This window comes from Pelagibacterium limicola, assembly GCF_015694405.1.
Classification (GTDB): Bacteria; Pseudomonadota; Alphaproteobacteria; order Rhizobiales; family Devosiaceae; genus Pelagibacterium; species Pelagibacterium limicola.
On sequence record NZ_JADQDB010000004.1, the window covers coordinates 56,624 to 112,032 of the forward strand.

A 55,409-nucleotide genomic window follows, 5' to 3' on the forward strand; every position below is an offset into this window, starting at 1 on the left:
GAGGAGAAGGGCATGGGTTTGGCCCCGGTCATGCGCTTTGTGCGCGCAGCATTGCTGGTTGGAACGGCGGCGCTGACGCTGTCGGCCTGCGCGTCCAACCGAACAGGCCATGCCGTTACGGCCGATTATTCTAATCTCTCGGGACCGCAGATACAGGCGAGCGTCGTCGATCTCGCTGCGCGCTATCGCGCCGATCCCCGTAACAAGACGCTCGGCATCCACTATGCCGCCGCACTGCGCGCCGCCCAACAGCAGGCCCAAGCCGTTATGGTCATGGAACACCTCATGGCCGCCTACCCCAACGACCCCGAAGTTAACCTTGCCTATGCCCGCGCCTTGGCCAGCGATGGCCGGTTCTCTCAGGCGCTCAACGTGGTCGAGCAGGCCGTCAATCCGGTGGCGCCAGACTGGGACGCGCTTTCGGTGCGTGGCGCCATTCTCGATCAGATGGGCGAGCACGCGCTCGCGCGGCAATCCTATTCGCAGGCTCTGCTGCTTGCGCCTCAGCAGGCGAGCCTGCATGCCAACCTCGGGCTTTCCTTCGCCATGACGGGCGAGCTTCCGCAGGCCGAAAGCCATCTGCGACAAGCTGTTTCCCTTCCCGGTGCCTCCTCTAAGGTGCGTCAGAATCTTGCTCTGGTCCTGGGCCTTCAGGGCCGCTTCGAGGAAGCGCGCGCAATTTACGCAGCAGAACTGCCGCCCGACGCCGTGGAGGCCAATATGGCCTATATTCGAGCCATGCTGACCCAGCAGAACCGCTGGGACCAGATTCGCGGCGATACGCAGGGATAATCGCCCCGTCAGCACACCTCCCTAGGCCTGTGCCCGGAAGCCATTGCGGGTTGAGAACGCGACCGGTGCCGATCGCGCGGCGTGGGAAGCCTGTGCGCCCGAATGGTGCGTTTTGGCCCAGCTATAGGGGCTCCGGAGCAACTCGATTGCGGCCATGGCCGTCGCGAGCCACATCATGAACCAGTAGATTGGCAGCAAAACCAGCCAGCCGACGAGGTCGCGCCGTCCGATGCGGGCAAGGCCGATCGCACTCACAAGGATTGCGCCTGCATAGCCGATGCCGAGTACCCCCAGGCTGGCCAGGACCGGGAAATCGGGCGCGCCCCGCCAGAGAAGGTCTCCGGTCAGGTGCACCAACAGGGCAGCCAGCATCAGCCCGTGGATCGATATCGAGAGCACCATGCCCCCCACCAGCGTCTCGAACGCTATAAGGCCACGCCACCCCAGGTCGTCGAGCAATCTCTTTGGATGGGCATTGTGCACGATCACCGTCTGCATCCATCCTTTCATCCAGCGCGAGCGCTGGCGTAACCATGCGCCAATCGCCACAGGCGACTCTTCGGAGGTAAAGCTCGCAAAGGTTTCGACCCCGTGGCCCAGCCGGCCGATCCTTATGCCGAGATCGGCATCTTCGGTCACATTGAAGGCATCCCAGCCGCCGATGGATTTCAGGATATCGGTGCGGAAATGATTGGACGTCCCCCCGAGCGGCACCGGCAGGCCGGCTCTCGCAATGGCGGGGAGCAGTACCCCGAAATGACCGGCATATTCGGCCGCGAACATCCGCGTAAGCCAGTTTCGGTCGGCATTGGTGATCAGTAGATGCGCCTGGAGGCAGGCAATCTCTGGATGCCTGGCGAACAGCGTCGCGGCCTTGCGCAATTGCTGGCGGTCTGGCACGTCCTCGGCATCGAACACCGTGACATGGCGCCCCCGCGCGAAGGGCAGTGCGAAGTTGAGGGCCTTGGGCTTGGTGTACGGCGGTCGGCGTGGCACCACGACCACGGAAAACCTGGCATCGTCGAGATAGCGTCTGGCCGCCATCACCGTCCGTCGGCTCGTGCTCTCGACCACGAACTTGATATCGAGCTTTTCAGCCGGATAGTCGAACCGTGCCATCGCTTGGGCAAGCTGAGGCACCATATGGGCTTCATCTCTCAAGGGAATGAGAACGGTATAGACCGGAAGGGCCTCGTCGCCGAGCAGGCGGTCAGTCTGTAGCGGCAGTGTCTTGCGCGCGGTGAAGGCTGCCCGCAGGCGGAAAAGGGACGGACAGACCAAAAGCGTGGCCAGCGCCGGGAACAGCGTCGTTTGCACGTTCGAAGGGGCAAACAGTGCTGCCGCCGCGACGATAAAAATCGCCAGCACAAGTCCATAGCGATGGCGCATGCCAAGCTCGGTATTCGCGTTCCCGTGCGGGTATTGCCGCACCGTGCGCTGAACGGCCTCGGAGGCGAGAAGATCCGCATTGACTGTCGCAAGCGCCGTTGCAAGGTTTCGCGGGCTTGTAACGACAACGGGGACAGCGGGTGCGCTCTTTGCGAGCGCCAGCAGTCGCCTCAGCCCCGGCGCCACGAACAATACATCGGCCCCTCGCATCCGGCCTCGAACCGATGAGAGGCTCCACAGCGCGTCGACATTGGCGTCGCTGGAAAACGGCAGGATGAAGGGGGCAATATCTTCGACATAGGCCAACCCGAGTAGGGCCGCCACCTGCCGGTACACCTCGTCCTCATCTCGCCGGGCCTGATGAATGAAAACCGTGAGCGGATCACAATCGAGCCGCTCCGCGCGCTCAAGGATCGCGTCGGCGCGTCCAGATGCGGCGTCATTTCCCAGTAATGCTTCAAGTATGGCTTTTTCGGCGAGGAACTGACCATGCTCTCGCATACCCATGCCCCCAAAAACGAGCCGAGCCTACCAATGGCATCGCAAATGCGCCATAAACCGCGCCGGCCGACACATGACCTGTGGATTTCCCGACGCTTTTAGGCGGCGGCGGTTGCCCGGTTTTGTTGGGTCAACTGGCGTTTCCGCTTTGTCAAGCGCGGTAAGCCAGCCTGTGGACATAAGCCCTCTCGCCAGCGCTCATACTCCGTTGGGCCCGCTGCCCTTGGCCCTATAATTGAGGCATTCCTGCCCCGATGACGAGGCCACCAAGCTTTGCGAGTGACACGCAGGATTGGATGCGGGGGGAACCTTGGCAAGCTACCAATCCGCGAATAAATGCGCCATAAAGCGCACAAGTTGAACCGAATATGTGGAAATTTCTATGGTGCCGAGGCGGTTGTGCCTTCTCGTTCTGGCGGCTCTTGTGAGCTTTCCGGCACCGCCGAGTGCGCAGAATCTGCCAGCACATGTCGATCCGGCGGCCCGCGAGGATATGGTTGATCCGGCCATGGTTCCCGCCTTGCGGTTCCTCACCACCGACGACTTCCCGCCCTTCAACTATTCTGATGGAAGTGGACGGCTCGTGGGGTTCAACATCGATCTGGCGAACGCGATCTGCATGCGCCTTTCCGCGCGCTGCACCGTTCAGGCCTGGCCGTGGAACCGCGTTCAGGAGGCCCTGGCCAATAATCAGGGTGACGCGCTGATTGCCGGCCTGTCGATGGACGGCCAAGCCGCGGAGCGTTTCGATTTTTCACGGATCTATCTCCAGTTGCCAGCCCGTTTCGTGACTCGCCGAGGCGTCGAGATGGTTTTCGATCCGGCCGGGTTTGCGGGATCGGTCGGTGCACGCGAGGGCTCCGCTCAGGCGCGCCTCATCGCCCGCGTCTTGCCGGAGGCTCAGATTTCACCTTATGAAACCGAGTTCGACGCTCTTGCCGCCCTCCGGGAGGGGGAAGTCGACGTGGTCTTTGGCGACGGCATGAGGCTTGCCTTCTGGCTCAATGACAATCCCGATTGCTGCGCCTTCTCGGGCAATGCTTACTTCCGTCCAGATCTGTTCGGCCAGGGTATGACCATCGCCGTTCCGGCCGGGCTCGATAACGTCCGCACGGCCATTAACTGGGCTCTCGTGCGGCTCGAAAGGGAAGGACGGCTCAACGAGCTTTACCTGCGCTGGTTCCCGGTAAGCTTCTACTGAGGCAAGGCGCTGAGCGGACCCGCTCGATTGCGACGCAATGCCGTTGTCAGAGCGGGTTGCTTGTTGCCGCTACCCGAATTTTGGGGGATGCCACAACGTCACGAGCGCAAACCGCCGCCGGCACGTCTACAACCGCCGGTGCCTCACACGCGCCGACGTCTCCAGGGCTGCCGTAATCAGCCGGTCGATCGAAAACGCGTCCCGGATCATCTCGAGGAGCCGCAGTTCCTCTTGGTTGAGCTTTAGATCTACCGTCGCGATTTCCACGGCAAGCGCATAGGCCGTTTCCTGCAGGCGCGGTTCGAGGGCGTCGGCGATTTCGGCGAGCAGGGCATCGAGACCGCCCTTGTTGAGCTGGTCGACGCATCGGCTCGCCACCTCCGGCAGCCGCGCGATATCGAACCCCTCGAACACCGGCCAACGGCTGATCAGGGCCGCGAAGCGGTCGATCTCCCGGTCGGTCACGTCGGTATCGGACACTGCAGTCACGACCATGGTGTAGATAAGGGCATCGGTGGGGGAGAGGGGCATCGCCGGTGGCTCGTCCAGAGGGGAAATCCTGAGGTACAACCCTAGGAACAGCCGGGCTTGCGCGCAAGCCCAAAGCGAGCAAGCCATTGACCTTTGGAAGCCGATGATGCAACACGAGCCCCGCATCTGTTTCCCGTTATCGACTTGCTAGGATGGACCCCGGTGTCCCACGCCCTTCCACCGCTCGACCCTGCCGCTATTGCCGCCGCGCCCAATGCCCGCGCCTGGCCATTCGAGGAAGCGCGCAAAGTCGTTGCGCGGGTTCAGAAGTCGGGCAAGAAGGAAGCGATATTCGAAACCGGTTATGGGCCCTCCGGCCTGCCCCATATCGGCACTTTCGGAGAAGTGATGCGCACGACCATGGTGCGCACCGCCTTCCGGCTGCTCACCGGCGACTCCATCGCAACGCGCCTGATCTCGTTTTCCGACGATATGGACGGGCTGCGCAAGGTGCCCACCAACGTCCCCAATCCGCAAATGCTAGAGGCCGCTCTCGGCCTGCCGGTGTCGCGAGTGCCGAACCCCTTCGGGTCGGACGCGCCGAGCTTTGCCGCGCACAACAATGCGCGTCTGCGCGGATTCCTTGATGCATTCGGCTTCAATTACGAGTTCGCCTCCGCTGCAGATTATTACACCTCCGGCCGGTTCGACGAAGCGCTGCTGCGCATGCTCGATGTCTATGACGAAGTAATGGAGATTATTCTCCCGACCCTGGGCGAAGAGCGTCGCGCCACCTATTCGCCCTTCCTGCCGATCTCCCCGCGAACCGGCGTGGTGCTGCAGGTCCCCGTCGTCGAGCGCGATGTCGCCCGCGGGCTGATCGCCTATATCGATCCCGACACCGGCGAGCGCGTCGAAACCACCGTCACCGGCGGCGCGGTCAAGTGCCAGTGGAAGGCCGATTGGGCACTGCGCTGGTATGCGCTGGGCGTGGACTATGAAATGTCGGGCAAGGATCTGATCGATTCCGTGCGCCTCTCGAGCCGCATCGTCACCGCGCTCGGCGGAACCCCTCCCGAAGGGTTCAATTACGAATTGTTCCTGGACAAGGACGGCGCCAAGATTTCCAAGTCCAAGGGCAACGGGCTATCGATCGAGGAATGGCTTACCTATGCCAGCCCCGAGAGCCTTTCGCTTTTCATGTTCGGAAAGCCCAAGGCGGCCAAGCGCCTGCATTTCGATGTCATCCCCAAGGCGGTCGACGAGTATTTTGCCTTTGCTGCCAGCGCGCAGAGCCAGGATGCGCCCGCGCTTCTGGAAAACCCGGCTTTCCATATCCATTCGGGCCGCCCACCGGCCTACGACATGCCGGTCAGCTTTGCGCTGCTGCTCAATCTCGCGACGGCTTCAAATCCCGAAAACCGCGACGTGATGTGGGGCTATATCTCGGCCTACGCCCCCGGTGTGACCCCCGAGACGCACCCACATCTCGACGCGCTGGTTGGCTACGCCATCCGCTACTTCCTTGATTTCGTCGAGAAGAACTACCGCGCACCCGACGATGTCGAACGCAAGGCGCTCGCCGACCTCTCCGAAGCGCTCGGTGCACTTCCCGAAGACGCCGATGGCGAGGCGATCCAGAACGCTGCGCTCGATGTGGCGCGCGAGATTGAGCGCTATCAGGACCGCTCGCGTGTTGGCCCCTCTGGCGGTCCGGGCGTATCCGGGGCCTTCTTCCAGATGCTTTATCAGGTTCTCATTGGCCAGGAACGCGGCCCGCGCTTTGGCTCCTTCGCTGCACTCTATGGCGTCGCCAACACCCGTAATCTCATCGAACGCGCGCTGGCGGGGGAGTTGGCGGGCTAGTCCAGCCTCTTCAAAAATAGACCACGCGCTGGGTTTCGATAAAACCGAGCGCTTGATGCATGGCATGGCTCGTCGTGTTGCCGAGCAATGCGTCGGATGCCATCTCCACACAACCGGTTGATCTGGCCCAAACCTCGACATGGGCGACCAACTGGCGCGCAACCCCCAGTCCTCGTGCTTCGGGACAAACGTATATGCCCTCAAGGAATGCCACCGGCGACGTCTCGCAGCCATTGACGTAATCGTGGCGGAGACTCGCTTCGGCAAAGCCAAGCATTTGTCCATCATCGCCTTTCGCAATGAAGGCCGGCGTTCGGTCATTGCCAGCTAGAATCTCGGTGATCTCGCGTGCATGGCTTGCCAGGTCCGATTGCGGCCAAAGCGCAAAACGCAGGCTGACCCAGCCCTTTTCGTCCTCGCGCCTAGCACGCTCGATCCTCACTGGCTTGCCCACAAGATTCGCGCGATCCAGTCCACCTCCTCGGGTTTGAAGATACGCGGCGGATGGTCGGGGTTGATCGAGTGCAACTCGATCTGCTTTTCGGTGCGGCGGTGGAGGATTTTGGCCATCACCTCTCCTTCATGGGTGCGCACCACCACCCTGTCGCCGCGCCGCAATTGCTCGGTGGGCGAGACGATCAGCACATCCCCGTCCCGATAGAGCGGCTGCATGGACTCGCCCGAAACCTCGAGCGCATAAGCCGTTCCGTCACCGAGACCGGGAAACCGCACCTCGTCCCAGCCTTGTCCGGCCGGAAAGCCCGCCGAATCGAAATAGCCGCCCGAACCGGCCTGTGCGAAGCCGAGCAGCGGCACCGTATTGCCATACCTCTGCGATGATGGCTGGAAATGGGATGCCACGCCCGAAAGCAGGCCGTCGAACGTCTCGTTGGTCGCTTCCAGCACTTTGGCTATGGATTCGGTCGAAGGCCACCGCTCGCGACCGTCCTTGCTCACGCGCTTGGAGGGATTGAATGCGGTCGCATCCAGTCCTGCGAGTTTGGCAAGCCCAGACGTCGACAGCCCATGCCGTTCGGCAAGGGAATCCAGCGCCTCCCAGATCGTGCGGTGTGAAAGCATCTCGTCTTCCGCTCCAAGGAATTAAGTCTCTGCCATCGGAAACTAATCCTATTCCTCTCTATAACCTGCCCACCCTCTTGTAAAGCCTTCCTCGCCGCTGCTTCGCTTTATTGTGCGCCGGTGCCGGGAGCAGGCGAGATATCATTCCTCCGCCACGGCATTTCCCAAAAGCGCTCAAATGCTCTAGAGCATTCCCGATATCTGAGGAGCCGCGCATGGCAGAGCCTGTCTACAAGATCGCTTCGCAACCCGATTGGAACGCCGCTCTTGCTGCCGGCGAGCTCCAGGGCACGCCGGTCGATCTCACCGATGGCTATATTCATTTCTCCACCGCCGCCCAGCTTGCCGAAACGCTGGACAAGCACTACCGCGGGCAGGGCGGTCTGGTGCTCGCGACCATCGATCCGGATCTTTTGCCGGTGCCGCTCACATGGGAGCCCTCGCGCGGCGGCCAGCTGTTCCCGCACCTTTATGCCCCGCTGCCCATGAGCGCCGTCACAACCCACCGCCCGCTCGAAGCACGGCTCGATGGTGGTTTCGATCTGCCGGAGATCGCCCAATGAGCCTCATCGATCTTCTCAAGGCTCCGGCCATTGCCAGGTTCACCCGCGATGCGCTTTTGCGCATGGAGCCCGAGACAGCTCACCGCGCCACCATCAATGCCCTGCGCATGGGGCTGGCGCCAAAGGGCAACGCCGATCCTGCCAGTCTTGCCGTCAAGTTCGTCGGGCTCGATCTGCCCAATCCCGTCGGCATGGCGCCCGGTTTCGACAAGAATGCCGAAGTTCCGCGCGCCTTGGGCCGGGTCGGCTTCGGCTTTGTCGAGGTGGGCACGCTCACCCCGCATCCGCAATCGGGCAATCCGTCCCCCCGCGTATTCCGCATTCCGGAAGCGATGGGCATCGTCAACCGCCTCGGCTTCAACAATGAGGGGCATGAAGCTGCCTTCGAGCGCCTCAAGAACCGCGATGCAGGCGTCGTCTTGGGCGTCAATATCGGTGCCAACAAGGACAGCGCGGATTTCGTCGCCGACTACGTGACCGGCGTCAAAGCCTTCTCGCCCATCGCCGATTATCTCACTGCCAACATCTCCTCGCCCAATACGCCGGGCCTCAGGAACCTCCAGGCAGACGAGGCGCTTGCCCGCCTGCTCGGCGCCCTCACCGAAACCCGCGCCGCCCAGCCGCGCCAGACACCGATTCTCTTGAAGATCGCCCCCGATCTCGATGAGCCACAGATGGATTCCATCGCCCGTATCGTCGCGGCAAGCGGCATCGATGGGTTGATCGTCTCCAACACCACGCTTGCGCGCGATGCTGTCGCGGGCCTCCCTAACGCCTCCGAAACCGGCGGCCTCTCGGGCAAACCCCTCTTCGCCCTCGCCACCCAGCGCCTCGCCCAGTTGCGCCTGCGGCTCGGCCCCGATTTCCCTATCGTTGGGGTGGGCGGCATTCACTCCGCCCAAAGCGCCATTGCCAAGTTCGAAGCGGGCGCGACCGTCGTCCAGCTCTATTCCGCGCTGGTCTATGGTGGGCTGGAACTGGTCGAGGAGATAAAATCCGGCCTCGCTGGCGCGGTCGCTACGCGTGGTTTGTCGTCTGTCTCCGCACTCACCGGCCTGGCTGTCACCGATTGGGCCGAGGGCAGGGGCGTCGTTTGAACTATCCGCGCACCAGCCGGTTGAGCCCCACGGGATAAAGCCGGTCGCGCCCCATCACCATCACCTGCAACTTGCTGCGGTTGAAGAGCCCCGCGAAGGCATCCGAAAGGATATTGAGACTCCCCGTCGAAGCACCGTAGGCGGGAAGGATCAACTGGTTGTCGTCCCAGACGAAACAGGGCCGCCGCGTCGATTTTCCGTTCATGGCGATCCGCGCTGCCGGGTGCAGGTGCCCAGCGATCAGCCCTTGCCCGCCGCGCTCGGGCTCATGGCGCAAGAGGCACCCTGAAACCGAAATCTCGTTGACGCACAGCCCGCCCAGCCGATGCACCGAGGGGTCGTGATTGCCCGCGATCCACACCCAGTCCAGCGATCCTGTGATCTGCGAAATCCGCGTCCTGTCCTGCGCGTTGAGCGTTTGCACGCCCTCGTCGCGATGAAAACTGTCGCCCAGCGCAATCAGCTTCTTGGCCCCCGTAAGCCGAATGTCGGCCTCGAGCCGCGCGAGCGTCATTGCCGTGTCATAGGGCGGAAGAAACTGCCCAGACCGTGCAAAACTCGCCATCTTCTCAAGGTGAAGGTCCGCCACCAGCAGCGTCTCATGGGCTGGCCAATAGAGCGCACCCGAAATCAGCGGCGCAAAGCTCTGCCCGCGGAAGCTGATCGTGATTATTTCACCGTCGGTCAGGGGGTGCGCCGATGACATGCCGAATCGCCTGAACACATCGAATAAAGTTTGAGTAGGGGAGATTTGACACCCCGTCAAAACTTCATTCCATTGCCTCCGTCGCCGCGTTATCCATTCAAGCTCGGTAGTTGACCCGCGATTCTGCGGCCACTTGTCCATCAATCCCGCAAGGTTCTCGATAAATGACGCTCTCTCCAGTCACCCTCTCGGGCCGCCATGTCGAACTCGTTCCGCTTTCCCAGGACCATCACGATGGCCTGGCCGCAGCTGTGCAGGACGGCAATCTCTGGGAGATCTGGTACACGACCATCGCCCGGCCGGAAAACATGGCCGCCGAGATCGACCGTCGCCTGGGCCTGCAGGCTGCCGGGTCTATGCTTCCCTTCACGGTCATCGACAAGGCCAGTCGCCGCATCGCGGGCATGACCACCTATATGAACATCGACCTCAAAGGTCCGCGCGTCGAAATCGGGAGCACCTGGTACGCGAAAAGCGTCCAGCGCACCCCGCTCAACACCGAAGCCAAGCTGCTGCTGCTCGGGCATGCCTTCGAGACGCTCGATTGCCTCGCCGTCGAATTCCGCACCCATTTCATGAACCACCAGAGCCGCCGCGCCATCGAACGCCTCGGCGCCAAACCCGACGGCATCATCCGCCACCACATGCGCATGCCCGATGGCTCGCTGCGCGATACCTGCGTCTATTCGATCATTCCGTCCGAATGGCCCGCCGTGAAGGCGAATCTGGCGGCCAAGCTGGGGCGTTAGCGCCCGCGCCCAATCGGCCCAAGATGCGTCTGGTGAAAGCTCTCGTCCGATTTGAGCCCATAGCCGAACATCCGGTCAAACCCCGAATGCGCCAGCCAAAGGATCCCAAGCGCCGCAATCACCGGAATGCCCAATAATATGCCTGCCGCAAAGACCACCGCGCCAAAAGCATAGACGTGCACCGCATTATAAACGAACGCCCCAACCCTGGGCCCAAGCGCATAAGCAGCAAAGCTGAGATCGGGCGCAAAAAACACCAGCACCGCCACCCACCAGTCCAGTTCCGAATAATGAAACTGCACCGCAACGCCAGCAGCGAACACCAAAGCGCCTTCGATGCGCAGCCAGAGGATCAACCTGTCCATATGTGCCTCAAAAATGCGAGCGTTGCTCTAGACTTGCACGATTCGAAATGCTGGATTACCGCCCCATAGCCTCCGCAATCAGATCCTCCGCCGCTTCGCGCAACACGGCCTCCCGTCCCTCCCCGAAAATCGGCTCCCTGCCGATATCGAGCAGCACCGGCACGGCCAGTGGTGAAATCCGCTCCAATGGTTTGTGCTGGATGTGCCGCCTGATGCGTTTGAGTGCCGTGCCCAGCCTTTCAATGTCCAGCAGACCGCGCGCCGCATCCCGGCGGGTGGCTTCGATGAGGATATGGTCGGGCTCGTGGCGGTATAGGACATCATAGATGATGTCCGAACTCATCGTCAGTTGCCGCCCCGATTTTTCCTTGCCGGGGTGCCGGCGCTCGATCAGGCCAGAGATGATCGCGCAGTTGCGGAAGGTGCGTTTCATGAGCGCTGACTCATCGAGCCAGGCTTCGAGATCATCGCCCAGCATGTCCTCGTCGAACAATTGGTCGAGCGAGAACCGCCCCGTGCGGATCAGCGCGGAAAGATCGCTCGCGCACCAGATGGCAATAGCATAATCGGACGCCACAAACCCCAGCGGCTGCCCCCGCGCGCGTTCCAGCCGCCGTGTCAGCAGCATACCCAGCGTCTGATGCGCCAACCGCCCCTCGAAGGGATAGCAGACGAGATAATGCTTGTCGGCGCGCGGAAAGGTTTCGACCAGCAGGCTCTCGCGACCCGGCAGCACCGAGGCGAATGCCTGCAACTCAAGCCATTCGCGCACCTGATCGGGCAGCGCGCGCCAGTTGTCGCGATCCGAAATAATGCGCCGCACGCCATCGGCCAGAAAGGTCGAAAGCGGGAATTTGCCGCCCATGTATGAGGGAATTTTGGGGTTCTGGGAAAACGAACGGCTCACATAGGCCTCGGTCTCCACCACCCCTTCGAAGGCGACGATCTCACCGCCGAACATGAAGGTGTCGCCGCGAACCAGCTGGTCGATGAAGTATTCCTCGATCTCCCCCAGCATCCGCCCGCCGCGCCCGATCGGCCCGGTCGTCGCGCCCTTCTTTATCCCCCGCGCTCGCACCAGCCGCACTTTCAGCATCGGCTCCTCGACAATGGTGCCGACATTGAGCCGGTATTGCTGCGCGATCTGCGGGTTGGCGATCCGCCACAGCCCGTCCGGCGTCTTGCGCAGTTTCGCGAACCGCTCATAGGCCTTGAGCGCGTAGCCGCCGGTCGAAACGAAATCGAGCACACGATCAAACTTCTCACGGCTCACCTCGCGATAGGGCCACGCACTGGTCACCTCGGCAAATGTCGCATCGGCATCGAGCGGCGCGGCACAGGCCAGCCCCAGAATATGCTGCGCCAGCACGTCCAGCCCGCCGGGCAAGGGCCGCTCGCTGTCCTGCGCGCCCGCCGCCACCGCTTCCAGCGCGGCCTCGCATTCGAGCACTTCGAAGCGGTTGGCGGGCACGAACATGGCTTTGGAGGGTTCATCGAGCCGGTGATTGGCGCGGCCAACGCGTTGCAGCATGCGGCTTGCGCCCTTGGGCGCCCCGATTTGCACAACGAGATCGACATCACCCCAGTCGATGCCCATGTCGAGCGTCGAGGTGCAGACCACTGCACGGATATTGCCGCCCACCATCGCGCTCTCCACCTTGCGCCGCTGCTCGACCGATAGCGACCCGTGGTGCAGCGCAATCGGCAGCGCCTCTTCGTTGATTGCCCAGAGATTCTGGAACAGCATTTCGGCCTGCGAGCGCGTATTGACGAACAGCAGCGTCGTGCCGTGCCGCTTGATCGTTTCCATCAGATCGGGCACTGCATAGGCGGCGGAATGCCCGGCCCAGGGCACGCGATCCTCGCTGGCCAATATTGAAAGTTCCGGCGTCGCCCCGCCCGGCGCATGGATCAGGACCGCAGGCCGTGGCGCTACGGGCGCGCCGATCCATTCGCGCAGGATTTCGGGCTCGGCCACCGTCGCCGATAGCGCTGTCACCCGTACGTGCGGTGACAATCGCGCCAGCCGCGCCACTCCTAGCGCCAGCAAATCCCCGCGCTTGGAGGTCACCAGCGCATGCAGTTCATCGAGCACGATGCGCTTCAAGTTCCCGAACAGCCGCGCGCTATCGGCATGGGAGAGCAGCAGCGCCAGTTGCTCGGGCGTCGTCATCAGAACGTTTGGCGGATCGAACCGCTGGCGCTGCCGCCGCGCGGCGGGCGTATCGCCTGTCCGCGTCTCCACCTTGATCTTGAGCCCCATCTCGGAAATCGGCGCCATGAGGTTCCGGGCCACGTCCACGGCCAGTGCCTTGAGGGGCGAGATGTAGAGCGTATGGAGCCCGTCATGCGGGGTGGCGATAAGGTCCTCTATGGAAGGAAGAAAACCCGCAAGGGTCTTTCCCGCCCCGGTCGGCGCGATCAGCAGCACCGAATGGCCAGCCCGTTCCGCCGCCAGCACGTCGAGCTGATGCGAGCGCGCTGCCCAGCCCTTGGCAGAAAACCAGTCCTCGACAATGGGCGACAGGGCGGTCAAACGGTCGGCGTCCTCTTTAACTGGCGGCTTTCCGTCCCCATCTGGCGTGCTACAAGAGGAATCACGACATCGAAGCGGAACCGGCCATGCCAGACACTAGCGAGAGAAGCGATCCCAGGGAACGCCCCCCGGCCATTGTCGCCTTTCTCGGCGACACGCCGGGCCGCGTTGCGGTGCGCCTCATCCTGATGAGCCTGCTCGTCGGCTTCCTCATGGCCATGTTCGGCGTTTCTCCCAACGATATCTTCCGCTCGGTCGAGCGCTTCTTCTCGGGTATCTTCGCCAATGGCTTCGGCGCCTTGCGCGACGCCTGGGGCTATGTGCTGACCGGCGCAATGATCGTCATTCCGGTCTGGATCATCCTCCGCTTCGCCTCCATGGGCCGCAGACGCTGAACGTGCATCCCGAACGCTTGATCCTTCCTGCCGACGCCGTCGCGGCCGAACTTTTGAGGCGGGTTTCCGTGCTTGTTTCTGGCACCGCAGCCCCCTCACCCCCAGCCCCTCTCCCACGAGCGGAGGGGGCAGCGATCTCTCCTCGCCACCGCGCGGTCATCGGCCTCGTCGGCGGCCCCGGCTCGGGCAAATCAACCATCACCGCCAGGCTCATCGACACGCTGAACGCCTCGGGCATCCCCACCGCCGCCATTCCCATGGACGGCTTTCACATGCGTCATGCCAAGCTCGAAGCCCTCGGCCTCACCGCACAAAAAGGCGCTCCGCAAACATTTGAGGCGCAAGCCTTCGCCGAATTCCTCACACATGCGAAGACCGCAACTCAAGCGATCTCCGGTCCCATCTACACCCGCGACATCGAGGATGTGACTGACAATGGCTACACCATCGCGCCCGAAACACAGGTCCTGATCGTAGAGGGCAATTACCTCCTCCTCGATACTCCACCCTGGCACCATGTCCGCCCGCTGCTCGATATGGCTGTCTATCTCGATATCCCCCGCGAAACCGTGCGAGCGCGCCTTCTGACCCGCCACGCCGAACACGGGCTTTTTTCGCCCGATCATATCGTGCGCCATGTTGAGCAAGTCGATCTGCCGAACTACGATCTGGTTTCAGATACGGGCCGCCATGCGGATCTCGTGATTTCCATTCAATAGCTCCGGGACACTCAGCCCATGAAACCCGTCATCTTCATCACCGGCGCAACCTCCGGTTTCGGCGCTGCGACCACGCGGCATTTTGCTTCGAATGGCTGGAAGGTTATCGCCACGGGCCGGCGGCGCGAGAGGCTGGCCGAACTGGAAGCCCAATTCCCCGAATTCGTGCATGGCATCGAGATGGATCTGACCCATCACGAGAGCATCAAGGCTGCGGTCAAGGCGATCCCTGAAAATTTCCAGCCCGTCACCTGCCTCTTCAACAATGGCGGGTTGGCCCTCGGTACGAACCCCATCCCGGATATCGATCCTGCCCATTGGCGCACAATGGTCGAAACCAACATCATGGGCCTTATCCACACGACGCTCGAACTTTTGCCGCTGCTTAAGCAGGTGGGAAGGGGGGCTTCGATCGTCAATGTGGGCTCGATCGCCCAGCGTTTCGCTTATCCCGGCGGCAATGTCTATGGCGCCACCAAGGCCTTCGTGCACCAGTTCAGTGCAAACCTCCGCACCGACACGATGGGGACGGGCATCCGCGTCACGGCGCTCGAGCCCGGCCATGCGAAATCCGAGTTTACCGCCGTGCGCACCGGCGGCGATTTCGAGGCCAATGAAAAGATGTACGCCGACAACGATCCGCTGATGCCCGAGGATATCGCACAGACCGTGTGGTGGCTGGCCAACCTCCCGGCCCATGTCAATGTCAACGTCATCGAGGTGATGCCTGTCTGCCAGGTGCCCCAGCGGCCCGTCATCTTGAAGCGCGAGGAATTTTCGGCCTGACCGGCTGTATCTCCTGGGAAATGACGCTCACTGTTAGAGCCGCGTTTACCATAGGTGGTGTCTATTAAATCCGGGGATCGGATTTATGGAACGGACACTTGGTAATGACACTGCGCATCTCTTCCCGGCTTTATCTCATGGGCGCGCTGGCGCTTGTGATGATGACCATCGGCACCATCTTCAGCCTGTTGAACACGCAGCGCGAACTTGTCGACGAGCGTCGCACCATGCTGAGCGGCTTGACCGATACCGCAGCGGCGGTCATCGAGAATTATGCGGGCATGGCGGCAGCAGGAGAGTTGTCCGAGGAGGAGGCCCAGGCCCGCGCGCTCACTGCGGTCCGGTCGATGCGCTATGATGGCGTGGAATACTTCTGGATCAACGATTCTCACCCCCGCATGATCATGCACCCCATCCGCCCCGAGCTCGATGGGCAGGACCTGTCCCAGAACGCCGATCCCAACGGCAAGCTTCTTTTCGTGGAGTTCGTGGAGACGGTTCGGGCCTCGGGATCGGGCTTTGTCGATTACCTCTGGCCAAAGCCCGGAAGCGATGAACCCCAGCCCAAGATTTCCCACGTCGCCGGCACCGCCTGGGGCTGGATCGTCGGGACTGGCGTTTACACCGATGATCTCGACGCTAAGTTCTGGGAGAACATTCTGCTGCTTTCCGCAGCCTTGGGTGCAGGCTTCCTTGTTATGGGCGGCGCGGCCTTCGTCATTACCCGCTCCATCACCCGCCCGGTCAATGCTCTGACCGCTGCTATGGGCAGGCTCGCCGAAGGCGATAGCACAGTCGAGATTCCGGCCGCCGAAGCGCGCGACGAAGTGGGCGATATGGCCCGCGCTGTGCTCGTCTTCAAGCAGGCCGCCATCGACAAGGAGGCGATGGAGGCCGAAGCGCTTGAGGCGCGCCGTCAGCGCGAAACCGAACGGGCCGAGTCCGAACAGGAGCGTCTGGCCGCCCAGGCCGAAAAACAGCGCGAGACCGAGGCCGATATGGAAGCGGTCGAAAACCTCGCTACCGGCCTTGCCGCGCTTGCCGCCGGCGATCTGTCCTACCGCATCACCGCCGTCCTGCCGCCCAAGATCGAGCGCCTGAAAACCGATTTCAACCGTACCGCCGATCGCCTCAGCGAAGTGATGCTCAAACTGCGCCAGACCTCGCGTGCGCTCAAGACCGCGACCGGCGAAATCCTCGCCGGTGCCAACGATCTCTCCGAGCGCACGACCCGTCAGGCTGCGGCCATCGAGGAAACCTCGGCGGCCGTGCATCAGCTGAAGTCCAATGTCGGCGAGAACGCGGAAAAGGCGACAGCCGCCTATTCGCACAGCCAGGCCGCGGCCAATCTGGCTGGCGAAGGCGGAACGGTGATGGCGTCGGCAACCCAGGCGATGGAGCGGATCACGTCTTCCTCCGACAAGATCTCCAACATCATCGGCATGATCGATGATATCGCCTTCCAGACCAACCTGTTGGCTCTTAATGCCTCGGTTGAAGCGGCGCGCGCTGGAGAAGCGGGGAAGGGTTTTGCCGTCGTCGCCATCGAGGTCCGTCGCCTAGCCCAGTCGGCAGCCGAGGCCTCTGCTGAGGTCAAGGTGCTGATCGAACAGTCCAGTACCGAAGTTGGCGAAGGCTCACGCCTCGTCGCCAGCGCCGCCGAAAAGCTTGCAGGCATCCTGAAGGCCGTGCAGGACAACAGCCGACTTATGCAGGAAATCGCCCAGGCAAACACCGAACAATCCGGCGCTATCGGCGAGGTCTCGACGGCCATCAACCAGATGGACGAAATGACCCAGCACAACGCGGCTCTCGTCGAAGAGACCAACGCCGCCATCGAGCAGACCGAACTGCAAGCCTCCGAACTCGACCGCATCGTGGAAATCTTTGTTGTCGACGAGTCCGGTGCGGCGTCTTCCGTCACGACTCCCAAACCAAAACCGGCCCCGGCCTATCGTTCCGCCGGCAGCGCGGCGCTCAAGGAAGACTGGTCGGAATTCTGAGGGTACCCCGCGATTGACAGCCTGAAACCCCGGGGAACGAATCCCCGGGGCAATATCAAGGGTTCTCCGAGCGCTCCAAAACCATTGTCATTCGGGCATTCGCTGCGCCTCTCCTTTGACGCGATGGGTATGAGGTCGAAGACGGTCGGGCAAACGGATAGAAATTACCCCAACCTCCTCCGCCCGTCGGGGAATCAGTCTATCGTCCCCTTTCCATTTTCTGATTTCGCGTCCAATGTCCCGCGCCCAACATCCTTTCACTGTCCGTCATCGCGACGTGTGGTCTATCGCGCTGCCCGCCTCGGTTGCCTTCATCACCGAGCCCATCGCCGGGATAGTCGATACAGCCATCATCGGGCAGTTGGGGGATGCAGGGCTCCTCGGCGGGCTCGTCTTGGGCGCCATCGCATTTGATATCGTCTTTTCGCTCGCCTTCTTCCTGCGGCTCGGAACGGCGGGTCTCACCGCGCAGGCTATCGGCGCGCGCGATCCTCACGATGGCTTGTTGCATCTTGCGCGATCTTTTCTGATCGCGCTCGTCCTCGGCGCACTCGTCCTGGCGTTGGCGGTCCCGCTCCATTGGCTGTTCGCGCTCGGACTGGCGCCGGGCGAGAATGTCGCCGCGCCATTCGCCGATTACTTCTACATCCGGCTTTGGTCGGTTCCCTTCGTGCTCGTCAATTACGTGCTGCTTGGCTGGTTTTATGGCCGTGCCGCGGCCACGACCGGCATGGTGCTGCAATTGCTCGTCAACGTCATCAATATCGTCTTGAGCCTCTGGTTCGTGCTGGCGCTGGGTTGGGGCGTGCCGGGGGTCGCTTGGGCCACCGTGATAGGGCAGGCGGTGGCGGCCTTGGCCGGGATCGCGATCGTCTTGCGACACTATGGCGGCATCGCTCCCATTATTGCGGCAACGCCTCTCGTGGCGCTCGGCGACATGGCGGCGGTTACCCGCATGGTCGGTTTGAGCCGGGATCTCATCATCCGCTCTTTGGCGCTTATGGCCGCCTTCGCCTGGTTCGCTGCGCAAAGCTCGCGCATGGGTGAGATCGAACTCTCTGCCAACGCCATCCTGCTGCATCTCTTTGCCATCTCCGCCTTCTTTCTCGACGGGCTCGCCCAGGCTGCCGAGCAGATTTGCGGCAAGGCGGTGGGAGCCAACTGGCGTCCCGCCTTCGAGCGGGCGACCGTTCTCTCGCTCAGCTGGGGCCTTGTGATCGCGGGCGCGCTTTCGGCGTTCCTGATGGTGTCCGGCAGCTTCGCCATCGATCTTATGACCACCAACGCCGCCGTTCGTGAAATGGCCCGGGTCTACCTGGTGATGGCCGCGTTGACGCCGCTTACCGGCATGTGTGCGTTTGTGTATGACGGCATACTGATCGGCGCGACGCTCAACACCATCATGCGCAACGGCATGTTGGCCTCCCTCGCGGTGTACCTCGCCGTCGCTCTCCTGCTGCAACCCCTCTTTGGTCTCTGGGGACTGTGGATCGCATTCCACATTTTCCTTCTCGGCCGCGCCGCGGTCTATGCCTGGGCGATTGAGCGCCGCAAGCCTGCGATTTTTGCATGACTGTCCCCGTCTCTCCTGACCCCATTATCCTGGCAGGTCGGTCCCAGGGAAGCAGATGCGGGTATCGGGGTGCAAATTTTTAACTGAACGAATTATACGAAAATCGTTCAATTCGTTCAGTTAAGGTGACGTCACCGTCTGAACAGCACCCCGCCCAGCCACCCGGTCACCAGCGCCAGCAGGACACAGGCAAGGCCGTAGAGCAGGGGCTGGTTGCGCGAGGCTTCGCCGAGGAAGCGTTCAAAGCCCGTCTTCTGGACGAAGAACCTTTGGGTCCGTTCGGCAACGATTTGCCCATCCTGAACCACCAGGGCGTGGGCGAGAAACACCCCGTTGGGCACGTTGGCCGGCAGCGAGACGCGCGTGACGAAAAGAGTGGGCGAAAGGAAGGTCACGCCCCGCTGCGCAGTGGCAAAGAGGCTCGCGTCCTGCATCAGCCGTATCAGTTCCCCCTCGAAAAGCGGCACGTTGCCGGTCGTGTTGGTCAGCGCTTGCGATACGCGCGCCTCAACCGTAAACGCCCGCTCGCGCAACACGTCCGGGTCGAGGATCGTCGAGAGCGGCCGGCTAGAGAGTACACGATAGAACGAGGGTAGGCCGGTAAACAGGGCATAATCGGCATTGAGCATGACGCCAAACTGCCGGGACTTGCGCCGCACCACGCGCTCACCGACCGGACCGCGAATGAGCACGACGACGTCATAGCTTCCTCGCGGGCGCTCTCCGGCGATATCGGGTTCGATATTGCCAAAGAGCGTGATCGTCTCCCCGGCGAAGTTGGAGTGAATCCAGACGATCCTGTCGGAGGTGGAGAACACCATGTCCTGCCCGCGGACCGACTGGCCGGCCCCGATCAGCAGGGCCAGGATCGCGAGCAGCCGCAACGCCATCAGACCGACTCCCCGAACCCGATGACCGCCATCGAGAAAGGATCGGCGGGCGTGAGGAACAGCGATAGGCCGAAGCGGATGGCGACACCCAGCACGATCAGCGCCAGCAGTGCCCGCAACTGGTCACCGCGCAAATACTGTCCGGCCGATGCCCCGAATTGTGCGCCCGCCACGCTCCCTACCATCAGGCAGAAGGCAAGGAGAATGTCGACGCTCTGGCTCTGGACGGCGTGCAGCACACACGTAACCGCCATGACTGCAAGGACGTGCAGGAGTGAAGTGCCAACCACCACCGAACCGGGAATGCGCAAGAGGTAAACCAGCGCGGGCACGAGGATGAACCCGCCCCCGATGCCCAGCAGTGCCCCGACGATGCCAATCAGAAAGCCGATGGTGATCACCGGGATGATTGAGATATAGAGCTTGGACTTCTTGAACCGCATCCTGAGCGGCAGGCCGTGCATCCATGTATGTTGGCCCGGCATCCGCGGCCGCTGCGGGCCGTGTCGCGAGCGGATGATCGAGCGGATGGCTTCGAGCATCATCAGCGTGCCGATCACCCCTAAAAACAGGAGGTAGCCGAAAGAAATGGCGAGGTCGAGCTGCCCCAGGCTGCGCAGCAGTGAGAAGATCCAGACCCCCACGAACGATCCGGCAGCGCCGCCAAGGACGAGAAATCCCGCCAGCATGAGGTCGATCCCCCCACGCCGCCAATAGGACAGCGCGCCGGAGGTTGAGGCCGCGACGACCTGGCCCGTGACCGACGCGACGGCAACAGGCGCGGGTACGCCCGAAAAGATGAGGAGCGGTGTGAGGAGAAAGCCCCCGCCCACGCCGAAAAGGCCCGAAAGAAATCCGATCGCCCCCCCGATTCCGATAAGGAAGAAGAGGTTGACCGACATTTCAGCGATGGGCAGGTAAATCTGCACGCCGGGGACCACATTCGAAAGTGACGGACATATAGGGCTATCACACCCAGATTATGACCGTTTTAACAAAGAGCCGCCCCTTGCCGGCTTGAATGAGCCCGCCTTTTTCCCGATGGATGGCTGGCTTCTTTGATGTTTGCCTAGACCGGCTGGCTACCCAGCACGGCAAGCAGGCGCGGGTTGATCTCGCCCTTTTCGCTCATCCCCGTCGCGCGCTCGAAGGCCAGAATGGCGTCCCGCGTGCGCGGACCGGCGATGCCGTCGGGCGTGCCCACGTCGAACCCGAGCTTGCCCAGCAGCATTTGCACGCGCAGGATGACATCGCGGTTGGCAATGACCTGCCCAGGGTTGAAGGCGGCGTCCCATGTTCCAATGGGCGCGAAGTTGGCAGCCATGTCGATCGCTTCAGGCCGCCATCCGGCCACGCGCTCATTGAGCCGCTGGATGGCTTCGGCCTCGAGCGAGCGCGCAACATCCTCGCGCGCGGCCTTGGCATCTTCGTCTCCGGACTGCATGGCAAGCGAGAACCAGAAGTAGGACTCTTCAAAGCTTTGCTCGACGCCAAGCCCCCGTGCATAGAGCATGCCCAGGTTGAACTGGCTGTCGGTCAGCCCGCGCGCTGCTGCCTGCTCGAACCAGTGTGCAGCCGCGGCAAAGTCCTGGGTTTCCAGCTCGCCACCAGCATAGATCGATGCAAGATTGTGCATCGACATTCTGTTGCCGGCGTCGGCCGCCCGCTGGTACCAGAGCCGGGCCAGCTGGATGTCGCGCTCGACTCCCCGCCCGCTCTCGTAAAGGTTGCCCAGCCTGTACTGCGCCGGGGCAAAACCCTGCGCGCCCGAACGTTCGTACCATGCCGCGGCCTGCGCCAGATCCTGGGAGACGGCATGTCCTTCGGTCAGGATCGCCCCGATCTCAAACTGGGCACGTGCATCGCCAGCTTCGGCGGCTGTCCGCAACAATTCAGGTTCGATATCCTCCGGGACGCTGATTTCGGGCATCCGAAGGGAAGCGGGTGCCCGGGAAATTGCGCTCGTCGTCGTCCGGTCGATATATCGGTCCGGAGGGCTGTAGAGCGCGGCGGTCTGGATGGGATCGATATTTCCGTTTCCAAGAACCGTATCGGTATCGGGGGTCGCCGGTGAAAGGGCCGCCGCGGTATCGATCATGCGCGCGCCCTGCATCAATTCGCTCACATCGCCTGCAGGTTCCTGCGGGGCGGGCTCCGGAGCCGGTTCCTCTGCTGCAGGCGGGAGGGTGGCCGGGGCCGGTTGGGCGGGAGGAGCCGCGACGCGGTTGAGCACGAGCGGAACCGCTAGCGTAATCACCACCAGCAGTGCGGCGCCGAGCAACAGGGCACGGCGATTTCTCGCAAGGAAACCTGGCTGGCGCTCGGCATCTTCGCCCGGCTGGATTGCGCCCACGAAAGGATCGGGGGTAGCTTCTACCGACGGGGCAGCCGCCTTGAAGGACTCATGCTGCGCTTCGGCGTGATCGTCCTCCGACTTCTGGAACCGCGACAGCGCGCGCGCAATCAGGGATTTCGAGTTGGTGTCGTCAAGCACTTCAGGCTGGCGAGCGGAACGCCGCGCCGCCTCGATAAAGCTCGAGCGGCTGACAGAGGCGCGGGACACGCCGAGCTCGCTTGGCTCGACACGCTGAGCACCAAAGGGAGACTCGGCCTCGGCGGCAAAACTCGACTGCGGCTTTGCGGGCCGGTCTACGGTTTCGGGATCGATCTTGAACCCATGGGCCGGCTGGGGTTTTGCGGCTTCAAGGGTAATTGAGGGATCTTCGGAAAGAACCTTGCGCGGCGCCCCGGAAGCCGGATCGCTCGGCATTGCATCGAGAGGCTCGCGGCGCCGGGGTTGCGCCGGGGCTTCGACCGCCGCCGGCTGGGCCGGGCGGCTGTTGAGCATTGCTTCGAGCCGTTCGAGCCGGCCGTCGACCTGGGCAATGCTGTCCCGGACGACGGACAGGCCGGCGTCGGAGGCTTCGCTTGCCGTGTCGGCGGCGAAAAGGCTCGCAAGACGGGATTCAAGGGCGTCCAGATCGGCCTTTTCAATGCTCGGCGTGCCGGTAGCCGTAGCCACACCGGCCGCCTCGCGGGTACGCTCGACAATGAGGTCGGCCAAAGCTTCGAGGTCGGGCTCGCCATCATTGTCCGCCCCAGCCGCCTGCAGGGAGGCCAAGGCCTGAAGTTGGGCGTTGGTCTTTTCCACGGTCTGCGCGATGGACCGAAGCTGGGCCTCGATATCACCCCCGTCGCGGGATTGCGCCAGAGCATCGAGGCGCGGCTCAATGGCACTCACGATTGCGTCGCGTAGCGCTTCGATGGAAAATCCGAGTTCGATGGCGCCTGGAGCGGTCGCTTGCGCAATGCTTGCCTGCAGCGCATCGATACGCGCGAGGATTTCCGCCGCATCGCCCTGGGATGCCGCAAGCGCGGAGGAAATTGCGCCCACTTCTCGCCCAAGGCGCTCGATTTCAGGAGAGTCGCTGCCTCGCGCGACCTCGAGCGCGTCGATGCGCTCATAGATGTTGCGTACGGTCTCTTCGATAGCCTGTAAACCGGCATCCTGCCGATCCTGGAACTGCTGGCTGCGGCCCGTGTTTTCCACCTGATAAGAGGCGAGACGGTCTACCGTATCGGCAAGCTGGTTGATCCGCTTGACCTGGCTATTGTCGCCCACTGCGCTGGCCAGCATCTCAATGACTTCGCTGAGTTGCGCCACCTGTGCTGAAATGTCGGGGCTATCCGGCGCCTCTTCGAGGTGGGCCGCAATACGGGCCTCAAACCGCTCTATCCGCTCGCCGAGCGCGGCAATGGCCTGAGCAACGCCTGTCACTTCATTCGATGGCACCGGCGCTGGCGCTGAGGGCCGGCTCGCGGCCGTCTGGCGGGCACGGATCTGGTTGATCGCCTCGGTGACATTATCGCGGGTTATGCGCGATGCTGCGTCGCGACGCGGGAATTCGGGTTCGGACCGGTCGGCCAGACGATCGACCGCCTGCCGCACCGAACGTAGCGCCTCGTGCCGGCGGCCGGTGTCGAACGCGCGCGGCGCCGGCTCGGCGCGCTGGGCTTGCCGGGCGCCCGCCACCTGATCTTCGACGTGGTCGAGCAGTGCAACGATCTCGTTGCGAAGGTTTTCCCATTCCGCGCCGCCGGCGCGAGGAAGGACCGCCCCTTTGCCTTTGGCCGGTTCGTCCCAGTCGTGATGTGGATTTGTACGCACCATGATAAGTTCCGACAGGCCTCGCCGGCGCCTCGTCAGCGCCGCTTTGTGACAATGGAATCGCCCGAAGGTACAGTCCGGTTTTTATGGTAAATATCGCGTTAACTTCCTGCGCATTCTGCAACAAGAGTATCCGAGGGTTGCCAGTTTCGGATATTTGCCTGTAAACGAAAAGAATCGAAGCGCAGTGCGAAAGGCAGCTGGATGGAGTTGCGGCACGAGGAGATCGTCCAACTGGCACGCCAGGAAGGACGAGTTCACGTTGAAGCGCTTGCCGAGCGCTTTGCCGTGAGCGTCCAAACGATCCGCAAGGACCTTAACGATCTTTGCGCCAAGGGGGTTCTGACCCGCATCCATGGCGGGGCGGTTTATCCCTCGGGGATCGAGAATGTCGAATACGAGGCGCGCCGCCAGATCGCAGCGGCGGAAAAGGCCGCGATAGGGCGCGAGGTCGCCGGTCTTATACCTGATAACGCTTCATTGTTCATCAATATCGGAACGACCACGGAGGCCGTGGGTCAGGCGCTGACCGGGCACAAGGGGCTCATGGTCATCACCAATAACATCAACGTCGCCAATAAGATGCGTGTCTACCGCGATTGCGAGGTGGTGATTGCCGGCGGCATCGTTCGGGGTTCGGATGGTGGCATCGTGGGCGAGGCCGCCGTCGATTTCTTCCGCCAGTTCAAGGCCGATTACGCCGTGATCGGCGCTTCGGCCATCGATCCAGACGGCGCCCTGCTCGATTACGATTTCCGGGAAGTGAAGGTGGCACAGGCGATCATAGCCAATGCGCGGCATGTCGTGCTCGCGGCCGACGCAACCAAGTTCGAGCGGACCGCGCCGGTGCGTATTGCTCACATCAGCCAGGTCGATACCTTCGTAACCGACCGTTGCACCAATCCCGACTTGCGGGCGCGGTGCGCCGAAGCGGGGGTGCGGCTGATTGAAATTTCCGTGTGAGCCATTTCGATTGACTTTCTTTTTTCTTCGTAATTATTTCGCTTGAGTTTCTTTGTGGTGAGGGCATGGAGACACGGGACGAAAGTCGTCAGCACGGGTCGGGCAGGAAACGAAAAAATAGGGCTCGAAAATTTTGTGAAGCCCAAACCCTTCGGCCGGCACAATATGCCTGACTGACGGGGCAAGCCTGGGGAGGAAAAGACATGGCAGGGCACATTATTGCCATCGATCAGGGCACGACATCGACAAGGGCGATCGTCTTTGATGCGAACATGAAGCCGGTCGGATCGGCGCAAAAGGAATTTCCTCAGCATTTCCCACACTCAGGCTGGGTCGAGCATGACCCCGAGGACATATGGTCCAGCGTTGTCTGGTCGGTCCGGACCGTCCTTGAAAAAGCCGGCCTTGGGGCCGGGGACGTCGCCGGCGTCGGCATCACGAACCAGCGCGAAACCACGCTCGTTTGGGACCGGGTGACGGGTGAACCGATCCATAATGCCGTTGTCTGGCAGGACCGGCGCACCGGTCCCATTTGCGACGCCTTGCGGTCCGAGGGGCATGAAGCGGCATTCTCCGCGCGCACCGGCCTCATCCTCGATCCCTATTTTTCCGGAACCAAGATCAAATGGCTGCTCGATAACGTCAAAGGAGCGCGGCAGAAGGCAGAGAGGGGCGAGTTGGCCTTCGGTACGGTGGACAGCTTCCTCATCTGGCGGCTGACCGGCAGAAAGCAACACCTGACCGATGCGACCAATGCCAGCCGCACTTTGATCTTCAACATCCGCGAGAACCGTTGGGATGAACAACTGGCGGAGATCCTCAGTGTGCCGATGTCGATGCTGCCCGAGGTTCGCAATTGCGCCGACGACTTCGGATTGACCGATCCTGAGCTATTCGGCGCCGCGATCCCTATTCTCGGTGTAGCTGGAGACCAGCAGGCAGCTACCATCGGTCAGGCGTGCTTCTCGCCGGGAATGTTGAAATCGACCTACGGGACGGGCTGCTTTGCTGTGCTCAACACGGGTGAGCAGTTTGTCGCCTCGCAAAACCGCCTGCTGACCACCATCGCCTATAGGCTCGACGGTCAGACCACTTATGCGCTCGAAGGCTCGATTTTCATTGCCGGGGCGGCAGTGCAATGGCTGCGCGACGAGTTGGGCATCGTCAAGGCTGCCGCTGACACGGGACCCTTGGCGCTCGAGGCCGATCCCAACCAGGACGTTTATCTCGTGCCCGCCTTCACTGGGCTCGGTGCCCCATGGTGGGACACGGATGCCCGCGGGGCGATCTTTGGGCTGACGCGCGGATCGGGCGCGGCGGAAATCGCGCGTGCCGCGCTCGAATCCGTATGTTACCAGACTCACGACCTCCTTTCCGCCATGCACAAGGATTGGTCGGCCGAGGGTGGGGAGACGGTGCTGCGTGTCGATGGCGGCATGGTGGCGTCGGACTGGACCATGCAGTTCCTCGCCGACATCCTCGATGCGCCGGTGGATCGCCCCACCAACCTCGAAACGACGGCGCTCGGAGCGGCATGGCTTGCCGGATCGCGAGCCGGTATCTGGCCCGACAAAGAAGGGTTCGCGAAAAACTGGGCGCGCGACAGGCGTTTCGAACCGCAGATGGACGAAGAGATGCGCGAGCGCAAACTGGCCGGCTGGGCCGACGCCGTCAGACGGACACTTTCGGGTTATGGGAACTGATTTCAACCACTTGCGTTCGCCAGCCGATCGTGGTGTTCTGGTTTCCCCGCGTGGAATACACGTAAACCGAACCTGATCCGAATATCGTCATGAAAAGTGCTGCCCGCAAGGACCGCGCCCCGCGCCGCAGCGATGGGCCTGCGATCTACACCATTGCCGAACTCGCCGATACTTTCGGCATTACGCACCGCGCCCTCCGTTTTTACGAGGACAAGGGCATGCTTCGCCCGCGCAGGGTCGGCAACCGCCGTCTCTATTCCAACCGCGACCGCCTGCGCCTGCGCATCATCCTCGACGGCAAGCAGGTCGGGCTGACCCTGCGCGAGATTCAGGAATACCTCGATACCTACGACCTACGGGACGGTTCGTACGACCATTTGCGCCGAGCAATCGACAAGGTGCACCACCAGCGGCACCTGCTCCAGCAGCGCCGCGCGGCTATCGAAAAGTCGCTCACCGAACTGGCGCGCGTGGAAAAGATCATAGAGGGAATGCTCGCTGAGCCGCAGGACCCCGACGGGCAGGGCGATATCATCTAGGACGACAAGCCATATGTCGAACTTGTGTCACCCCGCGCAATCCGCTAGAGGCGAAAGGGTAAGCGGGGAAACGGCACATGAGCCATCGCATCATCATCGTTGACGACCACCCACTTTTCCGTTCGGCCTTACGCCAGACGCTTGAAGGCGAAACGAACGGATTTGTCTTTGAGGAAGCCGGCGATATCGAGGGGCTTTCGGGGGCGCTCGAAGCCAACCGCGATTGCGACCTCGTGCTGCTCGATCTCAACATGCCTGGCGTGCGCGGCTTTTCGGGGCTGCTTCTGCTCCGCGCGCAGTTCCCGGACGTGCCGGTGATGGTTGTTTCCGCGGTGGAGGATCCCTCGGTCATCCGCCGGTGCTTCGATCTGGGCGCCTCCGGTTATCTCTCGAAATCGGAAAGCGCGGCGCGTATCCGAAGCTCGATCGATACCGTGCTTGCCGGCGGCCTATGGCTGCCCGAGGGCGTTTCTCTCGAAAGCGAGGGCGACGAGGACGAGCAGTCCGAAATGCTCGCTCGCCTTGCAACGCTCACGCCCCAGCAGGTGCGCGTCCTGATGATGCTTTCGGACGGGCTCATGAACAAGCAGATCGCCTACGAGCTTTCGATCTCGGAGGCGACCGTCAAGGCCCACGTTTCCGCCATTCTGCAAAAGCTCAACGTCGACAGCCGCACGCAGGCGGTGATAGCCGCGTCCAAGATCGAGCAGGGCCAATTCGCCCAACTCGTCGATGGGGTGGAAGAGGTCTAGCCCGGCAGGGCTTCGGGGGCATATTGCGCGGCAAATCCCCCCTTGGGCGGGATCGGCTTGATGAGGTCGATCAGGACACCATTGGGATCGGCGGTAATGAAATGACGCTGGCCGAAATCTTCATCGCGCAGATCGAGCAGGATGGGGAGGCCCTCTGCCCGCAACCGGGCGTATTCGGCGTCCACGTCCTCGACCTCAAAGTTGATGAGAAGCCCCGACACCTTGCCGCGGCCTGAAACAGGGATGGTCTCGTGCGAACCATCGAGGATGGCGAGATTGATGCGGGGATTGCTCACCGATTGCAGGTGCACGTACCAATCGCTGTCAAAGAGCGATTTGAAGTTGAAATGAGCGACGTAGAACGCCGCGGTTGGACCGACTGCATCGGTCATGATGACGGGATAGTAGCTGGTGACGCGCATGAGGCTTTCCTTTCGCAGCCAATAAACATACAGTATGTATGTAAATACGAATTAACGTACAGTCTGCATGTATGCAAGTGGAAATGGAAATGCGAAGATCGAACAAGGACCGCTCCGAGGCGACTCGCGCTGCGCTGATCGCTGCAGGGCGCGCGCTCTTCATCGAAAAGCCCTACGGAGATATCGGCACGCCCGAGATTGTCAGGAACGCAGGGGTGACGCGCGGGGCTCTCTATCACCACTTCGCCGACAAACAGGCGCTGTTCGCCGCCGTGGCCGATGCCGAAGCTGCCGCAGTAGCACGCGAAATCGAGCGATCGTCGCCGGAAAACACATCACCCCTCGAGGCGCTACTTGCCGGGGGCCGCGCCTATCTCGACGCCATGTCGGTGCCTGGCCGCACCCGCCTGCTCCTGATCGATGCACCTGCCGTGCTTGGCCACGCCGAGAGCAGGGCCATAGATATGTGCTATAGCGCTCGCACACTGCGCGAGGGACTGTCGATAGCGATGGGCGCCGGCGCGCTCCCCGACCTGCCGCTCGATCCTTTGACCGACATGATCTCGGCTGCCTTCGATCAGGCCGCGCTCGATATCGATTCCGGCGCCAGCCGCGAAGACTGGGAAAGGGTGCTTGGCGCAATGATCCGGGGATTGTTGAAATAGCCACATTCCTTGGCCATAATGCCGGCCATTGGAACTCACGCAGTGGAGAATGAAATGAAAGCGCATCTGTCCAACAAGAAAGGAGAAATCGAAATCAAGGACATGATGCTTCATGCTGTTCCAATTTCCATGGCCGGGGGCGAACGCCGAACCGCGCCTTAGCAACTTCCTGAAAAAATACCGCCGGTCTGCCAATGCCGATGCGGACACGCATCGGCGCCGCACGCGCCTGCGCCGATTCATTGGTTATTACCGGCCGCACCTGCCGATATTGTTTGCCGACCTGGGCAGCGCGGTCCTGATCGCGGCGACGGCGATTGCCCTGCCGCTCTGCGCCAATTATTTGACCACGCGCATTTTCGAGCATCCGGATGCTTCCGATGCCATAGCGCACATCGTTGCCACAGGCGGACTCATGCTGGGGCTGTTAGGCCTGCAGCTGCTCGCGATTTTCATTGTGGATTATCAGGGGCACATGATGGGCGCCCGGATCGAGGCCACCGTCCGCAAGGAGCTGTTCGATCACTGCCAGAAACTCTCGTTCAGCTTTTACGACCGCAGCCGCGTCGGGCAACTCATGAGCCGCATCACCAACGACTCGCTCTGGATCGGGGAACTGTTTCACCACGGCCCCGAAGACATTGCGATCGGCTTTCTGAAGTTCGCGGGAGCGATGGCGGTACTCTGGTATATTGATCCGGTGCTGGCCGGAATGGTGGCGATCCTCATTCCGTTCGCCATTCTACATGCACTCCGCGCAAACGGCCGGATGAACCGTGCGCTTCTGGTGAGCAAGGAGCGTATCGCCGACGTCAACGAGCGGGTGGAAGATGCCCTGGCGGGAATCCGGGTCGTCAAGGCATTCACCAACGAAGCCTTGGAAGCGGAACGTTTCGATCGCGAGAACCAGCGCTTTGTGGAAAGCCGCCGGGCCGGTTATCGCGCCGAAGCCATGAGCTGGATCGGCGGCGAGGCATTTGCACAGATCGCCATCATCGTCGTGGTAACGGGCGGTGCGGTGCGTCTCATGTCGGGTGACCTGGCACTGCCGGGGATGCTGACGGCATTGTTGTGCGTCGCCGTGCTGGTCGATCCCATGCAGCGGCTCGCCAACTTTGTGCGGCTCTGGCAGGAGGGTTATACCGGCTTTAGCCGCGCCATGGATCTCCTCGATATCGCGCCCGACATCGTGGACCGGCCCGATGCCATCGAGATGGCTCCACCCGAGGGTAACGTCCGGTTTGAGAACGTTACGTTCCGCTATGGCGAAGGCCTGCCCCCGGTACTTGATGGGCTGTCCCTCGACATAGAGGCCGGTGAGTTCGTTGCCCTGGTCGGGGCTTCCGGCGTGGGCAAGTCGACGATCTGCGCGCTGATCCCGAGATTTTATGAAGCCGATGAGGGCGCCGTCACCGTCGATGGAACCGATATCCGTCGGGTAACGCTCGCTTCGTTGCGGCGCCATATCGGGATCGTTCAGCAGGATGTCTATCTCTTCGCGGGAACGGTAGCCGAAAACCTCCGTTATGGCCGACCCGATGCAACCCATGAGGAGATCGTCGCGGCGGCAAAGGCTGCCAATGCGCACGATTTTATCACGGCGTTGCCCAACGGGTACGATACCGATATCGGCCAGCGCGGGGTGCGGCTTTCGGGCGGGCAGAAGCAGCGCCTGACCATCGCCCGCACTTTCCTCAAGGATCCTGCCATCCTCATCTTCGACGAGGCCACCAGCGCGCTCGACAACGAAAGCGAACGCGCAGTCCACGAAGCACTGCTTGAGCTTGCCAAAGGCCGGACGACGATCGTCATCGCCCACAGGCTCTCGACGGTCAGGCATGCGGACCGGATACTCGTTCTGACACCCGACGGGATCGGGGAGGAAGGGACCCACGAGGACCTGATGGCAGCAGACGGGCTATACGCCGCGCTCCACAGGGAGCACGGACGGATATGACATTGGCGGCGGGGCGGCTTACCCGCCCCGCTTGCTGACCTGCGCCAGTAGCGCGCGCAGCGGCGCGGGCTTCACCGGCTTGTTGAGCACGGCGGTCCCGCGCGTTTCAGCGAGTCGGCGCACGGCCGGCGTGCGGTCGGCGGTGACAAGGATCGACGGGAGGTGTCCGCCCACGATCTGCTTGAGCCATTCGATGGCATCGAGACCTGATGTCTGCTCGAGATGGTAGTCCATCAGAACGAGGTCCGGTACCCAGCCCTCAAGCATGTTGAGCTGCGCGATTTCCTTGAGCGAGGTCGCGGTCCGGACCTCGCACCCCCAATTCTCCAGAAGCCCCGACATCGCATCGAGAATGTTGCGCTCGTTGTCGACGCAAAGGACGTTGAGCCCGGTAAACTGGGAATGGGGCTGCGGCTGGGGCGCGTCCTCCTTGATCGGCTCCAGCCGTCCACCGCCTGAGATGAGCGGCACCGATACCGAAAACCGCGACCCTTTTCCCACGATGCTGTCGATCTCCATGGGATGATCGAGCGCAGCGAGAATCCGCTGCACGATGGAAAGCCCCAACCCCAGACCCGGCGCGATCCGCGCGCCCGGTTCGAGACGGGAAAACTCCGTGAAAATGAGATTGTGCTGATGCCGGTCTATACCGATCCCGGTGTCGACAACATCGAGCCGCACGTTTTTGCCCCTCTTGCGGCATCCCACGAGCACCCGGCCACCAGGCCTTGTGTATTTGATCGCATTGGAAACGAGGTTCTGGATAACCCGCGCCAGTAGCAACCGGTCGGAGCGCACGATCAGGCTCGCGCCCACGACACGCAGGTTGATGTCCTTTTCGCGCGCCAGCGGCTGGAATTCGATCTCGATTTTCTTCAAGAGGTCGAGAACGTTGAAATTGGAGAGCGTGACCTTGAGTGCGCCCGAATCCATGCGCGAGATGTCAAGCAGGGTCGACATGATGTCTTCGACCGCATTGAGCGAAGCATCTATGGAGGCCGCGATATCGGCCATCGGCGTACCCCGAGTGCGCTCGAAGAGGGTCGATGTGTAAAGCCGCGCTGCGTTGAGCGGCTGCAGGAGATCGTGGCTGGCTGCGGCGAGAAACCGCGTTTTCTCGTGATTGGCCGCATCGGCCTTGGCGCGGGCTTTTTCCAGTTCGGCGTTAAGCAGCGTCAATGCCCGGGTGCGGTCGTCCACCCGCTCCTCCAGGGTATGGTTGATCTGCTCGAGCGCCGCCTCGGCCTTGATACGGTCGGTTACATCCGAAAAAGAAATGACGAGCCCTTGCCCCGGCATGGAACTGGTGTGGATCTCAAGATGACGCCCCAGAACCGACTGGCGCTGGGTGAGCGTCGCCGGTTCATGGGCGATCAGCCGCCTGCGCTGATCGGCCAGCACGTCCGGCGTGCCGGGACCCAGGTCGCCGCGCCGCGCAAGGAAAAGCAGGATGGCGTCGAGCGGCGTTCCCTCGGCCACGAGCGCGGGGGGAAGCGAAAGCCCGACACGATAGATTGTGTTGGCCAGCACCAGATTGAGCCCGGAATCGAACAATGCGATGCCATAGGGCAGGTGCTCGAGGGCGGCCCTCAGATGCGGGTCGGCCCGGACGGTTTGCAATGACGCTGCCATATCGGTCATGGGCGGTCGCGATCCTCCTGATCCTACCTCGCCCTCGTCCCTTCGGCTGTCAAGTTATCCCAATGGACAACCCGGGCGAACTGGGGCTAGCTTTCCCCGATCGGTCATCGCGGCCACTCAGGAGACAAATCATGTCCATGCTCAAGGAATTCAAGGAGTTCGCCGTTAAAGGCAACATGGTCGATATGGCCGTCGGCATCATAATCGGCGGTGCGTTCGGGACCATAGTATCCTCGCTGGTCGACGACGTGTTCATGCCGGTTATCGGCCTCGTGCTCGGCGGTGTCGATTTTTCGAACCTGTTTATCGTCCTTTCCAACCCTGACAAAGTTGCCGTCCCCTCCTTGGCCGTGGCCCAGGCCGCTGGCGTTGCGACTCTCAACATTGGGCTGTTCATAAACGCCCTCGTCAAATTCCTGATCGTCGCCTTCGCCCTGTTCATGGTGGTCAAGGGCATCAACATGCTCCGTCGCGAAAAGGAAGAAAAGCCCGCCGAACCTCCTGCGCCCCCGCGCGAGGAAGTGCTGCTTACCGAGATCAGGGATATCCTCAAGGCAAAAGAACAGTCGACCTGACGCTTTCGTATGTCGGACGCTATAGGTTCTGCGCTGCCGCCAGTGCGACATTCCGGGCCCACCCTTTGGCGCGTTCGAGTTCGCCTTCAACGAGCGGGCCTTCCGTGCCGGTCACGCAAAATCCTGCTGGCTGCGTGGCCATCCTGCATCCCCGAGCCTCAAGTTTCCGGTGGATGACATCGGCGGCGTAGCCTGCGACATCGAGCACCCAACGAAGCACAGCGGGCTTAATCTCCACTGGGGCAATCCGCGTATCGAATGCAGCGGCGGCGAGACCGGACAACGCGGTGCCGTCGAGCGCATTTAGAAAATCCAAGATGGCTGGCGTCGGGCGGAAGGCATGGGTGGGCGACCCCACGATCAGGGCCGTTACGCCGCGCAGTGTCGTACCGGCCTCGGTTACCGAAGCAACCCGGACACTATGAGTGCCGGCAAGTTCAGCCGCCATCGCCTGAGCGATGGCCTCGGTATTGCCGTAGGTGCTGTCATAGACGATGAAGACCGACATTAGCCGCTCCTGTGCAGGTCTGGCCACCGTGCGTCGGTTCCACTCGGACAGCATTGATTTCGGTCAACAACGTGCCTTGCGTGACTAAAAGGGGACAACAAGGAGCCATTGGCACCTCTGCCGGCGTGCCAAGAAAAACAACGGCCGCCAGCAGGACTGGCGGCCGCTTGCAACGCGATGCCGATACGCCAGCCTACCCGCCAACGGTCGGAAGGGTAAGATCGCCCGCGGTCAGCTTGTTGGCCATCAGTCGCGACATATCGAAATCGCGCTTGAGCCCGAGCGTTTCCCAGACCGCAATCAGGGCGTCGCACAGCGCGGCAATCATGTCGTCGGTATGATAAGGGGTTGGTGTGATCCGCAACCGTTCGGTGCCCTTGGGAACCGTCGGGTAGTTGATCGGTTGGATATAGACACCATACCGGTCCATCAGCATGTCGCTGGCGGCCTTGCATTGGCGCGCATCGCCCACGATCAGCGGGACGATATGGGTTTCCGTCGGCATCACGGGTAGCCCCGCTTCGGCAAGGATATGTTTGACGCGATTGGCTTGGCGCTGATGGGCTTCGCGCTCGGCGGTCGAGGATTTGAGGTGTTCGATAGACGCGCGTGCCGCCGCGCAGAGCGCGGGGGGCAGGGCGGTGGTGAAGATGAATTCCGGCGCATAGGACCGCACTGCGTCCACGATCGAAGTGTTGGCGGCGATATAACCACCCATCACGCCGAAGCCCTTGGCCAGTGTGCCCTCAATGATGTCGATGCGGTCCATAAGCCCGTCGCGCTCACAGATGCCGCCGCCGCGGGGCCCATACATGCCGACGGCGTGAACCTCGTCGATGTAGGTGAGGGCGTTGTATTCCTCGGCAAGGTCGGCAATCTGCTCTATCGGGGCGATGTCGCCATCCATCGAATAGACCGACTCGAAGACGATGAGTTTGGGCCGCGCCTTGCCGGCCGCCGCGAGCAGTTCGCGCAGATGCCCGACGTCATTGTGGCGGAAGATCTTTTTCTCCATGCCCGATTGCCGCACCCCGGCGATCATCGAGGCGTGGTTGAGCTGGTCGGAAAGGATCAGGCAGTCGGGGATCAGCCGTCCGATGGTTGAAATTGCCGCTTCGTTGGAGACGAACCCTGAGGTGAAAACCAGCGCTGCTTCCTTGCGGTGGAGATCGGCAAGCGACCGCTCAAGTTCCACCAGTGGTCGGTTCGTACCCGAAATATTGCGCGTGCCGCCGGCACCCGCGCCGATCTTGCCGGCCGTTTCCTGCATGGCGGCAATAACCTTGGGGTGCTGGCCCATGCCGAGATAATCGTTGGAGCACCAGATGACGATTTCGCGGGGATTGTCCGCTGCATCGCGATAGATGGCGCGGGGAAACTGTCCCGCCACGCGTTCAAGGTCGGCAAAGACCCGGTAGCGCTTTTCTTGGCGAAGAGCATCGACTGCGTCTTCAAATATGCCGCGATAGTCCATGAGGCCTACTCCAGCGGTACCTCTTGAATAGCCCCGGAAAGGGCATCGGCGGGCACCTTGCAAGGTTTATGTCCGGTTACGGCCCGAAGCCGCGTCGTCCGGTTTAACGCCAGTTTTTAGTGTGAGACATGATCGAGATCAAATGGTCAACCCGTAGCGAAAATTTCCGGCACGACTTTCATCAGACCACCCCGGAACTTCGGCAGGCATATGTTATGAGGTTCGTATCGGTTTTTCCAGCGCGACCCAATGACGCGAGCGGGCCGCGTCTGCGGTGGCAAGGGGGGCCATGAAGCCTTTTTTAACCTTAAAATCGCTAACATGTTGCTAGTGCCATCCCTCTTGACCCGAGCGAGTAAATGAGCGCCTTGCCTGCATACGAGCCGTCACCCTTGGCGGAACGCCTCGAATTCCTGGGGCTCGATAGGAAGGCTCTGGCGCGGCTCGTGACGATATCGCCGTATGTTGCACCCCATATCGAACCGGCCTTGGCAGGGTTCTATGCGACTGTGGCAAAGACTGCCGAGGTTTCGGCATTCTTTTCCAATCCTGCACATATGGAGCATGCCAAAAGCAAGCAGGCCCTGCATTGGAAAGCAATTGCCGAGGGCAGGCTGGACGAAAACTATTATCGCTCGAGCCTCGCCATCGGTGAACGCCACGCCGCGATCGGTCTCGAGCCGAAATGGTATATCGGCGGTTATGGTTTAATCGCCGAAACGATCGTCAAAGGTGTCATTGCCGACTGGATGGCAGTCGAGACGGAAAAGGCGGGCAAGCGAAACCCCGCGGATTGGAAGGTGGCTGCAGAGGAAATGGCAGCCGGCCTAGCTGAACTCGTCAAGGCTATCATGGTCGACATCGACCTCGCTGTTTCCACCTATTTCTCCCGTCTCGAAGCCGATCTTGAAGCCTCCCGCGCGGCCGCCGAGGAGACCGCGCAAGCACAGCAGAAGGTGCTGAGCATCACGGGAGAAGCGCTCGGACGCCTAGCCCAAGGGGAGGTCTGTGTCCGAATCGACGAGCCTTTTGAAGGCGAGTTCGACAAGCTCCGGACGGACTTCAACGCCGCCGCTTCCGGGCTCGATGAAGCGTTGACGTCAATAAGCCGCTCGGTTGAAGCCATAAGCCGCGATGCTGACACCGTTGCCGGAACGGCAGCCGATCTCACAGACCGGATGACAAAACAGGCCTCCGCCATCGAACAATCGGCCGCGGCGCTCGACGAAGTGACAGGCGCAGTCAACGATTCCGCGTCGGGCACGAGCGATGCGGCGCGAATTGCCGAGGGTGCCAATGCGGCGGCCAAGGAAGGCGGCACCGTCGTGGAAGGCGCCATAGAGGCCATGGGGCGGATTGAGCAATCGTCGGCCAAGATTTCTTCGATTATTTCGGTAATCGACGAAATCGCTTTCCAGACGAACCTCCTCGCCCTCAATGCAGCCGTAGAGGCGGCGCGCGCCGGCGAAGCCGGGCGCGGTTTTGCCGTGGTGGCAACTGAAGTGCGTTCGCTTGCCCAGCGCAGCGCCCAAGCCGCAAAAGATGTTTCGAGCCTGATCCAGCAGTCGTCGAGCGAGGTCGCCACCGGTGTCGGCATTGTGCAAAAAACCGGCGACGCTCTCGCTGGTATCGTGGCTCAGGTTGGCCAAATCTCCCAGCATATGCGGAATTTCTCCGCATCGGCGACCCAGCAGGCCAGCGTTCTCAATGAAATAAACGCGGCGATCGTTCAGCTCGACCGCCTGACCCAGGAAAATGCGGGAGGCGTGGCTCAGACGAGCGAAGCCGGGCGCGATCTTGCAATGGAAGTCGCTGAACTGCGCGAGCGGCTAAAGGCGTTCCGAACAACGGCGTAAGGGCGCAACGCCAAGACGCCAGACTGTAATTGTGGCAAAAAGTCACATAAGAATCCACGAAGAGCGGCGGGCTCCACTTTCCTGCCGCAATGTCATCTATAGCTTCGGGCCAGCACAAATAAAGGCGGTACTTTGACCATGAAAAAATTCGCAGTCGCCATCTCGCTTTTGGGCGCCGTGACACTTGCAGGGTGCACCACGACGAATCCCTATACCGGGCAAAGCCAGATTTCCAATACCGCAGGCGGCGCGCTGATCGGTGCTGGCGGTGGTGCCCTGGCCGGCGCGCTCATCGGTGCGGGCACGGGCGGAGACGCGCGCGTCGGAGCCCTGATCGGTGCGGGCGTCGGCGCTCTGGCCGGTGGCGCCATTGGTAATTACATGGATCAGCAGGAAGCCGAACTGCGCGCCCAGCTTCAAGGGACCGGCGTGTCGGTGACCCGCGTGGGCGACAATATTGTCCTCAACATGCCCTCCAACATCACCTTCGGCGTCAACCAGTCGGACGTGCAGCCGCAGTTCCAGAACACGCTGCGCTCAGTGGCGCTCGTGCTCCAGAAATATAACCAGACGCTTGTCGATATCGTCGGGCATACTGATTCGACCGGCTCTGCGAGCTACAACCTGACCCTCTCGCAGCAGCGTGCCACTTCTGTAGCCCGTGTACTCTCGCAGAATGGCGTCGATTCGCGTCGTTTCTTTGTCGAGGGTCGCGGCTTCTCGCAGCCGATCGCGTCAAACGACACCGAAACAGGTCGCGCGCAGAACCGGCGCGTGGAAATCCAGATCATCCCCATCCGCGGTTGATCCAAAGCACTTCGCAAACATGTCTCGTGGAGCGTCCGGCAACGGGCGCTCCATTTTTTTCTCGATGGGCTCGCCGGGTTACCACCAGTGCTTTTGATGCGTCTCGTGATGCATCTGGGAAAGGGCGTAGCCAATTCCGATGCCGATGGCCGCTGCCAGGGTCAGCGCTGTGGTCGCACCTGTGGGATTTTTCCGGGCGACCTTTGCGACGGCCTTGGCCTCGTCCTGGGCATAATGCGTGACCCGCTGCACGTTCTTTGTGGCACCGCCGAAAAGGCCCTTGGCATCCTTGCGCAGATGATCGACATCAAGACCGTTGCCTTTCAGCGAGCGGCTGATCGAATGAATCTGCCCGCGCAACTCGGCAATCTGCGCCTCAATGGCTTGACGGGCGTCATGGGCGAAGTGTTCCTGCGCCATGGTAGTTCTCCGTAGTTCGTGGGTGTAACACCACCAACGGCCCACCGACGCTTGCGGTTCCCAACGGTTCGACTTGTAGGAAAAATGGTGCTGCTGGCGAGGATTGAACTCGCGGCCTCTCCCTTACCAAGGGAGTGCTCTACCACTGAGCTACAGCAGCCTGAACGAGCATCGGGCCGGGGCCCGACGAATGCGGGCCGTTACTGCCACACGCCATCTGTGGACGCAAGGGCAAAAAACTGGCATCAGACACACCAGTATTAATCTCCATATTTGTCGATAATGGCTAAGTCCGACCGCGATCAAAGATTGGCCGCAAAGCTCCGGGAAAATCTCAAACGCCGCAAAATGCAGGCGCGGGCGCGCAAAACCGCCGAGGCGCCCAACCCGGAGGATAGCAGTGATCGCGACCGAGCTCCCGTCTCCCGCCAAGTTCCCCCTTCCGAAGGCACCGATTAGCCAGCCTTAACTGCACCCCCTTCGCCTTGCAGCAACCTGCCCGCTGCGTTACCAGTCCCCCTGAACGCCTCTTCGTTCCGATCCGCGCCGATTCCCACGGCTCAAGGAGTACCTTATGGACCGTATCCGTCTTGTCGGTGGCCACGAACTCAACGGTGAAATCCCGATCTCCGGCGCAAAGAATGCCGCGCTGCCGTTGATGATCGCCTCGATGCTCACCGATGAGCCGCTCGTCCTGCTCAACGTCCCGCGATTGGCGGACGTCAAACAGCTTGAGCGGATACTGGAAAATCACGGCGTCGATATCGCCGTGCACGGCCGCCGCCGGGGCGATACCGACATGGGCGGGCAGCGTATCACGTTTACGGCTTCCGACATTGTCGATACGACCGCACCCTATGAGCTGGTTTCCACCATGCGCGCGAGTTTCTGGGTCATAGGTCCGCTTCTGGCGCGCGAGGGCGAGGCGCGGGTTTCTCTGCCCGGCGGCTGCGCCATCGGCACGCGGCCGGTCGATTTCTATCTCGATGGGTTACGTGCGCTTGGCGCACAGATCGATATCGATGAGGGCTATGTTGTCGCGCGTGCGCCCGGCGGGCGATTGAAGGGCGCTAGGGTGCGTTTCCCCAAGGTCTCTGTCGGCGCGACCCATGTGGTGATGATGGCCGCAACGCTGGCCGAAGGCACGACCATCATTGAAAACGCGGCGCGCGAGCCCGAAGTCGCAAACCTCGCCGAATGTCTTGTGGCAATGGGCGCAAAGATTTCCGGGATCGGCACCGACCATCTTGTTATCGAGGGCGTCGAAAGGCTTGGCGGCGCGATTCACGAAGTCCTGCCCGACCGGATCGAAACCGGAACCTACGCTTTCGCGACGGCAATGACAGGGGGCAACGTGCTGCTGCGCGGGGCACGACCGGAACTCCTGCAATCCGCACTCGACGTGCTGATGCAGACTGGCGCGGAGGTAATCGCCCAAGAGGGCGGAGTGCGCGTCATGCGCAACGGCAATGGCATTCAATCGGTCGATATCGAGACCGAGCCCTTTCCCGGCTTTCCCACCGATCTTCAGGCGCAGTTCATGGCGCTGATGACGCGCTCCACCGGCGTCTCGGCGATCAAGGAAACGATCTTTGAAAACCGGTTCATGCATGTCGCAGAGCTCGCCCGCTTTGGCGCGCGGATCAGCGTCGATGGCCAGACGGCGCGTGTCACCGGCGTGCCCGAGCTCAAGGGTGCGCAAGTCATGGCCACCGATCTTCGTGCATCGGTATCCCTCGTGATCGCCGGTCTCGCGGCCCGCGGCGAAACGGTCGTCAACCGCATCTACCATCTCGATCGCGGCTTCGAGCGCCTCGAAGACAAGCTCTCCCGCTGCGGCGCACAGATCGAGCGGATCGCCGGTTAACGCAAGACGAGTTTCTCCCTTGCACTTTGGTGTGCAAATGCCCAGATGTGCGCCATGAAAACGGCAAGCAATCCAAAGGCGATCATGACCGAACTCAAGCTGCTGGCGCTCGATAGCGAAGATCTCGATATCGTGTCCGCCCATGTGCAGGATGCTGTGGTGCGGGTCGGGGACATGGGGTTTGCCAAGGCCGACCGCCGGTTCGTGATGCTCATGAACCGCTACGCCTGGGAAGCGGGCGACACGCGCGGTCGCGGCGAGCGGCGACGTGCCGGACTGCATTTCGATTTCGTCAACGCCGCGCACGCCCAGGGTTTCGACCTAAAGGCAAAGGACGGTGTGCTGGAATTGCTCGCCGTGCGGTTCCTCCCCGGCGAGGAGCCCGGCGGAGAGGTCTTGCTCACCTTTGCCGGCGGTGGCACGGTGCGGCTCGAGGTTGAGTGCCTCGAAGCCCGGCTGCGAGATCTCGGGGGTGTCTGGGCGGCAAAGGCTCAACCCCGGCACGATATCGATTAACGAGAGCCTGTCCCGCTTCATGCCTGTCTGTCTCAATTCCGCCGATCACGGCTTCGCGCACGCTTTCCACGCGCTCTTGGGCTCGAAACGCGAATCCTCGGTCGAGGTCGGCGATACGGTCGCTGCGATCATTGCCGATGTGCGCCAGCGTGGCGACGCGGCGCTGATCGCGCTGACCGAACAGTTCGACAAACTTTCTCTGGCCCCCGAAACGCTGCGTTTTTCCGAAGCCGAGATCGAAACCGCATATGCAGCGGTTTCCAGCGAAGTCCGAGCCGCGCTCGAACTGGCGCACCGACGTATTACGTCCCACCATCAAAAACAGTTGCCCGCCGACACGAGCTACACCGATGAAATCGGCGTGACGCTCGGTGCGCGCTGGACGGCGATCGAGGCCGTGGGGCTTTATGTGCCTGGCGGATTGGCCTCCTACCCGTCGTCGGTGCTCATGAATGCCGTGCCCGCCAAGGTTGCGGGGGTCGAGCGCCTTGCGATGGTCGTCCCCACCCCGCGTGGTGAGGTGAACCCGGCCATTCTCGCTGCCGCCAAGATAGCCGGTGTAACGGAAATCTACCGCATCGGCGGCGCGCAGGCCGTTGCCGCGCTCGCCTACGGCACCGAAACGATCGCGCCGGTCTACAAGATCGTCGGCCCAGGCAATGCCTATGTCGCAACGGCCAAGCGGCAGGTTTTTGGCACCGTGGGCATCGATATGATTGCCGGCCCTTCCGAAGTGCTCATCATCGCCGACGAAACGGCAAATCCCGCCTGGCTCGCCGCCGATCTTCTGGCGCAGGCCGAGCACGGGGCAGGGGCGCAGTCGGTGCTGCTGACCACCAGCCAGAAGATTGCCGACGCCACCGCAGCGGAAGTCGAGCGCCAGCTCGCAGCGCTCCGCGCGCCGGACAATGCGCGCGCTGGCTGGGACGAATTCGGCGCAATTATCGTCGTGCAATCGCTCAACGAGGCGGTGGAGATCGCCAATCGATTCGCCTCCGAGCACGTCGAGCTCGCGCTCGATGCGCCGCAGCCCGTGCTCGCAAAAATCCGCAACGCCGGGGCGATCTTTGTCGGGCATCATACACCCGAAGCCATCGGGGATTACGTCGGCGGCTCGAACCACGTCCTGCCGACCGCCCGCTCTGCCCGCTTTGCGTCCGGGCTGGGCGTGCTCGATTTCGTGAAACGCACCTCGATTCTCGAATGTTCGCCGTCGTCGCTCGCCCACCTTTCCGAGGCGACGGTGACGCTGGCTGAAACCGAGGGCCTGGAAGCGCATGGGCGATCGGTGTCGATCAGGTTGAATCGACAATGAGCAAACGGCCTTTCGATCCTAAAACCGACAGGATCGTCACGGTTACGCTCGACCCCAATACAATCACTTCGGTGAACCCCGACGAAGTGCACGAATGGCGCGTGGCCGTCTATGACCTCGTCGACGCGAACCAGTTCTATCCCGCCCGCGTCGCCGCCAGGGGCCCGTACGCGCTCCATCTTTCGATTGTCCACAACCACATCGTTCTCGATGTGCGCGATCCCGAAACCTTCAAGCCGATCGCCGCGCATTATCTTTCGCTGACACCGTTCCGCAGCCTTATCCGTGACTATTTCCGCATTCGCGAGAGCTATTACGAAGCGATCCGTTCGGCCTCGACCTATCAGATCGAGGCGGTGGACATGGGCCGCAGGGGGCTGCACAACCAGGCCGCCCAGCTCCTGATCGAACGGCTCGAGAACAAGCTCGTGATGGACCTCGAAACCGCCCGCCGGCTCTTCACCCTCATATGTGCGGTGCAGCCCTATGCAGCGCGCGTTTATGAGGGCGAGGGCGAACTGCCCACGGTCCTTTTCGTCTGCGCCATGAACTCGGTGCGTTCGCCCATTGCAGCGGCATTGGCGCGCAGGAACTTCCCCGGTCGACTCGTGGCCCGCTCGGCGGGCGTGCGCTCGGGCAAGGCGGATCACTTCGTGTATCAGGTGATGGACGAGGTCGGGATCGATATGTCGGTCCATACCCCCCACACGATGGACGAATTGATGGCCTCACATTTCGACATCATCATCACGCTCGCCGACGAGGCGAAAGATGCCGTCGAAGCACGAGGGCTCGAGGCGTCGATTACTGCGCATTGGCCGACGCCGGATCCGTCGGAAATCGAGGGAACGCGGGACGCCGTTCTGGAAGCGTATCGTGGCTTGCGCGATGCGCTCGACACACGGCTCCGCGGCAATCTCGGCCCCATGATCGCGCAAGTGGTGAAGGGCTGAACACCGGGCTTTCATTTGCTGGCATTTGCGGTTAGTTTGCGCGCCACATTCCGGGCCCCGGGGAAGTTGCGCGGGGCATCATCAGGAGAAAGAATGGCAAAGGAAGAAGTGCTCGAATTTCCGGGCGTCGTGACTGAATTGCTTCCCAACGCGACATTTCGCGTCAAGCTCGAGAACGATCACGAGATCATCGCCCACACCGCCGGGCGCATGCGCAAGAACCGTATCCGCGTTCTCGCGGGCGATAAGGTGCTGGTCGAAATGACCCCTTACGATCTCACCAAAGGCCGTATCACCTACCGCTTCAAATAACGCTTGAGGCCGAAGGGAGCCCCGTGTCCAGACGTCCCGAACTGATCCTGGCCTCGGCGTCCCCGCGCCGCCTCGCGCTCCTCAACCAGATCGGCATAGAGCCCGAACACCTCATTCCGGCGCATGTGGACGAAACGCCCGAGCGCGGCGAGCTGCCCCGCAAGCTTGCGCTGCGGCTCGCGCATGCGAAGGCGGTTGAGGTGCAGAAAAAGGCCAAGCAGGCCGGGCTGGCTGGCGACGCCATTGTGCTCGCGGCCGATACGGTTGTCGCCGTCGGTCGCCGTATTCTGCCCAAGGCCGAAACAATGGACGAGGCAGCAGGTTGCCTGCGCCTTCTTTCAGGCCGCGCCCACCGGGTATTCACGGGGCTCTGCGTCCTCTCCCCGTCCGGCCATGCGCGCGAGCGGCTGGTCGATACCCGCATCCGCTTCAAGCGGCTGTCCGCACGCGAAATCGAAGCCTATCTCGCCAGCGGCGAATGGACCGGCAAGGCCGGCGGTTACGCCATCCAGGGCATTGCTGGATCGTTCGTCGTCAAGCTGAGCGGCTCCTACAGCGCCGTGGTTGGTCTTCCGCTTTATGAGACGACCGGGCTCCTGGCCGGCGAGGGCTATCCCGTGCAATTCAACTGGCTCAATCCCATGGGCCTTTCGGGCGTCTGATGAGTGCCTCGGTCACAAGGCTGCGCAAGCCCAAGCCCTGCCCGATCTGCGGCAAGCCTTCTGTGCAGAAATTTCACCCTTTCTGCTCGGCCCGTTGCGCCGATCTCGACCTCGGGCGCTGGCTCAAGGGGTCTTACGTCATTCCCGGCAGGGACGGCGCCGCAAGCGGTGAAACGCCGCTGCCGCCCGATGAAGGCGATGAGGACAACTGACAGCGAATGGGCCGATTCGCGCTGCTGTGAGAAAAGCGCGAAACGGTCTCAATTTTGTCGTCCGGGTGCTGGACAGGCCCGATCCGAGCCCCTATAAACCGCCCGACCAACACCGGACGGCCACGCTGTCCTACCCCGGATGCCCAGGTAGCTCAGTTGGTAGAGCAGCGGATTGAAAATCCGCGTGTCGGCGGTTCAATTCCGTCCCTGGGCACCATTTCCCTTCCAGTTTTGTTTGTTTTCAATACCTTAGGCTCTGCCATTGTCCCACTTGTTGGCATCGGCGTTTCAGGTTGGACTTTTGGGGCCGGTAATCTTCGACAGCAAACCGCGTTGCGCCGGCATCAGCTAGCGTTGTCGCAACAAATCACCGTCCCGCCATACTGTCGCGCCATTGCCGAATCCCGATGGGGGTAATACCCTGCTCTTCGAGCATGTCGCAGGCCCGCCCGGTCTGGAAGAATTCGTATTCCCCGATTCTGCATCCGGCTTCTCCATTGAGCAGGCGGAAATCTCCGTCGGTGCTGAAATGAAGAGCAAGCCAACTTGTCCCCGCTAGGAGAGCAGAAAGAAGCTCTTCGTAAGCGGCGTCTCAGCCGTCGGGCCATCCCCAAGGGGTTTTGACCTGAAGATCGACGACGGGCTCGAGCGACTAATGCTCATGGCCATCATAAAAATCGGCCTCGCCGCGGCGCCAGTAGCCTGCGGCCTTGATAAGGTCAGGATCGTGTCCTTGCGCGATGAAATGGTCATGTATCACTTTTGACATATCTGCCTCCCCCGCAATGAAGACATAGGTCTGCTCCGACGGCATCGCGGCCGCCTTGACGGCCTCAATCAGGAAGGTTCCAGCGGAACGCTCGATCCATCTCAGATCGAGCGATGCTGCCGGGCTGAACGTCTGCCGTTCGGCGGAGTCAGCAATTTCGATGAACGCCATGACGCGGGCCTCGGCCGGCAGTTCCTCGATGCGACGGCCGATGGCCGGCAGCGCAGTCTCGTCGCCGATCAGCACATAGAAATCGAAGTCATCGCGCACAACGAACGAGGCACGCGGGCCACCCATGCCGAGCCGGTCCCGAGGTTTGGCGCGTGCCGCCCAATCAGCGGCGACGCCGCCGTCATGCAGGACGAAGTCTATCACCAGTTCGCACTTTTCCCTGTCGAAGCGTCGCGGCGTGTAGTCTCGTCCTTCCGGTGCGATTGTCCCCCCTGGCCAGTCGAGTCCATTGGGACCGGGTACCGGCAGCACCGGCTCAGCACCGGCCGAGGGAAAAAACAGTTTGACGTGGTCATCGTATGCCAACGACGGAAACTCTGCGAAGCTGGGGTCGGCTGAGGTGGCACTGGTCGAGCGGCGGGACGTCACGGGCTTCTTCCTCCGATGCCTCGCTGCGAGGACCGTTCGATGCGGAGGTTACTCGCGATATTCTGGAAATCAATAGCCGCGGCGCGCGCGGTTGCGGGGTGTGTGACCCTGAAACCGCAGGAGCGGGCGTGACGGGCCTACCGAAACAGCGAAGGCAACCACATGGCGGTGGCCGGGAAATAGGTCACAAGCAGCAGCACGCCGATCGAAGCGCCGTAGAAGGGCCAGATGGTCTTGATTGCCTCCCAGATGGGTATCTTGGCGACGGCACAGCCGACAAAGAGAACCGATCCGACCGGTGGCGTACACAGCCCGATCCCGAGATTGAGAACCATGATGACGCCGAAATGCACCGGGTCGACGCCGTATGCAACGGCCACCGGAAGAAAGATTGGCGTCGTGATGATGATGAGCGGCGACATGTCCATGAAACTGCCCAGGAACAGCAGTAGCACGTTGATAAGCAGCAAGACGATGATGGGATTGTCCGAAATTGTCTGCATGAGGGCGACGAGCTGGGCCGGCACCCGCATATACGCCAGGAGCCAGCCGAAGGTCGCTGCGCTGCCGATGACCATCAGCACCATTGCGGTCGTGCGCACCGCGCCCAGGGTCGCAGCCACGAAATCGCGCCAACCCATCGACCGGTACAGCAGCAGCGTCACCAGCAAGGCGTAAACGATCGCGATGCATGAGCTTTCGGTTGCGGTAAAGACACCAGAGCGCACGCCGCCAAAGATGATGGCAATGAGGATCAGTCCCGGCACTGCGGCAAGGAGGAGTTGCAGCACAACGCCGAACCCGGCGAACTTTTCGGTCGGGTAGCCCCTTTTCGCCGCGACCACGTATGCGACAACCATCAGCGCGATAGCCAGCAGGAGCCCCGGGATGACCCCGGCGGTGAACAGATCCGCGATCGATATGCGCCCGCCAGCCGAGATCGAATAGATGATCATGTTGTGCGACGGCGGGATCATCAAGGCGATGACGGCCGAGGTCACGGTGATGTTCACCGCGTAATCGATGCCGTAGCCGCGCGCCTTCATCTGCGGCACCATCAACCCGCCAATAGCCGAGGCATCGGCGATGGCCGATCCGGAAATGCCGCCGAACATGGTTGAGGCAGCAATATTCACCTGCCCGAGCCCGCCGCGCATGTGGCCGACCAGCGATCCGGCAAAGGCCACCAGCCGCGCCGCGATCCCGCCACGCACCATGAGATCGCCCGCATAGATGAAGAACGGGATGGCGAGCAGCGAGTAGATGGCAACGCCCGAGTTGAGACGCTGGAAGACGACCACCGGCGGCAGCCCCATGAAGAGGATTGTCGCGAACGAGGCGACGCCGAGGCAGAAGGCGATAGGCGTCCCGATCAGAAGCAGCAGCACGAAAGTGCCGAAGAGAACAACGAGTTCCATGGCCGTTACACCTTTTCGAGACCGGCATTGCCGGCATCGGAGTTGTCGGGGTCGTCATCTGGATTGAGGCCCGACCAGCGTTGAAGCAGCCGTTCCACTGTGAAAAGGCAGACGAGTCCGCCACCGGCGATAATCGGAAAATAGGAAAGGCCGCCGGGGACCCCGAGCGTGGGGATAGTTGCCGACCACGCGCCCTGGGAAAGCTGGCTGCCATAAATGACCATGCCTGCGCCGAAGGCCATGACGACCGCATCGGAGATGGAGCGGAAGATCATCTTTCCGGTTGGTGGAAGGAAATAGAGCAGAACATCGAAACCCAGGTGGTAGCGTTCGCGCACACCCACGGCCGCGCCAAGGAAAATGAACCAGGCCATGAGCATTACCGAAAGCGCTTCGGTATAGCGGGGCGTGGAACCCAGCACATAGCGGCCATAGACCTGCCAGGCGATTGCCGCCGTCATGAGGACCAGACCGGCACCGGCCACCCATAGGGCGCCCGTAGCCAGTGCCGCCAGCACGGCACTATATCCCCTCAGGAACGTTCTCATATTCTTCGCTCTCCGCCTTGTCCCGGATACGGGACCAGTTGCGGAAGCGCGCCGGATCCCGGTGAATTCGAACACGCCCTGTAGCCAGGATCATTTGGTTCTTGAAGGATGAGGGAAGGCGGGCGCCAGGATTCGTTGCCCGCCTTCAGACCGATATTACTGGACAGCCTTGATACGGGCCACCAGATCCTGAAGTTCAGGTGTGTCGACGTAACGCTCGTAGACGGAGTCCATGGCATCGATGAAGGGTTGCTTTTCGATCTCGATGATCTCCGAACCCATGGCGGCCACGGCTTCCAGGGCATCGGTCACAGCGGCATCCCAGAGTTCGCGCTGATGGCTTACGCTGTCCTTGGCGGCCTGACGGACCAGTTCCTGGTCTTCGGCCGACAAGCGGTCCCAGGTCGACCTGGCCATCACCAGGATCTCGGGAACGATAAGGTGCTCGTCGAGCGTGTAATACTTGGCAACTTCAGCGTGCGCCGAGGAGAGATAGCTCGGCGGGTTGTTTTCCGCACCGTCGATGACGCCGGTCTGGATGGCCGAGTAGACTTCGCCGTAGGGCATGGGCACTGCATCGGCGCCGAGCGCGTTGACCATGTCGACGAAAAGGTCGGACTGCTGCACGCGGAATTTCTGCCCGGCCATGTCTTCGATCGAACGGATCGGCGTGGTCGAGGTGTAGAACGAACGCGCGCCGGCATCGTAAAAGGCAAGCCCGACCAGGTCGTATGGCTCGAAGGCGGCGAGAATGTCTTCGCCGATATCGCCGTCCATTACCGTGCGCATGTGCTCGATCGAACGGAAGATATAAGGCAGCGAGGGCACCTTGCTTTCCGCGACAAGGTTGTTGAATGGGCCGAGCGACACGCGGTTGAGGTCGATCACCCCGAAACGCGTCTGTTCGATGGTGTCGGTTTCCTGGCCGAGCTGGGAGGAGTGGTAAACCTCTATGACAATTCGGCCGCCCGAGCGTTCGGAGAGGAGCTGCCCCATATACTTTACGGCCTCGACCGTGGGATAGCCATCCGGATGCGTATCGGACGAACGCAAGACGATTTCCTGGGCTACGGCCGCCGTAGACAGGCCCGCCAGTATGGCAACAGATGCCGTGACCTTGATAAAGATATTCATATGACTCCTCCGTGACGTCCGGGCCTCATTCTGCGTGACCCTTGCTCCCAAATCCGGCTGCGCGGCGCGCAGCGTTCCACAGGCGGCACCCGCCGTATGTAATACTGCTATGCGCGCATTTAGAGAATGTCAACATACTACTTTTGTTTTTGTATGATAACTTCATTGTTGCCGCATTCGTCGGATCGGGGCGTTGGAACGTTGCAGGCGTCATGGGTTTTCATCCCGGCACCTTTTTTCCCGTTCGTCGACAAACACGCACAAACCGGCCTTTCAAACCGCGCCCCGCATACAATAAGATAAGGGCCGGGACTGAGCGGAGGGCAGAGTTGTTCGCGAATTTCGTGGAGCCGTTTGGCGCGCCAATCGTGGCTTTGGTGGTAGCAGTCCTGTTCATCGCGTTTTCCCGGGAATGGCGGACCCCTGAGGTCAGCGCCGGGGTGGCGGTTTCGGTCCTGCTCGTTGTGGGCATTCTTTCGGTCGACGATCTGCTCGGCGTCATGTCCAATCCTGCCCCGGCCACCATCGCGGGGATGTTCATCATATCGGCCGCTCTGGTGAGAACCGGAGCCCTCGAAGTCTTCGCGCGCTGGGTCACCGCCGATGCTCGACGGCACCCATTCCGCACCATGCTGCTCTTTCTCAGCGCGATCGCGATCATGTCGGCTTTCATGAACAATACGCCGCTCGTAATGCTCATGATCCCCGTAGCCGTTGCCATGGCAAGGGAAATGGACGCGGCGGCATCCAAGCTTCTCATTCCCGTGTCGTTCGCCGCGATTCTGGGGGGCATGTGCACCCTGATCGGCACCTCCACCAATATCCTGGTCGATAGCGTCGCGCGCCAGTCGGGGCTCGAACCTTTCCATATCTTCGAGATCGCGCCACTGGGCATCATCGTCGCCATCGTGGGCATCGTCACGATGCTGCTCCTGCGCGGCCTGCTGCCGGATCGTACCACGGTCTCCTCGCTCTCGCTGTCCGAGCCGGAGCGTAAGTTCGTGCTCGAGGCGGTTATCGAGGACAATTCGCCCCATGTCGGCAAAAGGGCGAGCGAGGTCAATGCCTTCAACCGTCCCGACCGGCTGTTGATCGACGTGCTGAGAGCAACCTTTTCGCTTCGGCGACATATGGCAGATGTGGTCCTGCAGCCCGGCGACATCGTCGTGTTGCGCACGTCGGTTGCCGAGCTCCTCTCGATGAAGGAAGAGGGCGAGCTGACGGTGCCCGAAGCCGAGCACATGCAGGCTCTCGGGGCCCGCGACTCCATCGTGGTCGAGATCCTCGCCGGGCCCGGTGCCGGCGTTATCGGCAAAACCCTGAGGCATCTGCGGCTGCGTCGCCGCTACGGCGTCTACCCCATCGCCCTGCACAGGCGGGGGTCGAACCTTGCCGAACGGTTCGAGACCACGCCCCTCGAAGTCGGCGATACCCTGCTGGTCGAAGGCAGCCCCGACGACCTCCAGCGCATGGTCGAGGATTACGACCTCGTCAACGTCTCTCAGCCCACTCAACGCGGTTTCCGCAGGGCCAAAGCCCCGCTGGCCATCGGTATGATGCTGGCCGTTGTCATCGGATCGGCGCTGGGTTTCATGCCAATCGCGGGGATGGCGGTCATTGGCGCAGCGGTGGTCCTGATGACGCGCTGCGTCGAAATCGACGAAGCGGTTCAGGCCGTCGATTGGCGCATTCTGGGGTTGATCGTCGCCATGCTGGCGATCGGTGTCGCAATGGACAGGGTCGGGCTGGTTCAGGCGATCGTTGGTGTTCTCTCGCCCTACCTGATGCTTGTATCCCCGCTTTTCGCGCTGGGGCTGGTTTATATACTTTCCTCGTTCCTCACCGAAATCGTGACCAACAACGCGGTGGCGGTGATCGTGACCCCAATTGCCATCGGCTTGGCGCTGAGCATCGGCGTCGATCCGAGGCCCTTCGTCGTTGCGGTAATGGCAGCGGCGAGCGCGAGCTTCCTGACCCCGATCGGCTATCAGACCAACACGCTCGTCTACAGTGCCGGTGGTTATATGTTCTTCGATTTCGTCAAGCTGGGCGCGGTCATGAACCTAGTGGCCTTCGCGCTCTCTATGCTGCTGATTCCCCTCTTCTGGCCGCTCTAGGAACGAGTTGCTTGCCGCTGGCGTTTAGGAGGAAACATATCGGGTTCAGCCAAGGACCATGCCCCCTTTCGACATCATCGGCGCCAATGCAACGCAACTACCACTCTCAGCCATAGTGGTAAGACTTGCCATTGCAGGCTTGCTCGGGGCCATTATCGGGTTCGAGCGCGAAATAAAAAACCGGCCAGCAGGGCTTCGCACGCACATGCTGACCGCCATCGCGGCGGCGGCATTCACCATCATGACATATGAAATCTACTACGAAATGGTGGAACTCGACCTTGGATTGGCCCAGCTTGATCCCCTTCGCGTGATCGAGGCGGTAACGGCCGGCGTAGCGTTTCTCGCCGCCGGCGCGATCATACGCTCGGGCACAAATATTACGGGATTGACCACCGGAGCCGCGATGTGGATGGCAGGGGCAATTGGCGTGGCGTGCGGATCGGGCTTTTATGCCGTCGCCGTCGTTGGCGCCGTGTTCGTGCTTACGGTCACCATTATCCTCGGCTACTTTGAAAAGAAGGTGCTGCATTCAAAAGTGGGACAATTGGGGGGTGATGAAGGAACGCCCGGGTGACACGCCCGTTTTGCGGGAACATCCACAAGGAGCCCTGCAATGCCCGCACAATCGAAAGCGCAGCAAAAGGCCGCCGGGGCGGCGCTGTCCGTCAAACGCGGCGACACCCCCAAATCCCAGCTCAAAGGCGCATCCCGCGAAATGGCAGACTCGATGTCCAAGAAGCAACTCGAAGAACTTGCTGCCACTTCGCGCAAGAAATTGCCCAACAAGAAGAAGAGCTAAGCCACCATCGGCAGGAGACGTGAAAGCGCGTCGATCAGCTCCGACGGCCGGCACGGCTTGACACAGACCGGCACCTCGGGAAACTCGGTGCGCAGCGTGTCCCGGTCCGGTCGGCCGGTGCAGAATAGAAATGGAATACCTCTCCGGCGTAGGATATCGGCAACGGGGAAGACCTCTTCGCCCTTGAGATCGATGTCGAGAATCGCCAGATCGGCGACCATGTCGCCCGCAGCACGCTTCGCATCGTCCAAGGTCATGTGCGGGCCGGAGATGTCTGCACCTGCTTGTGTGAGCGCATCGGTTATTTCGAGCGCAATCAGAAACTCGTCTTCCACGAGCAGTACTCGGCGTCCTGCCAAGCCCGTGTTACCCATTTGCCCGTTCCCGTCATTCTTTCGGTACTTAACCGGCTGTAATCCTCCATATTACCGTTTTCGGCATTGCCGTAACGTTAACCTCGGGAATTCAACCCCTTCTGGAGGATAGGTGCAATTGCCCCGGACCGTTTAAGATCGGCTTCAGGGTGCACGCAGGCATGTGTGGAATCGTTGCAATTGCATCGTCCGTTGCCACCAATCCAACCCGATTCGGGCTTATGGGTAGGCCGCTATGAACAAACGAGGGACGTTTTCATGGCTTCCGCCTATCTCTTGGCGAAAGACAAGCTCGAGCAAGCGCGCGCAATTCTGATGGCCGAGGCCTGGTTCGACCCGGAGGCCGACCATCTGTTTGAGCTTGCTATCAGACGCTTGATCGAACTGGATAACCTCGCCTCTACGGGCCTTGTCGGGCCGCGCCCCGAAAGGCCCCACAATGCGCTCGCGCTGATGCCGTGGCTCGATCGCTGAGGCCGGCGTCGCGGTGCCCGCAAACAGCCCCATTGTCGAGGCAGGCTGACGGGGAACCTGATTGCATCGACAAAGTTGGGTAAAAGAGGAACACTTGTCCCGACCGAGCAGTGATTCCGCCAGCCAAGCCTGAGCCATGCAGCAGATGGGAACAATGCCCTCAGCCCCCGCCGATACGATCCTCAACAAAGCCGCAATCCGTTGGAACCTTTCCAAGCTCACGCCCGTGGCGGAAACGAGCCGGGCATGGACCTACCGGGTCCAGCGCGAGGATAACACCTCCGCCGCGCTGCGCGTTTTCAAGCCCGATCATACCGCCGATGCCGACCGCGCCGGGCGCCTGCTCGATTGGTACCGCGGCGATGGTGCAATCAGGCACTACGGGACGTCGGACCAATGCATCCTCACTGAATGGTGCGAGGGCAAGCTCCTGTCCGAGCCTGCCACCGACGGCAAGGATGCCCAGGCTACCGGCGCCATCGCCAATCTCATCGGGATGCTGCATGTTGCCCGGCCCGACAAGCCGGAAAAATTACTGCCTCTGCGCGATTATCTTACCGATTTCCACACCGCCGATGTCCGGCTCTGGCCCGATACTGCTCGGGATCTCTACGCCCGTTCCATCGGTATCGCCTATGCTGTGTTCGATAAGCCATCGGCAGAGATTCCCCTGCACGGCGATGTCCATCACGATCGAGTCATGCTGGCCGAGCGGGGTTGGGTCGCGCGCACGCCGATCGGCCTATTGGGCGACCCGGCGTGGGATCTGGCCGCGAGCTTCCTTCACCCTTGGGGCGAAGTGAAGCTGGGGGCTGATCCGGTTCGCATCAACGCCATGGCGGACGCCTTCGCGACGAAGCTCGATTTGAAGCACAAGCGCATTCTCGCTTTCGGCGCGATATACGCGGCGGCCTCGGCTTGCCGGGCTCTGGCGGAAGGACAGCCGATCAACTGGCAGTTGGCCGTGCTCCCCAACCTGCTGGCGGTATACGATCTGGCGTAAGGGGGATTAGGTCGCGACAATTGACCTTTCGGTTCCGAGGGTGTCATCTGGGGTGGTCATCTTTCCGGCGCGTCCATGCTTTCTGTCCTCAACGTCGTTGCTCCGGTCTTTGTCCTGATCGGTATCGGTTATCTTGCCGTGCGCATCCGGCTCTACCCTGCACAGGGTGTCCCGGGGCTGATCGTCTACGTCAACAGCTTCGCTACACCTTGTCTCTTGTTCCGCGCCATGATCGATGTCGATCTGGGCGCCGCTTTCAACCTGGCGGTCATCGGCCCATTCTACCTAGGGGCGTTCGTGATCCTCGCCTTGGGTTCATTTCTCGCCTTGGGCCTTTTCAAGGGGCGTCCGGGCGAGGCGGTGGCGGTCGGGTTCGCCGGTACCTTTACCAATACAGTCCTTGTGGGCATCCCCATCATGCATCGCGCTTATGGCGACGAGGCGATGCCGGTCGTTTATTCGATTGTTGGCCTGCACGCACCCATCCTCCTCACGGTCGGCATGTTCGTGATGGAGTTGGTGCGGCGCGACGGAGGCAAGATATCGGGCGCGTTGTGGCAGGGTTTCCGGAAATCGATCACCAACCCGATCTTGATCGGGATCGCGCTGGGGCTCGGGGGCAACTTTCTCGGTCTCGAACTGACCGGCGTTGCTGACGACGTCACGCTGCTGCTTGCCTCGACCGTCATGCCCGTCGCCCTTTTCGGTCTCGGTGCTGCGCTCAACGAGTATCGCCTCGCCGACACCTGGGGTCAGGCGCTCGTCATGACGGTGCTCAAACTCATCGCCCATCCGTTGATTGCCTGGGTGCTGATGGTCCCGGTGCTGGGGGTGGACCCAGCCGTCGCCCGCTACGGCGTGCTGCTTGCCGCAATGCCGGCGGGGATCAACGTCTACATCTTTGCCACCTATTACAACCGCGCCGTGGACGTCGCCGCCAACACCATCCTGCTGACGACAACCCTTTCAGTGCTGACCATTACCGGCTGGCTGCTGGTGCTCGGTTAGCTATTGCTGCTGGTTGGCCATCATCACCTGCGCGACGCGGATGGCGTCGTCGTTCTCGCGGGGAAGGTCGGGTACCAGCCTGACAGGCGTCGAGGTCTCGGCGTCGAGGCCCGTAGCTAGCCGGACATAAGCTTCGGTGGGGCACAAATTGGCCGAAGGATCGAACCCTATCCAGCCCAGGGAGTCGTCCCAGGCCTCTGCCCAGGCATGTAGCCGGGCAGGCTTGTCTTGCGCCTCCAGTACGTAACCGGTGACAAAACGCGCCGGAATATCGATCCCCCTCAACGCCGCCACGAAAACGTGGGCATGATCCTCGGCAACGATTTCCACCGGCTCTTCATCCTCTTCCCCTGAAGCTTCGTGCGCTTCGTGAAGGCGGTTCATCAGCCAGTGCATGAGCTCAACCCGCCCCAGCCCTGCCTTCTGCTGCGCTTTCAAGCGATTGACGAGATTTCCGTTGGGTCTGGTCTGGCCTGTAAGACGTTTAAAGAGCGCGATATTGGGATCGTTGTCGAGCCTGCCCACCACACCGCTGGCGTCGGACGTATCGACAATTCCCGTAACCAGGATTCCCAGCCCATTCTCGGGCCGCGATTGCGTGACCAGATGCGCTAGATTGCCGAAAGCATCGGTAAAATGCTCGGCGCTCTCCATGCCCGGCATGTCGATCGACCATTCGATGACCTTCTGCCCTTTTGTATCGCATGGGGTCATCAACACGTGCTGAACTGCACGCGCCGTGTCCTCCGGAAAGGCGTAGCGGAGCTCGTGACGTATCGAAATGCGCATGTCTCTGCCCCGGTTCAGTAGAAGTTGTAGTTGTCCGATATGGCGCTCGAAAGCCGGTTGTTGCTATCCATGAACGCCATCAGATATTCGTGCAGGCCATCGGAGAACACCTTGTCCATCGTGCCGGTGGTCAGGATTTGCGCCATCCGGATCGCATCGTCGTGGCAGGACGAGGGCTCGCCGTAAATCTGGTCGAGCATCCCGAGCATGGCCGTAATGGAGGTTGCACAGAAGGCGAGCGAACGCGGCATTTCCTTGCGGAAAATCAGGAAGTCGGCGATGTTCCACGCCTTGTAGCGATCATGGTAGAGATGGCGATATGCGCGGTGGGCGGAGGCCGCGCGCAGGATCATCGTCCATTGCTGGATATCGACATCCCCGCCCACCATCGAGGCGCGCGGTAA

At 61.7% G+C, this 55,409-nt stretch carries 55 protein-coding genes and 2 tRNA genes (1 of these 57 cut by a window edge); 34 read left to right on the forward strand and 23 right to left on the reverse strand.

Going from position 1 to position 55,409, the window contains the following annotated elements:
* Positions 1 to 12: 12 nt before the first annotated feature.
* Positions 13 to 792 (forward strand): tetratricopeptide repeat protein, encoded by a 780-nt coding sequence (locus I2G20_RS09155; RefSeq protein ID WP_196259412.1) that lies wholly within the window; start codon positions 13 to 15, stop codon positions 790 to 792.
* A 21-nt stretch (positions 793 to 813) separates the two neighbouring features.
* Here I2G20_RS09155 and I2G20_RS09160 read toward each other — a convergent pair whose 3' ends face one another.
* Complete coding sequence (locus I2G20_RS09160; RefSeq protein ID WP_196259413.1) at positions 814 to 2,682, reverse strand: glycosyltransferase family 2 protein; 1,869 nt, start codon at positions 2,680 to 2,682, stop codon at positions 814 to 816.
* Between the two features lie 382 nt (positions 2,683 to 3,064).
* Between I2G20_RS09160 and I2G20_RS09165 the strand changes: the two genes are divergently transcribed.
* On the forward strand, positions 3,065 to 3,883 hold the full coding sequence (locus I2G20_RS09165) for a transporter substrate-binding domain-containing protein (protein ID WP_196259414.1): 819 nt from the start codon (positions 3,065 to 3,067) through the stop codon (positions 3,881 to 3,883).
* A gap of 126 nt (positions 3,884 to 4,009) precedes the next feature.
* On the opposite strand, the gene I2G20_RS09170 is transcribed toward I2G20_RS09165, so the two are convergent.
* The gene (locus I2G20_RS09170) at positions 4,010 to 4,414 is read right to left on the reverse strand and encodes a tellurite resistance TerB family protein (RefSeq protein ID WP_196259415.1); all 405 of its coding nucleotides are present in this window, start codon (positions 4,412 to 4,414) and stop codon (positions 4,010 to 4,012) included.
* Positions 4,415 to 4,576: 162 nt separating this feature from the next.
* Between I2G20_RS09170 and I2G20_RS09175 the strand changes: the two genes are divergently transcribed.
* On the forward strand, positions 4,577 to 6,220 hold the full coding sequence (locus I2G20_RS09175; protein ID WP_196259416.1) for a lysine--tRNA ligase: 1,644 nt from the start codon (positions 4,577 to 4,579) through the stop codon (positions 6,218 to 6,220).
* A gap of 10 nt (positions 6,221 to 6,230) precedes the next feature.
* Here the strand turns inward: I2G20_RS09175 and aac(6') are convergent, their stop codons facing one another.
* Both aac(6') and I2G20_RS09185 read right to left on the reverse strand, forming a co-directional pair.
* Positions 6,231 to 6,656 carry an aminoglycoside 6'-N-acetyltransferase gene (gene aac(6') / locus I2G20_RS09180; RefSeq protein WP_425502637.1) on the reverse strand — a complete coding sequence of 142 codons (426 nt, stop codon included), beginning with the start codon at positions 6,654 to 6,656 and terminating at the stop codon, positions 6,231 to 6,233.
* A gap of 2 nt (positions 6,657 to 6,658) precedes the next feature.
* Positions 6,659 to 7,300, reverse strand: coding sequence for a S24 family peptidase (locus I2G20_RS09185; RefSeq protein ID WP_196259418.1), 642 nt, complete (start codon positions 7,298 to 7,300; stop codon positions 6,659 to 6,661).
* Positions 7,301 to 7,515: 215 nt separating this feature from the next.
* Between I2G20_RS09185 and I2G20_RS09190 the strand changes: the two genes are divergently transcribed.
* Positions 7,516 to 7,863, forward strand: coding sequence for a DUF952 domain-containing protein (locus I2G20_RS09190; RefSeq protein ID WP_196259419.1), 348 nt, complete (start codon positions 7,516 to 7,518; stop codon positions 7,861 to 7,863).
* Positions 7,860 to 8,960, forward strand: coding sequence for a quinone-dependent dihydroorotate dehydrogenase (locus tag I2G20_RS09195; protein WP_196259420.1), 1,101 nt, complete (start codon positions 7,860 to 7,862; stop codon positions 8,958 to 8,960). The genes I2G20_RS09190 and I2G20_RS09195 overlap by 4 nt, the downstream gene beginning before the upstream one ends.
* A 1-nt stretch (position 8,961) precedes the next feature.
* Here I2G20_RS09195 and pdeM read toward each other — a convergent pair whose 3' ends face one another.
* Positions 8,962 to 9,666 carry a ligase-associated DNA damage response endonuclease PdeM gene (gene pdeM / locus I2G20_RS09200; RefSeq protein ID WP_196259421.1) on the reverse strand — a complete coding sequence of 235 codons (705 nt, stop codon included), beginning with the start codon at positions 9,664 to 9,666 and terminating at the stop codon, positions 8,962 to 8,964.
* A gap of 164 nt (positions 9,667 to 9,830) precedes the next feature.
* Here pdeM and I2G20_RS09205 point away from each other — a divergent pair, with 164 nt between their 5' ends.
* On the forward strand, positions 9,831 to 10,415 hold the full coding sequence (locus tag I2G20_RS09205; protein ID WP_196259422.1) for a GNAT family N-acetyltransferase: 585 nt from the start codon (positions 9,831 to 9,833) through the stop codon (positions 10,413 to 10,415).
* On the opposite strand, the gene I2G20_RS09210 is transcribed toward I2G20_RS09205, so the two are convergent.
* Together I2G20_RS09210 and I2G20_RS09215 are read right to left on the reverse strand one after the other, a co-directional pair.
* Complete coding sequence (locus tag I2G20_RS09210; protein WP_196259423.1) at positions 10,412 to 10,780, reverse strand: DUF4260 domain-containing protein; 369 nt, start codon at positions 10,778 to 10,780, stop codon at positions 10,412 to 10,414. The two genes, I2G20_RS09205 and I2G20_RS09210, sit on opposite strands and share 4 nt — an antisense overlap.
* 55 nt (positions 10,781 to 10,835) lie before the next feature.
* Positions 10,836 to 13,316 (reverse strand): ligase-associated DNA damage response DEXH box helicase, encoded by a 2,481-nt coding sequence (locus I2G20_RS09215; RefSeq protein ID WP_196259424.1) that lies wholly within the window; start codon positions 13,314 to 13,316, stop codon positions 10,836 to 10,838.
* Positions 13,317 to 13,402: 86 nt separating this feature from the next.
* On the opposite strand from I2G20_RS09215, the gene I2G20_RS09220 reads away from it, so the two are divergent.
* The 5 genes from I2G20_RS09220 (at position 13,403) to I2G20_RS09240 (ending at position 18,792) form a co-directional block, all read left to right on the forward strand.
* Positions 13,403 to 13,711 (forward strand): DUF6460 domain-containing protein, encoded by a 309-nt coding sequence (locus I2G20_RS09220; RefSeq protein ID WP_196259425.1) that lies wholly within the window; start codon positions 13,403 to 13,405, stop codon positions 13,709 to 13,711.
* A gap of 2 nt (positions 13,712 to 13,713) precedes the next feature.
* The gene (locus tag I2G20_RS09225; RefSeq protein WP_196259426.1) at positions 13,714 to 14,430 is read left to right on the forward strand and encodes a nucleoside/nucleotide kinase family protein; all 717 of its coding nucleotides are present in this window, start codon (positions 13,714 to 13,716) and stop codon (positions 14,428 to 14,430) included.
* Positions 14,431 to 14,448: 18 nt separating this feature from the next.
* Positions 14,449 to 15,216 (forward strand): SDR family NAD(P)-dependent oxidoreductase, encoded by a 768-nt coding sequence (locus tag I2G20_RS09230; protein WP_196259427.1) that lies wholly within the window; start codon positions 14,449 to 14,451, stop codon positions 15,214 to 15,216.
* 104 nt (positions 15,217 to 15,320) lie between these two features.
* Complete coding sequence (locus I2G20_RS09235; RefSeq protein WP_196259428.1) at positions 15,321 to 17,219, forward strand: methyl-accepting chemotaxis protein; 1,899 nt, start codon at positions 15,321 to 15,323, stop codon at positions 17,217 to 17,219.
* A 235-nt stretch (positions 17,220 to 17,454) separates the two neighbouring features.
* On the forward strand, positions 17,455 to 18,792 hold the full coding sequence (locus I2G20_RS09240; protein WP_196259429.1) for an MATE family efflux transporter: 1,338 nt from the start codon (positions 17,455 to 17,457) through the stop codon (positions 18,790 to 18,792).
* 131 nt (positions 18,793 to 18,923) lie between these two features.
* Here I2G20_RS09240 and I2G20_RS09245 read toward each other — a convergent pair whose 3' ends face one another.
* The 3 genes from I2G20_RS09245 to I2G20_RS09255 all read right to left on the reverse strand — a co-directional run bounded on the left by I2G20_RS09245 (position 18,924) and on the right by I2G20_RS09255 (position 23,853).
* Positions 18,924 to 19,682, reverse strand: coding sequence for a TIGR02186 family protein (locus I2G20_RS09245; RefSeq protein WP_196259430.1), 759 nt, complete (start codon positions 19,680 to 19,682; stop codon positions 18,924 to 18,926).
* Positions 19,682 to 20,611 carry a TSUP family transporter gene (locus I2G20_RS09250; protein ID WP_196259431.1) on the reverse strand — a complete coding sequence of 310 codons (930 nt, stop codon included), beginning with the start codon at positions 20,609 to 20,611 and terminating at the stop codon, positions 19,682 to 19,684. The genes I2G20_RS09245 and I2G20_RS09250 overlap by 1 nt, the downstream gene beginning before the upstream one ends.
* A gap of 140 nt (positions 20,612 to 20,751) precedes the next feature.
* Positions 20,752 to 23,853 carry an SEL1-like repeat protein gene (locus I2G20_RS09255; RefSeq protein ID WP_196259432.1) on the reverse strand — a complete coding sequence of 1,034 codons (3,102 nt, stop codon included), beginning with the start codon at positions 23,851 to 23,853 and terminating at the stop codon, positions 20,752 to 20,754.
* A gap of 201 nt (positions 23,854 to 24,054) precedes the next feature.
* Between I2G20_RS09255 and I2G20_RS09260 the strand changes: the two genes are divergently transcribed.
* The 4 genes from I2G20_RS09260 to I2G20_RS09275 all read left to right on the forward strand — a co-directional run bounded on the left by I2G20_RS09260 (position 24,055) and on the right by I2G20_RS09275 (position 27,807).
* Positions 24,055 to 24,813 (forward strand): DeoR/GlpR family DNA-binding transcription regulator, encoded by a 759-nt coding sequence (locus I2G20_RS09260; protein ID WP_196259433.1) that lies wholly within the window; start codon positions 24,055 to 24,057, stop codon positions 24,811 to 24,813.
* Positions 24,814 to 25,016: 203 nt separating this feature from the next.
* Positions 25,017 to 26,516, forward strand: a complete 1,500-nt coding sequence (glpK, locus tag I2G20_RS09265) for a glycerol kinase GlpK (protein ID WP_196259434.1) — start codon at positions 25,017 to 25,019, stop codon at positions 26,514 to 26,516.
* A gap of 89 nt (positions 26,517 to 26,605) precedes the next feature.
* On the forward strand, positions 26,606 to 27,055 hold the full coding sequence (locus tag I2G20_RS09270; RefSeq protein WP_196259435.1) for a MerR family transcriptional regulator: 450 nt from the start codon (positions 26,606 to 26,608) through the stop codon (positions 27,053 to 27,055).
* Positions 27,056 to 27,132: 77 nt separating this feature from the next.
* Complete coding sequence (locus tag I2G20_RS09275) at positions 27,133 to 27,807, forward strand: response regulator (RefSeq protein WP_196259436.1); 675 nt, start codon at positions 27,133 to 27,135, stop codon at positions 27,805 to 27,807.
* Here I2G20_RS09275 and I2G20_RS09280 read toward each other — a convergent pair.
* A complete protein-coding gene (locus tag I2G20_RS09280) occupies positions 27,804 to 28,229 on the reverse strand; it encodes a VOC family protein (protein WP_196259437.1) in 426 nt (141 codons plus the stop codon). The genes I2G20_RS09275 and I2G20_RS09280 overlap by 4 nt on opposite strands.
* A 71-nt stretch (positions 28,230 to 28,300) precedes the next feature.
* Here I2G20_RS09280 and I2G20_RS09285 point away from each other — a divergent pair, with 71 nt between their 5' ends.
* Positions 28,301 to 28,894 (forward strand): TetR/AcrR family transcriptional regulator, encoded by a 594-nt coding sequence (locus tag I2G20_RS09285; protein WP_196259438.1) that lies wholly within the window; start codon positions 28,301 to 28,303, stop codon positions 28,892 to 28,894.
* 112 nt (positions 28,895 to 29,006) lie between these two features.
* A complete protein-coding gene (locus I2G20_RS09290) occupies positions 29,007 to 30,851 on the forward strand; it encodes an ABC transporter ATP-binding protein (protein ID WP_196259439.1) in 1,845 nt (614 codons plus the stop codon).
* Positions 30,852 to 30,869: 18 nt separating this feature from the next.
* On the opposite strand, the gene I2G20_RS09295 is transcribed toward I2G20_RS09290, so the two are convergent.
* A complete protein-coding gene (locus tag I2G20_RS09295) occupies positions 30,870 to 32,492 on the reverse strand; it encodes an ATP-binding response regulator (protein WP_196259440.1) in 1,623 nt (540 codons plus the stop codon).
* Positions 32,493 to 32,629: 137 nt separating this feature from the next.
* Here I2G20_RS09295 and mscL point away from each other — a divergent pair, with 137 nt between their 5' ends.
* A complete protein-coding gene (gene mscL / locus I2G20_RS09300; RefSeq protein WP_196259716.1) occupies positions 32,630 to 33,067 on the forward strand; it encodes a large conductance mechanosensitive channel protein MscL in 438 nt (145 codons plus the stop codon).
* Positions 33,068 to 33,086: 19 nt separating this feature from the next.
* Here the strand turns inward: mscL and I2G20_RS09305 are convergent, their stop codons facing one another.
* On the reverse strand, positions 33,087 to 33,602 hold the full coding sequence (locus I2G20_RS09305; protein WP_196259441.1) for a flavodoxin domain-containing protein: 516 nt from the start codon (positions 33,600 to 33,602) through the stop codon (positions 33,087 to 33,089).
* Between the two features lie 166 nt (positions 33,603 to 33,768).
* The gene (gene hemA / locus I2G20_RS09310) at positions 33,769 to 35,049 is read right to left on the reverse strand and encodes a 5-aminolevulinate synthase (RefSeq protein ID WP_196259442.1); all 1,281 of its coding nucleotides are present in this window, start codon (positions 35,047 to 35,049) and stop codon (positions 33,769 to 33,771) included.
* Between the two features lie 359 nt (positions 35,050 to 35,408).
* Between hemA and I2G20_RS09315 the strand changes: the two genes are divergently transcribed.
* A complete protein-coding gene (locus I2G20_RS09315; protein WP_207747593.1) occupies positions 35,409 to 36,905 on the forward strand; it encodes a methyl-accepting chemotaxis protein in 1,497 nt (498 codons plus the stop codon).
* 138 nt (positions 36,906 to 37,043) lie between these two features.
* Positions 37,044 to 37,712 (forward strand): YiaD family glycine zipper/OmpA-like lipoprotein, encoded by a 669-nt coding sequence (locus I2G20_RS09320; protein ID WP_196259443.1) that lies wholly within the window; start codon positions 37,044 to 37,046, stop codon positions 37,710 to 37,712.
* Between the two features lie 78 nt (positions 37,713 to 37,790).
* On the opposite strand, the gene I2G20_RS09325 is transcribed toward I2G20_RS09320, so the two are convergent.
* Both I2G20_RS09325 and I2G20_RS09330 read right to left on the reverse strand, forming a co-directional pair.
* Positions 37,791 to 38,132 carry a hypothetical protein gene (locus tag I2G20_RS09325; RefSeq protein ID WP_196259444.1) on the reverse strand — a complete coding sequence of 114 codons (342 nt, stop codon included), beginning with the start codon at positions 38,130 to 38,132 and terminating at the stop codon, positions 37,791 to 37,793.
* 85 nt (positions 38,133 to 38,217) lie between these two features.
* Positions 38,218 to 38,292: transfer RNA gene (locus I2G20_RS09330), tRNA-Thr, on the reverse strand.
* A gap of 414 nt (positions 38,293 to 38,706) precedes the next feature.
* Here I2G20_RS09330 and murA point away from each other — a divergent pair.
* The 8 genes from murA (at position 38,707) to I2G20_RS09370 (ending at position 44,186) form a co-directional block, all read left to right on the forward strand.
* A complete protein-coding gene (gene murA / locus I2G20_RS09335; protein ID WP_196259445.1) occupies positions 38,707 to 39,999 on the forward strand; it encodes a UDP-N-acetylglucosamine 1-carboxyvinyltransferase in 1,293 nt (430 codons plus the stop codon).
* 54 nt (positions 40,000 to 40,053) lie between these two features.
* On the forward strand, positions 40,054 to 40,515 hold the full coding sequence (locus I2G20_RS09340; RefSeq protein ID WP_343070322.1) for a DUF2948 family protein: 462 nt from the start codon (positions 40,054 to 40,056) through the stop codon (positions 40,513 to 40,515).
* A gap of 19 nt (positions 40,516 to 40,534) precedes the next feature.
* Positions 40,535 to 41,830 carry a histidinol dehydrogenase gene (gene hisD, locus I2G20_RS09345; protein ID WP_196259719.1) on the forward strand — a complete coding sequence of 432 codons (1,296 nt, stop codon included), beginning with the start codon at positions 40,535 to 40,537 and terminating at the stop codon, positions 41,828 to 41,830.
* Complete coding sequence (locus tag I2G20_RS09350) at positions 41,827 to 42,783, forward strand: UPF0262 family protein (protein ID WP_196259446.1); 957 nt, start codon at positions 41,827 to 41,829, stop codon at positions 42,781 to 42,783. Before hisD ends, I2G20_RS09350 begins: the two co-directional genes overlap by 4 nt.
* A 93-nt stretch (positions 42,784 to 42,876) precedes the next feature.
* Positions 42,877 to 43,095 (forward strand): translation initiation factor IF-1, encoded by a 219-nt coding sequence (infA, locus tag I2G20_RS09355; protein WP_014327290.1) that lies wholly within the window; start codon positions 42,877 to 42,879, stop codon positions 43,093 to 43,095.
* 23 nt (positions 43,096 to 43,118) lie between these two features.
* Positions 43,119 to 43,757, forward strand: coding sequence for a Maf-like protein (locus I2G20_RS09360; RefSeq protein WP_196259447.1), 639 nt, complete (start codon positions 43,119 to 43,121; stop codon positions 43,755 to 43,757).
* Positions 43,757 to 43,969 (forward strand): DNA gyrase inhibitor YacG, encoded by a 213-nt coding sequence (yacG, locus tag I2G20_RS09365; RefSeq protein WP_196259448.1) that lies wholly within the window; start codon positions 43,757 to 43,759, stop codon positions 43,967 to 43,969. Before I2G20_RS09360 ends, yacG begins: the two co-directional genes overlap by 1 nt.
* 141 nt (positions 43,970 to 44,110) lie before the next feature.
* Positions 44,111 to 44,186: transfer RNA gene (locus I2G20_RS09370), tRNA-Phe, on the forward strand.
* A gap of 435 nt (positions 44,187 to 44,621) precedes the next feature.
* On the opposite strand, the gene I2G20_RS17480 is transcribed toward I2G20_RS09370, so the two are convergent.
* The 4 genes from I2G20_RS17480 to I2G20_RS09390 all read right to left on the reverse strand — a co-directional run bounded on the left by I2G20_RS17480 (position 44,622) and on the right by I2G20_RS09390 (position 48,438).
* Positions 44,622 to 45,338, reverse strand: a complete 717-nt coding sequence (locus I2G20_RS17480) for an SIP domain-containing protein (protein ID WP_196259449.1) — start codon at positions 45,336 to 45,338, stop codon at positions 44,622 to 44,624.
* A 137-nt stretch (positions 45,339 to 45,475) separates the two neighbouring features.
* A complete protein-coding gene (locus I2G20_RS09380; RefSeq protein ID WP_196259450.1) occupies positions 45,476 to 46,756 on the reverse strand; it encodes a TRAP transporter large permease in 1,281 nt (426 codons plus the stop codon).
* A gap of 5 nt (positions 46,757 to 46,761) precedes the next feature.
* On the reverse strand, positions 46,762 to 47,304 hold the full coding sequence (locus I2G20_RS09385) for a TRAP transporter small permease (RefSeq protein WP_196259451.1): 543 nt from the start codon (positions 47,302 to 47,304) through the stop codon (positions 46,762 to 46,764).
* Between the two features lie 156 nt (positions 47,305 to 47,460).
* Positions 47,461 to 48,438, reverse strand: a complete 978-nt coding sequence (locus I2G20_RS09390) for a TRAP transporter substrate-binding protein (protein WP_196259452.1) — start codon at positions 48,436 to 48,438, stop codon at positions 47,461 to 47,463.
* A gap of 329 nt (positions 48,439 to 48,767) precedes the next feature.
* Here I2G20_RS09390 and I2G20_RS09395 point away from each other — a divergent pair, with 329 nt between their 5' ends.
* The 3 genes from I2G20_RS09395 to I2G20_RS09405 are packed head-to-tail and all read left to right on the forward strand — an operon-like array spanning position 48,768 to position 51,357.
* Entirely contained in the window at positions 48,768 to 50,555 is a 1,788-nt protein-coding gene (locus I2G20_RS09395) for an SLC13 family permease (RefSeq protein WP_207747594.1), read from the forward strand.
* 58 nt (positions 50,556 to 50,613) lie between these two features.
* Complete coding sequence (locus tag I2G20_RS09400) at positions 50,614 to 51,132, forward strand: MgtC/SapB family protein (protein ID WP_196259454.1); 519 nt, start codon at positions 50,614 to 50,616, stop codon at positions 51,130 to 51,132.
* Positions 51,133 to 51,171: 39 nt separating this feature from the next.
* On the forward strand, positions 51,172 to 51,357 hold the full coding sequence (locus I2G20_RS09405; RefSeq protein WP_196259455.1) for a DUF3008 family protein: 186 nt from the start codon (positions 51,172 to 51,174) through the stop codon (positions 51,355 to 51,357).
* Here the strand turns inward: I2G20_RS09405 and I2G20_RS09410 are convergent.
* Positions 51,354 to 51,731 (reverse strand): response regulator, encoded by a 378-nt coding sequence (locus I2G20_RS09410; protein ID WP_196259456.1) that lies wholly within the window; start codon positions 51,729 to 51,731, stop codon positions 51,354 to 51,356. The genes I2G20_RS09405 and I2G20_RS09410 overlap by 4 nt on opposite strands.
* 258 nt (positions 51,732 to 51,989) lie before the next feature.
* On the opposite strand from I2G20_RS09410, the gene I2G20_RS09415 reads away from it, so the two are divergent.
* The 3 genes from I2G20_RS09415 to I2G20_RS09425 all read left to right on the forward strand — a co-directional run bounded on the left by I2G20_RS09415 (position 51,990) and on the right by I2G20_RS09425 (position 54,216).
* Entirely contained in the window at positions 51,990 to 52,205 is a 216-nt protein-coding gene (locus I2G20_RS09415; RefSeq protein WP_196259457.1) for a hypothetical protein, read from the forward strand.
* 154 nt (positions 52,206 to 52,359) lie between these two features.
* Positions 52,360 to 53,208, forward strand: a complete 849-nt coding sequence (locus I2G20_RS09420) for an aminoglycoside phosphotransferase family protein (protein WP_196259458.1) — start codon at positions 52,360 to 52,362, stop codon at positions 53,206 to 53,208.
* 75 nt (positions 53,209 to 53,283) lie between these two features.
* Entirely contained in the window at positions 53,284 to 54,216 is a 933-nt protein-coding gene (locus I2G20_RS09425) for an AEC family transporter (protein WP_196259459.1), read from the forward strand.
* On the opposite strand, the gene I2G20_RS09430 is transcribed toward I2G20_RS09425, so the two are convergent.
* Both I2G20_RS09430 and I2G20_RS09435 read right to left on the reverse strand, forming a co-directional pair.
* Entirely contained in the window at positions 54,217 to 55,005 is a 789-nt protein-coding gene (locus I2G20_RS09430; RefSeq protein WP_196259460.1) for a transglutaminase family protein, read from the reverse strand.
* A 14-nt stretch (positions 55,006 to 55,019) separates the two neighbouring features.
* On the reverse strand, positions 55,020 to 55,409 hold the 3' end of the coding sequence (locus tag I2G20_RS09435) for an alpha-E domain-containing protein (protein WP_196259461.1). 555 nt of this gene lie beyond the right edge of the window; 390 of the gene's 945 nt are visible here — the last part of the coding sequence; its start codon lies beyond the right edge, outside the window; the stop codon is at positions 55,020 to 55,022.

What these genes read in the sequence shown, in the direction of transcription:
- I2G20_RS09380 (WP_196259450.1), bottom strand. Translation starts at nt 46,756, where the DNA reads ATGGAACTCGTTGTTCTCTTCGGCACTTTCGTGCTGCTGCTTCTGATC.
- glpK (WP_196259434.1), top strand. Translation starts at nt 25,017, where the DNA reads ATGGCAGGGCACATTATTGCCATCGATCAGGGCACGACATCGACAAGG.
- I2G20_RS09350 (WP_196259446.1), top strand. Translation starts at nt 41,827, where the DNA reads ATGAGCAAACGGCCTTTCGATCCTAAAACCGACAGGATCGTCACGGTT.
- I2G20_RS09430 (WP_196259460.1), bottom strand. Translation starts at nt 55,005, where the DNA reads ATGCGCATTTCGATACGTCACGAGCTCCGCTACGCCTTTCCGGAGGAC.
- I2G20_RS09320 (WP_196259443.1), top strand. Translation starts at nt 37,044, where the DNA reads ATGAAAAAATTCGCAGTCGCCATCTCGCTTTTGGGCGCCGTGACACTT.
- I2G20_RS09160 (WP_196259413.1), bottom strand. Translation starts at nt 2,682, where the DNA reads ATGCGAGAGCATGGTCAGTTCCTCGCCGAAAAAGCCATACTTGAAGCA.
- I2G20_RS09385 (WP_196259451.1), bottom strand. Translation starts at nt 47,304, where the DNA reads ATGAGAACGTTCCTGAGGGGATATAGTGCCGTGCTGGCGGCACTGGCT.
- I2G20_RS09235 (WP_196259428.1), top strand. Translation starts at nt 15,321, where the DNA reads ATGACACTGCGCATCTCTTCCCGGCTTTATCTCATGGGCGCGCTGGCG.
- I2G20_RS09165 (WP_196259414.1), top strand. Translation starts at nt 3,065, where the DNA reads ATGGTGCCGAGGCGGTTGTGCCTTCTCGTTCTGGCGGCTCTTGTGAGC.
- I2G20_RS09185 (WP_196259418.1), bottom strand. Translation starts at nt 7,300, where the DNA reads ATGCTTTCACACCGCACGATCTGGGAGGCGCTGGATTCCCTTGCCGAA.
- I2G20_RS09275 (WP_196259436.1), top strand. Translation starts at nt 27,133, where the DNA reads ATGAGCCATCGCATCATCATCGTTGACGACCACCCACTTTTCCGTTCG.
- I2G20_RS09210 (WP_196259423.1), bottom strand. Translation starts at nt 10,780, where the DNA reads ATGGACAGGTTGATCCTCTGGCTGCGCATCGAAGGCGCTTTGGTGTTC.
- I2G20_RS09285 (WP_196259438.1), top strand. Translation starts at nt 28,301, where the DNA reads ATGCAAGTGGAAATGGAAATGCGAAGATCGAACAAGGACCGCTCCGAG.
- I2G20_RS09400 (WP_196259454.1), top strand. Translation starts at nt 50,614, where the DNA reads ATGCCCCCTTTCGACATCATCGGCGCCAATGCAACGCAACTACCACTC.
- I2G20_RS09425 (WP_196259459.1), top strand. Translation starts at nt 53,284, where the DNA reads ATGCTTTCTGTCCTCAACGTCGTTGCTCCGGTCTTTGTCCTGATCGGT.
- pdeM (WP_196259421.1), bottom strand. Translation starts at nt 9,666, where the DNA reads ATGTCATCGGCGCACCCCCTGACCGACGGTGAAATAATCACGATCAGC.
- I2G20_RS09255 (WP_196259432.1), bottom strand. Translation starts at nt 23,853, where the DNA reads ATGGTGCGTACAAATCCACATCACGACTGGGACGAACCGGCCAAAGGC.
- infA (WP_014327290.1), top strand. Translation starts at nt 42,877, where the DNA reads ATGGCAAAGGAAGAAGTGCTCGAATTTCCGGGCGTCGTGACTGAATTG.
- I2G20_RS09280 (WP_196259437.1), bottom strand. Translation starts at nt 28,229, where the DNA reads ATGCGCGTCACCAGCTACTATCCCGTCATCATGACCGATGCAGTCGGT.
- I2G20_RS09405 (WP_196259455.1), top strand. Translation starts at nt 51,172, where the DNA reads ATGCCCGCACAATCGAAAGCGCAGCAAAAGGCCGCCGGGGCGGCGCTG.
- I2G20_RS09315 (WP_207747593.1), top strand. Translation starts at nt 35,409, where the DNA reads ATGAGCGCCTTGCCTGCATACGAGCCGTCACCCTTGGCGGAACGCCTC.
- I2G20_RS09290 (WP_196259439.1), top strand. Translation starts at nt 29,007, where the DNA reads ATGCTGTTCCAATTTCCATGGCCGGGGGCGAACGCCGAACCGCGCCTT.
- I2G20_RS09170 (WP_196259415.1), bottom strand. Translation starts at nt 4,414, where the DNA reads ATGCCCCTCTCCCCCACCGATGCCCTTATCTACACCATGGTCGTGACT.
- murA (WP_196259445.1), top strand. Translation starts at nt 38,707, where the DNA reads ATGGACCGTATCCGTCTTGTCGGTGGCCACGAACTCAACGGTGAAATC.
- I2G20_RS09190 (WP_196259419.1), top strand. Translation starts at nt 7,516, where the DNA reads ATGGCAGAGCCTGTCTACAAGATCGCTTCGCAACCCGATTGGAACGCC.
- I2G20_RS09390 (WP_196259452.1), bottom strand. Translation starts at nt 48,438, where the DNA reads ATGAATATCTTTATCAAGGTCACGGCATCTGTTGCCATACTGGCGGGC.
- mscL (WP_196259716.1), top strand. Translation starts at nt 32,630, where the DNA reads ATGCTCAAGGAATTCAAGGAGTTCGCCGTTAAAGGCAACATGGTCGAT.
- I2G20_RS09155 (WP_196259412.1), top strand. Translation starts at nt 13, where the DNA reads ATGGGTTTGGCCCCGGTCATGCGCTTTGTGCGCGCAGCATTGCTGGTT.
- yacG (WP_196259448.1), top strand. Translation starts at nt 43,757, where the DNA reads ATGAGTGCCTCGGTCACAAGGCTGCGCAAGCCCAAGCCCTGCCCGATC.
- I2G20_RS09195 (WP_196259420.1), top strand. Translation starts at nt 7,860, where the DNA reads ATGAGCCTCATCGATCTTCTCAAGGCTCCGGCCATTGCCAGGTTCACC.
- I2G20_RS09415 (WP_196259457.1), top strand. Translation starts at nt 51,990, where the DNA reads ATGGCTTCCGCCTATCTCTTGGCGAAAGACAAGCTCGAGCAAGCGCGC.
- I2G20_RS09260 (WP_196259433.1), top strand. Translation starts at nt 24,055, where the DNA reads ATGGAGTTGCGGCACGAGGAGATCGTCCAACTGGCACGCCAGGAAGGA.
- I2G20_RS09410 (WP_196259456.1), bottom strand. Translation starts at nt 51,731, where the DNA reads ATGGGTAACACGGGCTTGGCAGGACGCCGAGTACTGCTCGTGGAAGAC.
- I2G20_RS09420 (WP_196259458.1), top strand. Translation starts at nt 52,360, where the DNA reads ATGCCCTCAGCCCCCGCCGATACGATCCTCAACAAAGCCGCAATCCGT.
- I2G20_RS09325 (WP_196259444.1), bottom strand. Translation starts at nt 38,132, where the DNA reads ATGGCGCAGGAACACTTCGCCCATGACGCCCGTCAAGCCATTGAGGCG.
- hisD (WP_196259719.1), top strand. Translation starts at nt 40,535, where the DNA reads ATGCCTGTCTGTCTCAATTCCGCCGATCACGGCTTCGCGCACGCTTTC.
- I2G20_RS09270 (WP_196259435.1), top strand. Translation starts at nt 26,606, where the DNA reads ATGAAAAGTGCTGCCCGCAAGGACCGCGCCCCGCGCCGCAGCGATGGG.
- I2G20_RS09220 (WP_196259425.1), top strand. Translation starts at nt 13,403, where the DNA reads ATGCCAGACACTAGCGAGAGAAGCGATCCCAGGGAACGCCCCCCGGCC.
- I2G20_RS09230 (WP_196259427.1), top strand. Translation starts at nt 14,449, where the DNA reads ATGAAACCCGTCATCTTCATCACCGGCGCAACCTCCGGTTTCGGCGCT.
- I2G20_RS09340 (WP_343070322.1), top strand. Translation starts at nt 40,054, where the DNA reads ATGAAAACGGCAAGCAATCCAAAGGCGATCATGACCGAACTCAAGCTG.
- I2G20_RS09295 (WP_196259440.1), bottom strand. Translation starts at nt 32,492, where the DNA reads ATGACCGATATGGCAGCGTCATTGCAAACCGTCCGGGCCGACCCGCAT.
- I2G20_RS09240 (WP_196259429.1), top strand. Translation starts at nt 17,455, where the DNA reads ATGTCCCGCGCCCAACATCCTTTCACTGTCCGTCATCGCGACGTGTGG.
- I2G20_RS09205 (WP_196259422.1), top strand. Translation starts at nt 9,831, where the DNA reads ATGACGCTCTCTCCAGTCACCCTCTCGGGCCGCCATGTCGAACTCGTT.
- hemA (WP_196259442.1), bottom strand. Translation starts at nt 35,049, where the DNA reads ATGGACTATCGCGGCATATTTGAAGACGCAGTCGATGCTCTTCGCCAA.
- I2G20_RS09245 (WP_196259430.1), bottom strand. Translation starts at nt 19,682, where the DNA reads ATGGCGTTGCGGCTGCTCGCGATCCTGGCCCTGCTGATCGGGGCCGGC.